The organism is Nocardia brasiliensis NBRC 14402 (assembly GCF_000308475.2).
Taxonomy (GTDB): Bacteria; Actinomycetota; Actinomycetes; order Mycobacteriales; family Mycobacteriaceae; genus Nocardia; species Nocardia brasiliensis.
In genome coordinates this window covers 1-56,751 of the sequence record NZ_BAFT02000038.1, presented here as the reverse complement: position 1 = coordinate 56,751, position 56,751 = coordinate 1, and the positions used below count along the sequence as shown (strand labels likewise).

The 56,751-nt window shown below is 68.5% G+C and carries 52 protein-coding genes; 34 read left to right on the top strand and 18 right to left on the bottom strand.

Annotated elements, in window-relative coordinates; all coding sequences use genetic code 11:
• Positions 1-185: 185 nt before the first annotated feature.
• From TY25_RS11705 to TY25_RS11695, 3 genes are all read right to left on the bottom strand, one after another.
• Complete coding sequence (locus tag TY25_RS11705; RefSeq protein ID WP_042255948.1) at positions 186-1,721, bottom strand: FAD-dependent monooxygenase; 1,536 nt, start codon at positions 1,719-1,721, stop codon at positions 186-188.
• A gap of 48 nt (positions 1,722-1,769) precedes the next feature.
• On the bottom strand, positions 1,770-2,381 hold the full coding sequence (locus tag TY25_RS11700; RefSeq protein ID WP_042255947.1) for a TetR/AcrR family transcriptional regulator: 612 nt from the start codon (positions 2,379-2,381) through the stop codon (positions 1,770-1,772).
• Between the two features lie 123 nt (positions 2,382-2,504).
• A complete protein-coding gene (locus TY25_RS11695; protein WP_042255946.1) occupies positions 2,505-2,846 on the bottom strand; it encodes a DUF1844 domain-containing protein in 342 nt (113 codons plus the stop codon).
• Positions 2,847-3,225: 379 nt separating this feature from the next.
• Here TY25_RS11695 and infC point away from each other — a divergent pair, with 379 nt between their 5' ends.
• The 4 genes from infC (at position 3,226) to TY25_RS11675 (ending at position 5,497) form a co-directional block, all read left to right on the top strand.
• A complete protein-coding gene (gene infC / locus TY25_RS11690; RefSeq protein WP_014983430.1) occupies positions 3,226-3,924 on the top strand; it encodes a translation initiation factor IF-3 in 699 nt (232 codons plus the stop codon).
• A 59-nt stretch (positions 3,925-3,983) separates the two neighbouring features.
• Entirely contained in the window at positions 3,984-4,178 is a 195-nt protein-coding gene (rpmI, locus tag TY25_RS11685) for a 50S ribosomal protein L35 (protein ID WP_014983431.1), read from the top strand.
• Positions 4,179-4,281: 103 nt separating this feature from the next.
• Positions 4,282-4,662: a 50S ribosomal protein L20 gene (gene rplT / locus TY25_RS11680; protein ID WP_014983432.1), complete on the top strand. Its 381-nt coding sequence runs from the start codon at positions 4,282-4,284 to the stop codon at positions 4,660-4,662.
• Between the two features lie 37 nt (positions 4,663-4,699).
• Entirely contained in the window at positions 4,700-5,497 is a 798-nt protein-coding gene (locus TY25_RS11675; protein WP_042255945.1) for a TrmH family RNA methyltransferase, read from the top strand.
• A gap of 5 nt (positions 5,498-5,502) precedes the next feature.
• Here TY25_RS11675 and TY25_RS11670 read toward each other — a convergent pair whose 3' ends face one another.
• On the bottom strand, positions 5,503-6,861 hold the full coding sequence (locus TY25_RS11670; protein ID WP_370466231.1) for a DoxX family protein: 1,359 nt from the start codon (positions 6,859-6,861) through the stop codon (positions 5,503-5,505).
• A gap of 533 nt (positions 6,862-7,394) precedes the next feature.
• Between TY25_RS11670 and TY25_RS11665 the strand changes: the two genes are divergently transcribed.
• On the top strand, positions 7,395-7,889 hold the full coding sequence (locus TY25_RS11665; RefSeq protein WP_042255943.1) for a hypothetical protein: 495 nt from the start codon (positions 7,395-7,397) through the stop codon (positions 7,887-7,889).
• A complete protein-coding gene (locus TY25_RS11660) occupies positions 7,876-8,826 on the top strand; it encodes a hypothetical protein (RefSeq protein WP_042255942.1) in 951 nt (316 codons plus the stop codon). Before TY25_RS11665 ends, TY25_RS11660 begins: the two co-directional genes overlap by 14 nt.
• Before the next feature lie 6 nt (positions 8,827-8,832).
• Here TY25_RS11660 and TY25_RS11655 read toward each other — a convergent pair whose 3' ends face one another.
• Positions 8,833-9,411 carry a TetR/AcrR family transcriptional regulator gene (locus TY25_RS11655; protein ID WP_042255941.1) on the bottom strand — a complete coding sequence of 193 codons (579 nt, stop codon included), beginning with the start codon at positions 9,409-9,411 and terminating at the stop codon, positions 8,833-8,835.
• A gap of 102 nt (positions 9,412-9,513) precedes the next feature.
• Between TY25_RS11655 and TY25_RS11650 the strand changes: the two genes are divergently transcribed.
• From TY25_RS11650 to pheT, 3 genes are all read left to right on the top strand, one after another.
• A complete protein-coding gene (locus TY25_RS11650) occupies positions 9,514-10,965 on the top strand; it encodes an MFS transporter (protein ID WP_052382931.1) in 1,452 nt (483 codons plus the stop codon).
• A gap of 237 nt (positions 10,966-11,202) precedes the next feature.
• Positions 11,203-12,264: a phenylalanine--tRNA ligase subunit alpha gene (gene pheS, locus TY25_RS11645; protein WP_042255940.1), complete on the top strand. Its 1,062-nt coding sequence runs from the start codon at positions 11,203-11,205 to the stop codon at positions 12,262-12,264.
• Positions 12,265-12,313: 49 nt separating this feature from the next.
• A complete protein-coding gene (pheT, locus tag TY25_RS11640; RefSeq protein WP_042255939.1) occupies positions 12,314-14,818 on the top strand; it encodes a phenylalanine--tRNA ligase subunit beta in 2,505 nt (834 codons plus the stop codon).
• A 57-nt stretch (positions 14,819-14,875) separates the two neighbouring features.
• On the opposite strand, the gene TY25_RS11635 is transcribed toward pheT, so the two are convergent.
• On the bottom strand, positions 14,876-15,265 hold the full coding sequence (locus TY25_RS11635; protein WP_115347036.1) for a hypothetical protein: 390 nt from the start codon (positions 15,263-15,265) through the stop codon (positions 14,876-14,878).
• A 179-nt stretch (positions 15,266-15,444) separates the two neighbouring features.
• Here TY25_RS11635 and TY25_RS11630 point away from each other — a divergent pair, with 179 nt between their 5' ends.
• From TY25_RS11630 to ppc, 11 genes are all read left to right on the top strand, one after another.
• A complete protein-coding gene (locus TY25_RS11630) occupies positions 15,445-16,188 on the top strand; it encodes an alpha/beta hydrolase (protein ID WP_236639110.1) in 744 nt (247 codons plus the stop codon).
• 52 nt (positions 16,189-16,240) lie between these two features.
• On the top strand, positions 16,241-16,750 hold the full coding sequence (locus tag TY25_RS43485; protein ID WP_052382930.1) for a hypothetical protein: 510 nt from the start codon (positions 16,241-16,243) through the stop codon (positions 16,748-16,750).
• A 54-nt stretch (positions 16,751-16,804) separates the two neighbouring features.
• Positions 16,805-17,827 carry a hypothetical protein gene (locus TY25_RS11620; RefSeq protein WP_042255936.1) on the top strand — a complete coding sequence of 341 codons (1,023 nt, stop codon included), beginning with the start codon at positions 16,805-16,807 and terminating at the stop codon, positions 17,825-17,827.
• A gap of 516 nt (positions 17,828-18,343) precedes the next feature.
• Positions 18,344-21,034 (top strand): sensor histidine kinase, encoded by a 2,691-nt coding sequence (locus TY25_RS11615; RefSeq protein ID WP_052382929.1) that lies wholly within the window; start codon positions 18,344-18,346, stop codon positions 21,032-21,034.
• Positions 21,035-21,075: 41 nt separating this feature from the next.
• The gene (locus TY25_RS11610) at positions 21,076-21,459 is read left to right on the top strand and encodes a roadblock/LC7 domain-containing protein (RefSeq protein ID WP_042256143.1); all 384 of its coding nucleotides are present in this window, start codon (positions 21,076-21,078) and stop codon (positions 21,457-21,459) included.
• Positions 21,460-21,494: 35 nt separating this feature from the next.
• Complete coding sequence (locus tag TY25_RS11605; protein WP_014983447.1) at positions 21,495-21,899, top strand: DUF742 domain-containing protein; 405 nt, start codon at positions 21,495-21,497, stop codon at positions 21,897-21,899.
• 108 nt (positions 21,900-22,007) lie between these two features.
• Complete coding sequence (locus TY25_RS11600; RefSeq protein WP_014983448.1) at positions 22,008-22,571, top strand: GTP-binding protein; 564 nt, start codon at positions 22,008-22,010, stop codon at positions 22,569-22,571.
• Positions 22,572-22,877: 306 nt separating this feature from the next.
• Positions 22,878-23,414 (top strand): sugar O-acetyltransferase, encoded by a 537-nt coding sequence (locus TY25_RS11595; RefSeq protein ID WP_201773662.1) that lies wholly within the window; start codon positions 22,878-22,880, stop codon positions 23,412-23,414.
• A 37-nt stretch (positions 23,415-23,451) separates the two neighbouring features.
• Complete coding sequence (locus tag TY25_RS11590; RefSeq protein WP_042255934.1) at positions 23,452-24,585, top strand: AAA family ATPase; 1,134 nt, start codon at positions 23,452-23,454, stop codon at positions 24,583-24,585.
• Between the two features lie 256 nt (positions 24,586-24,841).
• Positions 24,842-25,264, top strand: a complete 423-nt coding sequence (locus TY25_RS11585) for a VOC family protein (protein ID WP_042255933.1) — start codon at positions 24,842-24,844, stop codon at positions 25,262-25,264.
• A gap of 134 nt (positions 25,265-25,398) precedes the next feature.
• A complete protein-coding gene (gene ppc / locus TY25_RS11580; RefSeq protein WP_042255932.1) occupies positions 25,399-28,170 on the top strand; it encodes a phosphoenolpyruvate carboxylase in 2,772 nt (923 codons plus the stop codon).
• Between the two features lie 119 nt (positions 28,171-28,289).
• On the opposite strand, the gene TY25_RS11575 is transcribed toward ppc, so the two are convergent.
• Positions 28,290-29,189, bottom strand: a complete 900-nt coding sequence (locus TY25_RS11575; protein WP_042255931.1) for a LysR family transcriptional regulator — start codon at positions 29,187-29,189, stop codon at positions 28,290-28,292.
• Positions 29,190-29,260: 71 nt separating this feature from the next.
• On the opposite strand from TY25_RS11575, the gene TY25_RS11570 reads away from it, so the two are divergent.
• The 6 genes from TY25_RS11570 (at position 29,261) to TY25_RS44440 (ending at position 39,985) form a co-directional block, all read left to right on the top strand.
• Entirely contained in the window at positions 29,261-31,042 is a 1,782-nt protein-coding gene (locus TY25_RS11570) for a gamma-glutamyltransferase family protein (RefSeq protein ID WP_042255930.1), read from the top strand.
• A 160-nt stretch (positions 31,043-31,202) separates the two neighbouring features.
• On the top strand, positions 31,203-32,837 hold the full coding sequence (locus TY25_RS11565; RefSeq protein WP_042255929.1) for an ABC transporter substrate-binding protein: 1,635 nt from the start codon (positions 31,203-31,205) through the stop codon (positions 32,835-32,837).
• Positions 32,838-33,023: 186 nt separating this feature from the next.
• Positions 33,024-34,655 (top strand): ABC transporter substrate-binding protein, encoded by a 1,632-nt coding sequence (locus TY25_RS11560; RefSeq protein WP_042255928.1) that lies wholly within the window; start codon positions 33,024-33,026, stop codon positions 34,653-34,655.
• Positions 34,656-34,661: 6 nt separating this feature from the next.
• On the top strand, positions 34,662-35,618 hold the full coding sequence (locus TY25_RS11555) for an ABC transporter permease (protein WP_042255927.1): 957 nt from the start codon (positions 34,662-34,664) through the stop codon (positions 35,616-35,618).
• The gene (locus TY25_RS11550) at positions 35,615-36,526 is read left to right on the top strand and encodes an ABC transporter permease (RefSeq protein ID WP_042255926.1); all 912 of its coding nucleotides are present in this window, start codon (positions 35,615-35,617) and stop codon (positions 36,524-36,526) included. The genes TY25_RS11555 and TY25_RS11550 overlap by 4 nt, the downstream gene beginning before the upstream one ends.
• A gap of 12 nt (positions 36,527-36,538) precedes the next feature.
• The gene (locus tag TY25_RS44440; RefSeq protein ID WP_081868819.1) at positions 36,539-39,985 is read left to right on the top strand and encodes a dipeptide ABC transporter ATP-binding protein; all 3,447 of its coding nucleotides are present in this window, start codon (positions 36,539-36,541) and stop codon (positions 39,983-39,985) included.
• Between the two features lie 153 nt (positions 39,986-40,138).
• Here TY25_RS44440 and TY25_RS11530 read toward each other — a convergent pair whose 3' ends face one another.
• Genes TY25_RS11530 through TY25_RS11520 form a run of 3 tightly spaced genes read right to left on the bottom strand, consistent with a single transcriptional unit; the run spans position 40,139 to position 42,396 of the window.
• Positions 40,139-40,546 (bottom strand): RidA family protein, encoded by a 408-nt coding sequence (locus tag TY25_RS11530; RefSeq protein WP_042255925.1) that lies wholly within the window; start codon positions 40,544-40,546, stop codon positions 40,139-40,141.
• A gap of 7 nt (positions 40,547-40,553) precedes the next feature.
• On the bottom strand, positions 40,554-41,324 hold the full coding sequence (locus TY25_RS11525) for an IclR family transcriptional regulator (protein WP_042255924.1): 771 nt from the start codon (positions 41,322-41,324) through the stop codon (positions 40,554-40,556).
• A gap of 28 nt (positions 41,325-41,352) precedes the next feature.
• The gene (locus TY25_RS11520) at positions 41,353-42,396 is read right to left on the bottom strand and encodes a sugar kinase (protein ID WP_226887420.1); all 1,044 of its coding nucleotides are present in this window, start codon (positions 42,394-42,396) and stop codon (positions 41,353-41,355) included.
• A 115-nt stretch (positions 42,397-42,511) separates the two neighbouring features.
• Here TY25_RS11520 and TY25_RS11515 point away from each other — a divergent pair, with 115 nt between their 5' ends.
• The 4 genes from TY25_RS11515 to TY25_RS11500 are packed head-to-tail and all read left to right on the top strand — an operon-like array spanning position 42,512 to position 47,568.
• Positions 42,512-43,837 carry a type III PLP-dependent enzyme domain-containing protein gene (locus TY25_RS11515; protein WP_042255922.1) on the top strand — a complete coding sequence of 442 codons (1,326 nt, stop codon included), beginning with the start codon at positions 42,512-42,514 and terminating at the stop codon, positions 43,835-43,837.
• 13 nt (positions 43,838-43,850) lie between these two features.
• On the top strand, positions 43,851-45,464 hold the full coding sequence (locus tag TY25_RS11510) for an N-acyl-D-amino-acid deacylase family protein (RefSeq protein WP_042255921.1): 1,614 nt from the start codon (positions 43,851-43,853) through the stop codon (positions 45,462-45,464).
• Entirely contained in the window at positions 45,464-46,093 is a 630-nt protein-coding gene (locus TY25_RS11505; RefSeq protein ID WP_042255920.1) for a bifunctional 4-hydroxy-2-oxoglutarate aldolase/2-dehydro-3-deoxy-phosphogluconate aldolase, read from the top strand. The genes TY25_RS11510 and TY25_RS11505 overlap by 1 nt, the downstream gene beginning before the upstream one ends.
• A gap of 11 nt (positions 46,094-46,104) precedes the next feature.
• Positions 46,105-47,568 (top strand): GntP family permease, encoded by a 1,464-nt coding sequence (locus tag TY25_RS11500; protein ID WP_042255919.1) that lies wholly within the window; start codon positions 46,105-46,107, stop codon positions 47,566-47,568.
• Here TY25_RS11500 and TY25_RS11495 read toward each other — a convergent pair.
• A complete protein-coding gene (locus TY25_RS11495) occupies positions 47,561-48,112 on the bottom strand; it encodes a TetR/AcrR family transcriptional regulator (protein WP_042255918.1) in 552 nt (183 codons plus the stop codon). The genes TY25_RS11500 and TY25_RS11495 overlap by 8 nt on opposite strands.
• 100 nt (positions 48,113-48,212) lie before the next feature.
• On the opposite strand from TY25_RS11495, the gene TY25_RS11490 reads away from it, so the two are divergent.
• Positions 48,213-49,313 carry an FAD-dependent monooxygenase gene (locus TY25_RS11490; protein ID WP_042255917.1) on the top strand — a complete coding sequence of 367 codons (1,101 nt, stop codon included), beginning with the start codon at positions 48,213-48,215 and terminating at the stop codon, positions 49,311-49,313.
• A gap of 4 nt (positions 49,314-49,317) precedes the next feature.
• Here TY25_RS11490 and TY25_RS11485 read toward each other — a convergent pair whose 3' ends face one another.
• A complete protein-coding gene (locus TY25_RS11485; RefSeq protein ID WP_042255916.1) occupies positions 49,318-50,283 on the bottom strand; it encodes a helix-turn-helix transcriptional regulator in 966 nt (321 codons plus the stop codon).
• A gap of 37 nt (positions 50,284-50,320) precedes the next feature.
• Positions 50,321-51,292 (bottom strand): helix-turn-helix transcriptional regulator, encoded by a 972-nt coding sequence (locus TY25_RS11480; protein WP_042255915.1) that lies wholly within the window; start codon positions 51,290-51,292, stop codon positions 50,321-50,323.
• A gap of 63 nt (positions 51,293-51,355) precedes the next feature.
• On the opposite strand from TY25_RS11480, the gene TY25_RS11475 reads away from it, so the two are divergent.
• Positions 51,356-51,847, top strand: coding sequence for a pyridoxamine 5'-phosphate oxidase family protein (locus TY25_RS11475; RefSeq protein WP_042255914.1), 492 nt, complete (start codon positions 51,356-51,358; stop codon positions 51,845-51,847).
• 7 nt (positions 51,848-51,854) lie between these two features.
• Here the strand turns inward: TY25_RS11475 and TY25_RS40450 are convergent, their stop codons facing one another.
• The 3 genes from TY25_RS40450 to TY25_RS11460 form a co-directional block, all read right to left on the bottom strand.
• Positions 51,855-52,541 (bottom strand): Clp protease N-terminal domain-containing protein, encoded by a 687-nt coding sequence (locus TY25_RS40450; protein ID WP_052382928.1) that lies wholly within the window; start codon positions 52,539-52,541, stop codon positions 51,855-51,857.
• 391 nt (positions 52,542-52,932) lie between these two features.
• Complete coding sequence (locus tag TY25_RS11465) at positions 52,933-53,706, bottom strand: isocitrate lyase/PEP mutase family protein (protein WP_042255913.1); 774 nt, start codon at positions 53,704-53,706, stop codon at positions 52,933-52,935.
• Complete coding sequence (locus tag TY25_RS11460; RefSeq protein ID WP_081868818.1) at positions 53,703-54,392, bottom strand: hypothetical protein; 690 nt, start codon at positions 54,390-54,392, stop codon at positions 53,703-53,705. The genes TY25_RS11465 and TY25_RS11460 overlap by 4 nt, the downstream gene beginning before the upstream one ends.
• Positions 54,393-54,456: 64 nt before the next feature.
• Here TY25_RS11460 and TY25_RS11455 point away from each other — a divergent pair, with 64 nt between their 5' ends.
• A complete protein-coding gene (locus TY25_RS11455; RefSeq protein ID WP_042256138.1) occupies positions 54,457-55,167 on the top strand; it encodes an ArsR/SmtB family transcription factor in 711 nt (236 codons plus the stop codon).
• 1 nt (position 55,168) lies between these two features.
• On the opposite strand, the gene TY25_RS11450 is transcribed toward TY25_RS11455, so the two are convergent.
• Positions 55,169-55,369, bottom strand: a complete 201-nt coding sequence (locus TY25_RS11450) for a hypothetical protein (protein WP_014983476.1) — start codon at positions 55,367-55,369, stop codon at positions 55,169-55,171.
• Between the two features lie 17 nt (positions 55,370-55,386).
• A complete protein-coding gene (locus TY25_RS11445) occupies positions 55,387-56,232 on the bottom strand; it encodes a class I SAM-dependent methyltransferase (protein WP_042255911.1) in 846 nt (281 codons plus the stop codon).
• 235 nt (positions 56,233-56,467) lie between these two features.
• Between TY25_RS11445 and TY25_RS11440 the strand changes: the two genes are divergently transcribed.
• Positions 56,468-56,751 (top strand): hypothetical protein (locus TY25_RS11440; protein WP_042255910.1); only part of this gene is annotated, 284 nt, incomplete at its 3' end.

Below are 56,751 nucleotides of genomic sequence, written 5' to 3'. Positions count from 1 at the left end.
GCGGTGCGCGGGGCGTGCGAACTGTGCGCGCGGTGCCGGCTGCCGCGCGCGGCGACGACTTCTGGCGCGCGTTTGACGGATGGGTGGTGGGACCGCGGCGTGGGAGCGGTTGCCTTGTGCGCGAGCGCAACTGGTGGGCTGTGTGCGGCGGTTTCGGTGGGGTGTGCCGCACACCGCGGGCGATCTCATGGGTTCGGGGTGCCGAACCAGCGGGTCAGCGCGGTGTGGAGGTGGGCCGCATCGGAGTGGGTCGCCGTGTCCGAGGCCCAGGCGACGTAGCCGTCCGGGCGGATCAGGAGGGCGGTGGCTGGGGCTTCGGGACCGGCGGCGGGGACGAGGTCGACGCGGTCGCGCCACGGAGCCGCTACCTCGTCGAAGAATCCGTGCCCGTCGAGGGTGAGCAGGATCGGTCGGGCTTTGCGTAGTAGTTCGGCTACTCGGACTGTGCCCGTTGCGGTTTCGACGGTGAACTCCGGGACGAGGTAACCGGAGAGGGGGTGGTCGTCGCCGGTGTCGTAGCGAATGTCCGCACCGGCCATCAAGCGGGCGATGTGGGCGGCGTTGTCCGGCAGCGCGAGCAGCTCGCCGAACAGTTCGCGCAGCGCGCTCACCTCCGGTCCCGGTGCGAACAGCGCGGATTGGGCGAGCGAACTCATCATGACCCGAAGCCCGGCCGGGTGCCGTTCGGTGTGGTAGGTGTCGAGCAATCCGGCTGGGGCCCAGCCGTTTACCTGTGCGGCCAGCTTCCAGCCGAGGTTGGCGGCGTCCTGCATGCCGAGATTCAGTCCGGGTCCACCCATCGCCGAATGCACGTGTGCCGCATCGCCGACCAGGAAGACGTTCCCCTCCCGGTACCGCTCGGCTTGCCGGGTGTTCTGATTGTCGATGCGCCGCAGGGCGTTCGGGCCGGGGGAGCGCGGCGCTTCGATGGGCACGTCGACGCCGAGGATCCGCCGCAGGCTCGCGCGTAGTTCCGCGATGGACATCGGGGTGTCCGCGGACGCCGGCTTGCCGCCGCTCTCCTTCGTCGCCAACAGGGTCCGGCCCGGCTCCAGCTCGCCGTAGATCACGCCGCCGTTGTCGAATCTGTTGTGCCCGAATTCGATGCGCCCGAATCCGGGGATGTCGAGTGCGCCGTCGGCGGTGCGCAGCTCATCGGGCAGCCAGACGTGCGCCAGCCGCGAGATGTCATCGGTGTTGGTGCTGCCCGGGAACCCGATGCCGAGCCGTTTGCGGACGAAGCTCTTGCCACCATCGGCGCCGACCAGGTAGGTGGTGTCGAGGTGATAGTCGCCTGCGGGCCCGCTCACCGTGATCCCGACACCACCGTCGTAAGGTGCCAGCTCGGTGAGCCGGTGTCCCCAGCGCAGGTCCACGCCGAGCCCCAGCACCCATTTCTCCAGTTGCCGAGCGACTTTCGGCTGCGAGATGAGCTTTCCGTACAGGACCTTGTCCGGCATGTCGGCGAACGACAGGGGTAGCCCGCTGAACATGTATCCGAGCGCCGGCTGCGGCGCCGCACCGGATTCGTCGTACAGTCCGCGCATGTCCAGCAGCCGAACCACTTGGCCGACAAGCCCGTTGGCTTTCGGTTCATTGCTCGGCCCGGGCAGCTGGTCCAGCAGGACGGGACGGATTCCGGCGAGGGCGAGCTCGCCCGCCAGCAGCAGGCCGTTCGGCCCGGCCCCGGAAATGACTACGTCGTAAGTATTTTCGGGCATGACGAATAGACCCCTCTTCGTATACGGAACTCTGCGGTGTTGTGCCGGTCAGTGACCGGAAGGTTCGGGTAGCCCGGCGGCCACGTCGTCGAAGCCACGGCGGAGCAGGGTGGTGATGACCACGGGCGGATCGGCGTGCACATACGCCACCGCGGCGGACTTCATGACGGCGATGAGCACGCCGGTCACCAGATGTGGATACATATCGCGCGCGGGATCGGTTCCGGTGCGTCGCGCGATGGCCGCGACCCACTCGTCGACGAGTTCCTTGCTGATCGCCACATACGTCTGCGACAGTTCGACCAGCGTGCGGACCCCCGCCAGCTGGGTCTTGGTCGGCGGCGTATCGCGAATGCCGTCGGCGACGAACGGTGCGACGATGGCCTCGGTGATCGCGGTCCAGAGCGGCTCGTCGGCGGGGCGATTGCGAAACTCGGTGAGACTGCGCCGGATTCGGTCGACATTGCGGTAGGCCAAGGCCTCGTGTTTGCCGGCGAAGTAGTTGTTGAAGGTGCGGATCGACACCCCGGCCCGGGACGCGATGTCTTCCCGCGTCACGTTGTCCAGGCCGTGCTCGAACGCCAGATGCAGTGCGGCGTCGCTCAATGCGCGACGGGTGTCGAGCTTCTTGCGCTCGCGCAGACTCAGTTCCTCGGCCATGGGCACGAGTCTACGGCAAAAACTTGCCCGGTGGGCAAAATTTCCCGACGGGAAAATATTCTGTCAGGTGTGCGCCGCGGGCGCTGAACTACTCGGCGCCGCACGGCTGTTCGTCGAACCGGCTCAGTAGACCGGTCCCGTGTACTTCTCGCCCGGCCCCTTACCCGGCTCGTCCGGGTGTGCCGACGCCTCCCGGAACGCGCGCTGCAGGGACTGCAAGCCGTCCCGGATCGGTCCCGCGTGCGGGCCGAGGTACTCCACCGACGCGGTGACCAGCCCGGCCAGTGCGGTGATCACCCGGCGCGCCTCGTCCAGATCGCGGCGCGCGCTGTTGTCCGGATCCTCGTCCGCGAGCCCGAGCTTCTCCGCCGCCGAACTCATCAGCATCACGGCGGCCCGGCTGATCACCTCCACCGCGGGGATGTCGGCCAGTTCGCGCACGGCGTCGTCGAGCTCATCAGTCATACTGGTGACCCTAGTGGGGCGGCTCGGCCGCCCGATGCGCGCGGCCATCGGCCGAGCTCGGCGCGCGGTCGGGGACCCGATTCGGCGATAGCCGAACGGAATGTTAGACTTTCCGCTGACGACCGCCCCAGGTTGTGTCTTCTACCAAGATTTCGAGCCAGGGGCTGATAAGTGGAGCCCGACTCCCACCGTTGCCGACGAGCGATCGTCAGGTCAAACGGTCCGGTCACCCGCCTCCCCGGAGGCGGGTTTCTTGTGCGGGGGTTCTCTCAGGAGAGCCGCGCGTACGAGACCGAACGCGTGCTTTCGCGTGCGGTTGACCGGTCGACTCGGGCCCCGTTGCGGAATACCGCACCGGGGCTTTCGTGTTGAAAAGGGGTTGCAGTTATTGCGTGCGGTCGTCTTGACGACACCGCTTGACCTAGGAGGCCCCATCAGCACTGAGACCCGCATCAACGATCGCATCCGTGTTCCCGAGGTCCGGCTCATCGGACCCAGCGGCGAGCAGGTTGGGATCGTGCGTGTTGAAGATGCACTACGCGTCGCCATGGAGGCAGATCTCGATCTCGTCGAGGTCGCTCCGGATGCACGTCCGCCGGTCTGCAAGATCATGGACTACGGCAAGTTCAAGTACGAGACGGCGCAGAAGGCGCGTGAGTCTCGGAAGAACCAGGTGCAGACCGTGATCAAGGAGCAGAAGCTCCGCCCGAAGATCGACGACCACGACTATGCGACCAAGAGGGGCCACGTGATGCGCTTCCTCGAGGCCGGGTCGAAGGTCAAGGTGACCATCATGTTCCGTGGTCGCGAGCAGTCCCGGCCCGAACTGGGTTACCGGCTGTTGCAGCGGCTCGCCGCGGACGTGGCGGACCTGGGGTTCGTCGAGACCTCGGCCAAGCAGGACGGTCGCAACATGACTATGGTCCTCGCGCCCCACAAGGGTGCGAAGACGCGGGTGAAAGCCCAGCAGGAGTCCTCGGCCCCGCGACCGCAGCAGCCCGCTGCGCAGCAGAGCGCCGAGCCCGCAGACAGCGCGCCCGCCGCGGCTCCGGCCGAGCAGGCCGCCCCGCCGCAGTAAGACCGATAAGAGCCGGCGGTCCGCAAGGACCGCCGGGACGAGACAGATTAGAGGAATCCATGCCGAAGATGAAGAGCCACAGCGGTGCCTCGAAGCGATTCAAGGTGTCCGGTAAGGGCAAGCTGCTTCGCCAGCAGGCCAACCGCCGCCACCTCCTGGAGCACAAGTCGACCCGCCGGACTCGTCGTCTGGATGGCACGGAGGCCGTCGCGTCCGTCGACGTCCCGCGCGTGAAGAGGCTGCTCGGTCTCTGAGACCGGTTCGTAGCAGCAGACCGCGTTCCGGATTCCGGACGCCGACCCACCGACCAACCCCCGGGTGCCCCGCATGCGCCCCCTAGATCGACAGGACTGACCCATGGCACGCGTCAAAAGGGCCGTCAACGCTCAGAAGAAGCGTCGTTCCATCCTCGAGGCCTCCAAGGGCTACCGCGGCCAGCGTTCGCGGCTGTACCGCAAGGCCAAGGAACAGCAGCTGCACTCGCTCACCTACGCCTACCGGGACCGCCGGGCGCGCAAGGGTGACTTCCGCAAGCTGTGGATCGCCCGCATCAACGCCGCGGCGCGCTTGAACGACATCACCTACAACCGTTTCATCCAGGGCCTGAAGGCCGCGGGTGTCGAGGTGGATCGCAAGATCCTCGCCGAGCTCGCCGTCTCCGACGCCGAGGCGTTCGCCGGTCTCGTCGCCGTCGCCAAGGCCGCGCTGCCGCAGGACGTCAACGCGCCGGCTGCATAAGCTGACGTTGACCAGCGGACACCTTTCGGAACGACCCGTGGACGCGCTCTCCGAGCGCAATCCGCGGGTCGTTTCCGCTGTCAAACTGCATCGCGGCGCGCAGCGGCGCAAGACCGGGCTGTTCCTGGCCGAGGGCGCCAATTCCGTTGCCGCGGCGCTGGATACCGGGCGGGTGCGGGAGCTGTTCTACTCTGCGGGCGCTGCGGCCCGCGAACACGAGCTGGTTGCCGGTGCCGCCGCGACGGGCGTGCGCACCACGCTGGTCAGCGACCGCGCGGCCGCGCAGCTCGGCGAAACCGTCACCGCCCCGGGGCTGGTCGCGGTCTGCGCGCTGCTCGACGTGCCGCTGGCCGAGGTGCTCGGCAGCGCGCCGCGGATGCTCGCCGTGCCGGTCGAGATGGCCGAACCGGGGAATGCGGGCACGCTGATCCGGGTCGCCGATTCGGTGGGCGCGGACGGCGTTGTGCTGGCCGGTGATTCGGTCGACCCGCACAACGGCAAATGCGTGCGTGCCAGTGCGGGCAGCCTGTTCCATGTGCCGATCGCCCGGCACCGCGATGTCGGCGAGACGCTGGATTCCCTTGCCGCGGCGGGCATCACGATTCTGGCAACCGCCGCGAACGGTGAGGTCGACCTGGACGACGCCGACGAGCTGTTCACCCGCCCGGTGGCCTGGCTGTTCGGCAACGAGGCGCACGGTCTCGATCCCGCGGTCGCCCGCCGCGCCGACCACCGCCTGCGCATTCCCATCCGCGGCCGCGCGGAGAGCCTGAACCTGGCCACCGCCGCCGCCATCTGCCTCTACGCCAATTCCCGTGTCCGCTACGCGCAGTAGCGCGTTCAGCGGTTGTAGGGCTGTTCCTGGACCCAGCTGAAGCCGCGTTCCAGCAGCGGGAACGACTTCGGGTCGAGGCGGGTGAGCCAGGTGTGGATGCGGCGGCCCGCGTAGTCGTCGGCGTCGATGACCATGCGGCCCGGACTCGGCCACCAGTAGCTGAGGCGCACGTGCACCGGGGTTTCTTCGAAGGTGCCCACCGCGATGCGATGGCGTAGATCGATGAAGTGGCGTTTCGGGTCGATGGTGCCGCCGTACACCTCGAACGAATCGTCCATGTGCTGGATGGTGACCACCACCGGGTCGGAGACATGGAACGGGCGGTCGACAACGACTCGGCGCCACCGCAATTCGTCGGTCAGCAGGGGATCGCGGGCGTAGCCCTCCGAGGAGAAGCCGTCCACCTGGTAGATGCCGTACAGCTCCGGCACCGGGTTCGCCCACTGCCGCCAGTTCTGCACGCCGGTCACCGTGAGCAGGACAAGACCCACCGCCAACTGCGCCAACAGCGCGATGCGATTGGCTCTTGCGGTGCCGAACAACGGAATTCGCCGGATCGCGGGCGCGGCGCGCTCGGAGAACAGCACCACGAACAAGCGGCGCGCGTGGGGTGCGAGCAGGAACAGGCTCAGCAGCAGGAGCTGTGCCGACACCGATTTCAGGCGAATGTCGTAGGTCAGGTTCAACAGCAGCACCTGGGTCATGTCCACCGCGCACAGCAGCGCGCCGGCCGCGGTGGCGCGCGGCACCACCAGCAACACACCGGCCAGCAATTCCGCGACGCCCAAGGCGATTTCGTACGGTTGTGACACGCTGACCTGCGCCCACAGCACGCCTGCCGGACTGAAATTGCCGTAGGGCTCCACCAACCGGTTCAGCACGAACGGCATCTGCGTCGGAATCGCCTTCGCCATCCCGAAATAGAACATCGCGAGCGCGAGCACGAACCGCAGATACAGCTGCACCCAGGCGAACAGCCGGTCGTAGCGGAGCCGGCGCCGATCCAGCACCGACCACACCGCCGTGACCACCGCCGCGAGGACGACCAGGAGAAACAGTGCGGTCCACTGGAACGCACTGTCGCTGCCCACCTGAGTGCTGACCACCCGCAGGCCGAGCACCTGCGTGGCCGTCCACTCGATCGGCGGGCGGGCCAGGTGCAGGATATTCAGCACCGAGCCCCATCCCGCATCAATCCCCAAGCCCGCCAACAGAATCGGCATCAGCCCGACCAGTCCCGCCAGCCCGAACAAGCCGAAATAGGCGACACCGAACCGAAACCCGAGACGCGTCGCCAACCGCCACTGTTCTGGCTCGCCCTCCGCCGCAGTGCGCGCTACCGCGTCCGCTGTGGCGAGTGGCACGGCGTCTGCTGAAGTGGCTGCTGCCGCGCCTGCTGGAGTGGGTGCTGCCGCGCCTGCTGGAGTGGGTGCTGCCGCGTCTGCTGTAGTGGCTGGCACGGCTTTTGCTATAGCGACTGCCGCCGCCTCTGCTGAAGTGGGTGCGACGGCCTCCGCCGCACCGAGTGCCGTCGCGTCCGCTGGGGTGGGTGCCGTCGCGTCCGCTGGGGTGGGTGCCACTGCCTCTGTTGCACCGAGCGCCACTGCCTCTGTTGCATCGAGCTCTACGGTCTCTGCTGCACCGCGAGGGGCAGGCTCCGCTGTTGCAGCGGTCTCCGCGCCCCCCGACTCGGCCGGGCTGCGCACCTCCGTGTCCGTCACTGGACCCCCTCCTTCGAGCACGCGGTGACGGTAGATCCGCGGACTTAAGGCGAACCGGTTAGTTCGCTTAACAGCCGGCAGTCGGACGTCCAGCGCGCGGGGCCTGCGGTACGGATTCGGAACGCGCAGGTGGCGATCGCTGCCGGGGACCCGCCGGATCTGGTGAACTAGATCGGGTGACCGACTTCGACGACTTCGCCCGGCTCTTCTCCGGCAGCATTCGTGCGCAACTCGATTGGCGTGCGCTCGCGGAGCTGAACGTGTCGGTGACCCAGCAGGTGACGGTCGGTTGGGCTGCGCTCGGCGACCTGCGCACCGTGTGGCACGTCGACGCGGCCGGCCGCCCGGCCGACTGGTTCGATCCGGGCGCGACCGCGCTGACGGTGCGTGAGGCTGCCGCACTGCATGATTCGTGGCCGCGGGCCCGGCAGGAGCGGGTCGCGGCATTCCGTGCGCAGCTCGAGGCGTCGACCGAGCCGTTCGTGCTGCTGCTGCCGACATATCGGGTCGCGGACGAGTTGCTTCTTCTAGACTCGTCTCATCGAGTGATGGCGGGGTATCTCGCCCGGGCCGAGGTCCGGGCGTTGATCATGACACTCGTCGCACCGCTGTCACCCGAGTTACTTCCCGATCTAGGCAGTTTGGTGGTTCGCGGACATGGCAGCAGCTGAGCCTCCGGACAATCCCGCGGCGAGCATCGAGCTCGAGACGACGCTGGTCGAGGTCTTCGCCGATCGGATCAAGTTCGAGCACGACATCATCGGTCATCGGATGTCCTGGCTGATGACGCTCAACGGTTTCCTGATCGGCGGCGCCGCCATTCTTTCCGCGAACCGGGACCGATTCGCCGGGCCCGCGGTGCTCACCGGGGCACTGATCATCATCTGCATCGCCGGCGCGCTGAGCAACGCGTCCTGCCTGTTCTCCAATTGGTGGGCGGGCAAGGCGATGCGGGATGCCGCCGACGCGCTCGCCGACTCCTGGTCCGACGAGGGCCGCCGTCGGGTCGGGCCGCTGATGCGGCTCTACGGCCGGGACCCGCGCGCCTTCCGCGGCGCGGAACGCCCGCTGCCGAGCGAGTGGCTGCACCCGTGGTTTCTGCTGCCCACGCTGTTCTGGCTGTTGTATTGCATCGCAGGGCTTTTCGCGACGACGGTGAGCGGCGACAAAGCCGGCCCCTGGCAGGCGAACGCGCTGCCGCTCGCGGTGACCGTCGTGCTGTTCGTCCCGCTGACGCTGCTGGATATTCCGCGACATCGCAAGCGCCGCAACGAATGCGCGATCATCGAGCAGCTCGAACGCGCGCACGGCCTGCCGATCGAGCGCGCGGCGCAGCGACGCCGTTACCGCGCGGAGCGCAAAGCGGTGCGGAAATGGGTGCGGCTTCAACACCGCAGCGGCAGTCCCGTCGAGGTGCAGCGTCCGTGGTTTTTCGGCGTCATCCCGCTCGATACGCACAGCAAGTATCTGGCTGTGTTGCAGGTCGAGCAGCAGCTGCCGGATCCCGAACCGCCTGCGCCCGAACAAGTTCCCACGCCGCCCGCCGCGCAACCACCCACCCCGGCCGAGCGCACGGTCGGCGTCGACCCCGCCGGCACTGTCGGATAACCGTTCTCAGTCGACCGCGCCGGTGCAGTCGTTCAGCAATTCGACCGCCCACGGTTCGACGACGGCTCCGGGCCCGACCACCTGCATCCCGCTCAGCACGGTGAGCAGCATCCCGGTTGCCATGAATTCCCGCACCTCGGTGACGTTCGCGCCGGTGAGTTCGCGCACCAGTTCGTAGATGCCGCCGAAACGGGCACGCACCTCGCCGCCGATGGCGGGCTCTGAACTGGCCGTGAACCCGTGCAGGAAGAGCTGGAGCAGTTCCCGATCGGCCAGGAAGACCGCGAACCCGTGGCCGAGGGCGTGCAGCGCCGCGGCCGGATCGGCCTCGGGGTCGGCCGCCGAGCGGGCTTCGCGGAACACCTCCTCGATCCGATCGCAGACCCGGTGCAGTGCGCTGATGAACAACTGCTGCTTGCTGCCGAAGAGCCGGATCACGTACGGCTGGGAAACGCCTGCCCGCCTGGCGATTTCGTCGGTCTTGGTGGCCGCGTAGCCGCCTTCGGCGAAGGCGGAGACGGCCGCGCGCAGCACCTGCTCGCCGCGTTCCGTGGCGGTCATCCGGACCCTGGTCGAACTCGCCATCACGCTCGAACTCCGTTCTCTCGCCCCCGGTGTTGACATGTTATCAGCCGATGCATACTCTCCAACCCTGTAGTTATCAGTCAATTACAACAAGGGCTGGACATGACCGAAATCCTGGAACCACTCGCGGCCGCGTCCGCACCGCCCGGCGCCGCCGCGGCCTCGGAGAAAATGCCCGTGACCAGTGGTCGCGGCGTCGCCGCGGTCATCGCGGCGGTCGGCATCCCGATGTTCATGGTCACGCTGGACAACCTCGTGGTCACCAATGCGCTGCCGGTGATCCGCACCGAACTCGGCGCCTCGCTGACCGATCTGCAATGGTTCGTCAACGCCTACACGCTCTCGTTCGCCTCGCTGCTGCTCACCGCCTCGGCCATCGGCGACCGGCTGGGGCGCCGCCGGGTCTTCCTGGCCGGTATCGCGCTGTTCACCGTCGCGTCCGCGCTGTGTGCGCTGGCCACTGAACCGTGGATGTTGATCGCCGCCAGGGCGATTCAAGGATTCGGGGCGGCCGGCGTGATGCCGTTGTCGCTGACACTGCTCACCGCGGCAGTGCCGGAACGTCTGCGCAATGCGGCCATCGGCATCTGGGGCGGGATCACCGGACTCGGTGTCGCGCTCGGTCCGCTGGTCGGCGGCGCCGTGGTGGAGGGGTTGTCGTGGCAGTGGATCTTCTGGCTCAACGTACCGATCGGTCTGCTGGTGCTGCCGTTCGCGGCGCGCGTACTCGGGGAGTCGTTCGGTGGCACCCGGCGGCTGGACCCGATCGGGCTGCTGCTCTCGGCGGGTGGTGTGCTCGCGATCGTCTGGGGCGTGATCCACGGTTCCGATGACGGCTGGACCTCGGCCACGGTGCTCGGCGGGCTGCTCGGCGGCGCGGTGCTGCTCGTCGCACTGGTCGCGTGGGAACTGCGCACGCCCGAACCGATGATTCCGCTGCATCTGTTCCGCTCGCGCGCCTACGGGCTGAGCAACGCGACGAGCTTCGCCTTCTCCGCAGGTGTCTTCGGCTCGATCTTCCTGCTCGTCCAGTACTTCCAGGTGGTGCAGGGCTACAGTCCGCTGGAATCGGGCATTCGCACCATGCCCTGGACGATGGCGCCGATGGTGGTCGCGCCGCTCGCGGGTCTGATCGTCGACCGGGTCGGTGCCCGCACCCTGCTGACCGCCGGCCAGGTGTTTCTGGCTGCGTCGCTGGTGTGGCTGGCCGCGATCTCCAGCGTCGACGTCGCGTACCCGGCCTTCATCGCGCCCTTTCTGCTCGGCGGGATCGGGATGGGCCTGACCTTCGCGCCGAGCGCGACGGTGGTGATGGCCAGTGCCGGTCCGGACGACCGGGCGATCGCCTCGGGGACCAACAGCACGCTGCGCGAAGTCGGCATCGCCATCGGCATCGCGGTGCTCGCGTCCGTCTTCGCTTCGCACGGTTCATATCTCAGCCCGCAGGCCTACGTCGACGGACTCACCCCCGCGGTCTGGGCGGGCGCGGGCATCGTGGCCGCGGGCGCGCTCTTCTCCGCCCTCCTGCCCGCCCGCATCACCCCTGTGCGCTGAGCGCCGGACCCCCGCGAGCCGCATCCCCCGTGTGCGCTGCCACACGACGGGGTGCGGCTCGTCCGGGTGCGCCCCGCGTCGCCGGGTGCTCCGGACCAGGAAGAACGGGGTTCGCGGCGGTAGCGGGGAATCCGCGTGAATCGGAACTGACGCATCCAATAGGATTCCACCAGCAGCAATGTGGGTAGGGAATGAGCCGTACTCGCGAACCGATCCCCAGGGGAGAGTCGAACCATCGTGGCCGACGACAACGACGCAGTCGAGCAGAACGCGACGCTGACCGAGGAGGCACTGGCCGCTGCGGCGGCGGCCGCCGAGAAGGCGTTTGCCGCTGCCGCCGACCTGGATGCGCTCGCGGTCGCGAAAACCGAGCATCTCGGCGGCAAGGCGCCGCTGGCGCTGGCACAACGCGCACTGGGCAGCATTCCGAAAGCCGAGAAGGCCGACGCGGGCAAGCGCGTCAACGTGGCCCGCGCCCGCGTCTCCGAGGCGTTCGAAGCGCGCCGCGCGGTCCTGCTCGCCGAGCGGGACGCCGCGGTGCTGGTGGCCGAGGCGATCGACGTGACGCTGCCCGCCACCCGGCAGCCGGTCGGTGCCCGGCATCCGATCACCGTCATCTCCGAGCAGATCGCGGACGTGTTCGTCGCGATGGGCTGGGAGATCGCCGAGGGGCCCGAGGTGGAGACCGAGCACTTCAACTTCGACGCGCTCAACTTCCTGCCCGACCATCCGGCCCGCACCATGCAGGACACCTTCCATATCGCCCCCGAGGGGTCGCGCCAGGTGCTGCGCACGCACACCTCTCCGGTCCAGGTGCGCTCGCTGCTGGCACGTGAGCTGCCGATCTATGTGGTGTGCCCCGGCCGTACCTTCCGCACTGACGAACTCGACGCCACGCACACCCCGGTCTTCTCCCAGGTGGAGGGGCTGGCGGTGGACAAGGGCCTGACCATGGCGCACCTGCGCGGCACCCTGGACGCGTTCGCCCGGGCGCTGTTCGGCCCGGATACCCGAACCCGGATGCGGCCCAACTACTTTCCGTTCACCGAGCCCTCCGCCGAGGTCGACGTCTGGTTCCCGGACAAGAAGGGCGGCGCCGGCTGGGTCGAGTGGGGCGGCTGCGGCATGGTGAACCCGAAGGTGCTGATCGCCGGCGGGATCGATCCCGAGGTGTACAGCGGGTTCGCGTTCGGCATGGGCCTGGAGCGGACGTTGCAGTTCCGCAACGGCATTCCGGACATGCGCGACATCGTCGAGGGCGACGTGCGCTTCACGCTGCCGTTCGGCGTGCGGTCCTGAGCCCCCACCGTCCTTTCCGGCCCCTTCGATCGAGAGAGCGAAACCTCAAGTGCGAGTAGCGCAGTCCTGGCTGACCGACATCATCCAGCGCACCGTCCCCGACTGGTCGGTGACGCCGGAGGAACTCGACGCGGGCTTCGTCCGGGTCGGGCTGGAGGTCGAGGAGCTCGACGAGCTCCGGCCCGTCACCGGCGACATCGACAAGCCGCTGGTCGTCGGCCGCGTCGCCGAGATCACCGAACTCACCGAGTTCAAGAAGCCGATCCGGTTCTGCAAGGTCGATGTCGGCAACCCTGATCTGCAGGAGATCGTCTGCGGCGCAACCAACTTCGCCGTCGGTGACCTGGTCGTCGTGGTGCTGCCGGGCGGCGTGCTGCCCGGCGGGTTCGCGATCTCCTCGCGCAAGACCTACGGGCACGTGTCCAACGGCATGATCTGCTCGGTCGCCGAACTCGGTATCGGCAAGGATCACGCGGGCATCCTGGTGCTCGAGCCGGGCACCGCCGAGCCGGGCACCGACGCGAATCTGCTGCTGGGCCTGGACGATACGGTGATCGAACTCAACATCACCCCCGACCGTGGCTACTGCTTCTCGGTGCGCGGCCTGGCCAGGGAACTGGCCTGCGGCTTCGATCTCGACTACGCCGACCCGGCCGTGCGCACCCTGCCCGACGACGAGGCGGACGCCTGGCCGGTCCGGCTCGAACCCGAGTCGAAGTGCACCCGCTTCGCGGTCCGCCGGGTCACCGGCATCGACCCGAAGGCGGTGAGCCCCTGGTGGTTACAGCGCAGGCTGCTGCTCGCGGGCGTGCGCCCGATCTCGCCCGCGGTCGACGTCACCAACTACGTGATGCTGGAGCTCGGTCAGCCGCTGCACGCCTTCGACGGCGGAAAGCTGAACGGCGGCTTGGTGGTTCGCGCCGCGAACAAGGGGGAGACGCTGCGCACCCTCGACGAGGTGGAGCGCACCCTCGACGCCGAGGACGTGGTGATCGCCGACGATTCCGGCGTGGTCTCGCTGGCCGGCGTGATGGGCGGGGCGAGCACCGAGGTCGGCGCCGAGACCACCGATATCGTGCTGGAAGCCGCCACCTGGAATCCGCTGCTGGTCTACCGGACCTCGCGCCGGCACAAGCTGTCCTCCGAGGCCGGTAAGCGCTATGAGCGGGTGGTCGATCCGGAGATCAACGTGGCCGCGCTCGATCGTGCCGCCACGCTGCTCGCCGAAATCGCCGGCGGCACCGTCGAATCCGCGCTCACCGACGTGCGCGTCCCGGTGCCGGCCGCCGCGCCGATCCGGATGGACATCGATCTGGCCGACCGCGTCGCCGGGGTGGTTTATCCGACCGGCACCTCCGCGCGCCGGCTCGCCCAGATCGGCTGCACGGTCGAGGTCGGTGTGGACGAGTCCACTGGGCACGGCCAGCTGGTGGTCACCCCGCCGAGCTGGCGGCCCGACCTGGCGCAGCCCGCCGACCTGGTGGAGGAGGTGCTGCGGCTGGAGGGGCTCGAGCAGATCCCGTCGGTGCTGCCCACCGCGCCCGCCGGGCGTGGTTTCACCGCCACCCAGCGCCGCCGCCGCGCGGTGAGCCGGGCGCTGGCCTTCGCGGGCGCGGTCGAGGTGCCCGCGCCGGTGTTCCTGGCCGCCGGTGTGTTCGACACCTGGGGACTCGACGCCGACGATCCGCGCCGGGCGACCACCCGGGTGCTGAATCCGCTCGATGTCGAGCGGTCCGAGCTGGCCACCACGCTGCTGCCCGGCCTGCTGGAAGTGGCCGCCCGCAACATCTCTCGCGGCGCGCGCGACCTCGCCATTTACGGCATCGCCCAGGTGGTGCTGCCCGGCGACAATGTGCGTCCGGTCGAGGCGCTGCCGGTCGATCGCCGCCCCAGCGACGAGCAGATCGCCGAACTGATCGACTCGTTGCCCGCGCAACCGGTGCATGTCGCCGCCGTACTCACGGGTCGCCGTGAGCCGCGCGGGCCGTGGGGAGCCGGCCGGCCGGCCGAGGCCGCCGACGCGTTCGCGCTCGCCGACGCGGTGGCCGACGCGGCGGGCGTCACGATCGAACGCCGCACCGCCGCACACCTGCCGTGGCATCCGGGTCGCTGTGCCGAGCTGGTGGTGGACGGTGTGGTCGTCGGCCATGCGGGTGAACTGCACCCGGCGGTGCTGGAACGTTCCGGTCTGCCGCCGCGCACCTGTGCCGTCGAGCTGGACCTCGACGCCCTGCCCCTGCGCGAGCAGCGCCCGGCGCCGACGATCTCCCCATTCCCCGCGGTGCTGCAGGACGTGTCGGTGAGCGTCGAGAAAGCCACCCCGGCCGCCTCGGTGGAGTCCGCGCTGCGCACCGGCGGCGGCGAACTGCTCGAAGACATCGCGCTGTTCGACGTCTACGAGGGCGCTCAGGCGGGCGAGGGACGCAAGTCGCTCACCTACGCCCTGCGTTTCCGTGCCACCGACCGCACGCTCACCGAGGACGAGGCGAGCGCCGCCCGCGACGCCGCGGTCGCCGCCGCGGCGGACGCGGTGGGCGCGGTGCTGCGCGGCTGATCCGAAAACGACGACAGGCCCGCAAGCACACGCTTGCGGGCCTGTCGTGTGTCGGGGTCAGATACCGCAGGCCTTGTCCAGCCCGGACATGGCGTCATGGAAGGCCTGATCCTGGAGCACGGTGCCGAGCTCCGTGTCCGAGGCTGTGGCCACCCGGCGCATCTGCGCGACGGCAGGGTCGATCGCGGTCTTCACCGGGCCGTCGTCGGCGAGATCACGCGTGCTCTCCAATTTGGTCGCGGCGGTGGAGAATACGCTGCGGACCTCGTCCGCAGCCCCGGCGTCCTTGCTCTTGGCCCCGTTGATCCCGCTGTTCAACTCGGTAGCCATCGCCCGCACCGACGTGCACGTCTGGGTGTCGTCGACCGCACCCGCCGAGCCGGCCGCGGCGGTAAAGCCAGCGAGCGAGGTGACGAGCGTAGCTACCACGAGAACAGTTCTCCGCATTGACCTTTTCCCTTCCTCGATGAGCAAAACCTCCCTCGGGTTACCCGATCCTCGCCCGGCAAACCAAGATCCCCGCCCGCGAGCGCATCGGCGCAGGTCCGGGCGACGGGCGGCCCGGGTGGCAGGCGGGCGGTCGCGAGCGGTAAGAACTAGGCATGCGACATCCGGCCAGTTCGATCTTGAATGCGTTGGCATATCTGCCGGAGCGGCAGATCTTGCAGACACCGGCGCTCCTTGGCATGGACTACACCGATCTCTCGATCGACACCGCGGACGGGGAGACGCTGCACGGGTGGTGGCTGCCCGCGCCGAATTCGGTGGGGCACATCCTGTTCGCGCACGGGAACGGGGGCAACGTGGGGGATCGGGTGGCGCTGTTCGCGCTGCTCGTCGAGGCCGGGTTCGACGTGCTCACGTTCGACTATCGCGGATACGGCCGCAGCACCGGACGGCCGACCGAGCACGGCACCTACCAGGACGCCCGCGCCGCGCGCCGGGTGCTGCTCGAACAGCCGGGTGTCGACCCGAATCGCGTGGTCTACCTGGGCAAATCCCTGGGCGGCGGGGTGATGCTCGAGCTCGCGGCGGCGTATCCGCCCGCCGGGCTCATGTTGATGTCGACCTTCTCCGGCATGCGCGACGCCGCCCGCTCGATCTATCCGTTCCTGCCGCGCCCGCTGATCCCCGACGCGTATCCGAGCGAACGACGCATTCGCACGCTGCGCGTTCCGGTGCTGATCATGCACGGCGACCAGGACGAACTTCTGCCGCTGCGGCACGCCGAACGCCTCTATGCCGCGGCCCGCGAGCCCAAGCAGCTGAAGGTGTTCCCGGGCGCGGGACACAACGACCTGATTCTGGTGGGCGGCCGCGCGTGGTTCGAACTGGTCCGCGATTGGGCGCGGGCGGTCGTGCGCCCGTAGCGCGCGGCGCGAACCGGACCGCTCGGCCTCCGGTGCTGCGTAGCCTGGCGATATGACTGAGAACAGCGAGATCCTGGCCCGGCTGACGGCGTTGCCCGACCGGGAACTGATCGGAGTGCTGCTGGTCGCGACCGCGGAACGCGCCGGCTTCGAGATGGTGCACGCGGCGCTGCTCGGGCTCGTCGGTGCGGGCGATTCGCCGCCCCTGCCCGGTGTGACTCCTGCCACGCCCACGCTGCCGACGCATGACGTGCCCACCATCCGCGACGTATCCGACCAGGTCGCGGGCACTTCTCCGGTACCCGCGGTACCGGTACCGCCGACCGGTACCACCGCACCGACTGAGACGGGTGGATATTCCCCCTCGGGTGTCCCTACTTGGGGGTCAGTTCGCGATAAGGTCGAGCAGCGCTTCGGCACCGCGCAGGGGATGGGCGAGCTCGATCAGCAGACCCCGGCGGGCCGCAGCGCCGACGAACAATGGGACGCGCGCGAGAAAGCCGCGCGTGAGCGCCTGGACCAGATTCGGAAGTCGTTGCGCGGCAACGATACCGAAACATAGGGGCCGTAATTTGGCCGGGCGCACCGTACTACGACTGTGATGGGTGGAACCCGGATGAGCGAGCCGCGTAAAATTTCGGAACGGCTACTCGATGCCCAGGTGGAATTCGTGCTCGCCGAGGTGAGTGGCGACCGTTTCGCCGAGGTGGTGGCCCGCGACGTCGAATCGGTGCTGAGTGTCGCAGACACCTTGATCTTCCGCGATATCGTCGAGGTCGAGCAGGCCAAGGCGACCGTCGCCACCATCATCGACCTGATCGGTGGCAGTCCGGTGATCGCCGACATGGTCGGGGTCTTCGCCGATTCGATCTACGACCACATCGCGAACAACAACGACCACACCCTGGGGCAGGTCGTCGACCGCGAGCCGGTCGAAGCGCTGCTGGAGAAGATCTTCGGGATGCACCAGGCCCAGGAGCGCATCCTGGATCGGCTCACCGAATCTCCGCTGGTCGCCACGGTCGCGTCGAAGTTCGTCGACAAGCTGATCTCCGATTTCATGGAGGCCAACCGGCAGCTCGCGGGCAAGATTCCCGGCGTCTCCTCGCTGATCTCGATGGGCCAGTCGGCGGCCAAGACCGCCAAGAAGGCCACCGAGAGCACGTTCATCGGCGACATGGCGGGCAAGGGCGCGATGTTCGCCCTCAAGCGCACCAACAACGCGATCCGTGAAATGCTGCGCGACGCCCCCGTGCACGACGCCGCGATGGAGTTCTGGGACCTGCACGCCGACGAGCCGGTGAGCGGGCTGCGCGATTACCTGAGCCAGAAAGATCTCAACGAGCTGGTCCTCATCTGCTACGAAATCGCCGTCACCACAAGGGAAAAGGAATACTTCGGGCTGCTCGTGGACGAGTGCGTCGAGGTGTTCTTCACCAAGTACGGCGACTACACCCTCGCCGCCATGCTGCCCGAACTCGGTCTTTCCGGCGCGGACATCGCCACCGAGATCCTGCGCTATGGTCCCGCGGTCATCGATGGCGCGAAACGAAACGGCGTGCTGGCCAAGTTGATTCGCGAGCGGCTCGAGCCGTTCTTCCGGTCCGACGAGGTGCTCGCCATCCTCGGCGAAGCATAACGAAGTATATGGTTTGTAAGCTGAACTCAAACTCGGCAGTAACTAGCTGAACAGTTGCTGCCGGTTGGCGGATCGCTTTCCCGAGCCGCGGACAGGTGCGTCGGCACGATCGAATCAGCCCGTTTCCCAAGGGCTTCGAGCGATCGTGCCGACGCTGTTTTCGGGCTCGACGGTGCGATGTTCACCGCAGGTGCGGCCGAATGTCCTGACCAGCACCGTATGTCGGCCGGGTCGCTTCGGGGTGGCCACAAACTGGCCAGTTGGTAGCCCTCGGGTGCGCTGCGGTTGAAAAGTATGAACAAAGCCCGGGTCGGCGCGTCCTCGAGTTGACGCGGCACCGGGCATATGGGATTTTGCTCGGAGACTTTCCGTGCGCTCGTCGTGGAGCTGTCACGGCTGGCTTTTCGGAGGAGTAGCAGGTTGGTGCGTCTACGTCTACGGCAACAAAAGCCCGGGGACACACCGGATTTCCAACCTGCGGTTGCCTCTGGCGAGAATCCGTCGGCGAACAGCAGAATGTCGGGAATCGTCCGGCCGCGCACGATCGGCGGTCAGCTGTCCCGAATTCTCGCGCTGTCGCTGATATTGGTGCTCGCGTTGCTCGGTGTCACCGTCTACGGCCAGATTTCGGACTACCGGCAAGCCAATGACACGGTGAAGTCCGTCGAGTTGGCGCTGAGCGTCCAGGACCTGACCAATCAGATCCAGCGCGAGCTCGGGCTCAGCAACGGTCTGCTCGGCGGCGAGAACCGCCTGCAGCAGCCGCTGCTCGACCAGCGCGGCAAGGTCGACGCCACGCTCGGCCAGCTGACCGAGGCCGCCTCGGGCGACGCGCCCGGCGCCGATCAGGTGCGCGCCGCGCTCGGTCAGCTGAACCTGCTGGCGAACACCCGCGTGCAGATCGACACGCGCCGGGTCAGCCGCCAGGTGGTGTTCCAGTTCTATACCGACGCCGTCGCCGCGCTGAACCGCTTGGCCCTCGGCCTGGACCAGGCGCGTGACCCGCAGATCCAGCGCGGTCTGCAGGCGCTGTACGCGCTGGGTGAGGCCAAGGCCGAGCTCGACAAGGAGCGCGGCTTCCTCAACGGCGTCTTCGTCGCCGGCCGGTTCAACGGCGGGGAATACGTGCAGTTCATGGAGATTCGGTCCAGCAAGTTGAACGGCTTGGCCACCTTCTCCCGCTACGCGACCAAGGGCCAGCAGGCCAAGCTGGACGCCGCGCTGCTGAGTGACAACGCCACCAAGGCCGAACAGGCCGAGAACATCGCGATCGCCTCCAGCGACGGACCGCTGGTCCGCGAGGTCGACCCGATGGCCTGGTGGACCCAGATGTCCGGGGCGCTCGAAGATCAGGGCAATGTGCAGCAGGCGGTGGGCGCGGACGTACAGGCCCGCGCCGACGACCTGCGCGGTGCCGCGTTGCTCAACCTGATCGGCTTCCTCGTCGGCGCGGCCATCGCCATCGTCGCGATGATCGTGCTGGTGATCACCTCGGTGCGCGCCATCGTGCGCCCGCTCGCCGCGCTGGCCGGCGAGGCCGACGACGTGGCCTCGCGCCGCCTGCCCCAGGTCATCGACGCGTGGTCGCACACCGAAGAGGGCCGTCCGGAAGCGCCTGCCGCAGTGCAGGTTCCGGTCGGCTCCAGTATCGAGATCGCGGCCGTGGCCGGCGCTCTCGACCGGGTGCAGACCACCGCCTTCGAGCTCGCCTCGCAGCAGGCGCTGGTGCGCCGCAACACCACCGAGTCGATGGCCAACCTCGCCCGGCGCAACCAGAATCTGGTGCGCCGCCAGCTCGCCCTGATCAGCGAGTTCGAGCGCGAGGAACTCGACCCGAAGGGTCTGTCCAACCTGTTCGAACTCGACCACCTGGCCACCCGCATGCGCCGCAACGCCGAAAGCCTGCTGGTGCTCGTCGGCGAGGCCAGCCCGCGCCGGTGGGCGCAGCCGATCGCGCTGAGCGACGTCATCCGCGCCGGTCTGTCCGAGGTCGACGACTACCGCCGCGTGGTGCTGCGCCGGGTGGACGATGTGCTCATCGCCGGGTCGGTGGTGAGCGAGCTGGCGCACATGCTCGCCGAGCTGATCGAGAACGGGCTCGCCTTCTCCCCACCGGATCTCGAGGTCGAGATCTACGGGCGCCGAGTGCCGCAGGGCTACCTGCTGGCCGTGGTCGACCACGGTATCGGCATGCCCGCCGACCAGCTGGCGCAGTCCAATGCGAGGCTGCGCGGCGAGCAGGACTTCATCGTCGCGCCGACCAGATACCTGGGCCACTACGTGGTCGGCCGGCTGGCGGAACGGCTCGGCATCGCGGTGGAGCTCAACGTATCGCCGGTCAGCGGTATCGTCGCGCGACTCGCCCTGCCCCTGGAAATCCTTGCGCAGGAACAAGATCAGCGCGCAGGCGTACGCGGCAAGATCTCCGGCACCGGCGTCGAACCGTCCTGGGGTTCGGACGCGGAGCTGCACGCGGCGCCCACTCCGGAGCTCGATCCTTTGCACAACGGCCCTGCGCTGCAGGGCAATTCGGCTCCGAACTCGCGGACGCCGAGCCTGCCCGGCCCGGCGCACGCCCTGCCGAACGTCTCGTCCGTCCCGCAGCAGAACGGCACCGGCCGCCCGCCGAGTGAGCCTCGGTATCAGGCGGACTCCGCGCATTACGGTGACGAACTGCCCACCGAGCGGACCGGCCGGCACGAGGCCGTGCGGTACGACACGAGCACCAACATGCCCGCCGTGCCGTCCGGGCCGACCTCCGCGTACTCCCATTTCGTTTCTCCGCAACCGGAATTCGCGCCGGAGACGGCCACCGACACCGGAACGATGTGGCGGATCTTCGAATCCGGGGACGCGCCGGTGGAGGCCCCGGTAACATCTGTTGCGCCACCGACCGGGCCGGTTCCGCGCACCACGCGCAACGGACTTGTCAAGCGCAACAAGAAGTCTCGCTCCGCGGGCACGGCACCGGGAACCGAGCCGCGGCGGGACGCGGGCGGCACCCCGCCACGCCAGGATCATGCGCCGGTCACCGAGCGCTCGCCCGAGGAGACCCGAAACATGTTGTCGTCGTTCCGGGCCGGTCACGAGCGCGGCGCCCCGCCCGCGCCGTCGACGACGCGGCCGTATGTCGGTGCGCGCGACCATGACACCCGCGCCGAGGATCCGGCGCCGACCGCCCCGTCCATCGCAGAGGAGAACCGGTGACCACCCATTTACCGAGCGCTGACCCGCACACATTCAACTGGATGCTCGCCAACTTCGTTCGGGAGACCGACGGTGTGCGCGACACCGTGGCGGTGTCCTCGGATGGTCTGCTCATCGCGATGTCCGACGGTCTGGACCGCACCTCGGCGGACCGGCTCGCCGCCATGGTGTCCGGCCTGGCCAGCCTCGCCAAAAGCGCTTCGCGCAGTTATTCGTTCGACGGGCTCAAACTGATCATGATCGAGATGAAGCGCGGGTTCCTGCTCGTCTCGGCCATGGGTGACGGCAGCTGCCTCGGCGTTATCGCCGACGGCAACTGCGATATCGGTCTGGTCGGCTACGAAATGGCTGTACTTGCCGAACGCGCCGGGTCGCTCCTTGATCCGGCGTTGATTTCCGAGTTGCGAGAGACGTTACGAAGATGAGAGATCCTGACCGGCCGCGGTTGCCGGACCCGCGGATGATCCCGATGAACCGAATGTTCGGATGGTTCGATCCGGATCGACCCGGCCAGCCCGCTCCGGCTGAAGAAGTTGTCGACAGTGATGAACAGTTCGTGCGTCCCTTTGTCGTCACGGCGGGGCGCACGACGCCGTTGGTAGACGGTCTGCGGATCGAAACACTGGTGCAGGCACCGCCTTCGGCGCTGTCGGCCCCCTTGCAATTCGAGCAGCGCACCGTGGTGCAGCTGTGCCAGCAGCCGCATTCCATCGCAGAGATCGGTACCGCGCTGCGTGTTCCGGTCGGTGTCGCGAAGGTCGTCGTGAGCGACCTCGCCGCCGCGGGCTACGTCACCGTGCGCGAGTCCGATCAACTGTCCACCGCTGCCATCGAGAGGATCAGAGATCTTGTACGGGCACTCTGACATGAGCGCACGCAGTAAGCGAATCATGTGCCAGTGCGCAGAGCGCATGACGGAACCGAGCGTCAGCGAGGTGCAGTCATGAGCTCCCCGCCGCCGCCGGGTCCGACTATGCCGTCGTCGGTGAAAATCGTGATCAGCGGTGGATTCGGCGTCGGAAAAACAACGTTCATCGGGGCGATATCCGAGATCGAGCCGCTGGTCACCGAGGCCGCGATGACGGAGGTCTCGGTCGGCGTGGACGATCCGGGCCGGCGCGCCGACAAGACCCAGACCACGGTCGCGCTCGACTTCGGGCGAATCACGTTGGACCGCTCCCTGATTCTCTACCTGTTCGGCACCCCGGGGCAGGATCGCTTCGTCTTCCTGTGGGACGACCTGGTCGACGGCGCGCTCGGCGCGGTCATCGTGGTCGACACCGGACGGGTCGACGACTGCTACCCGGTGCTGGACTACTTCGAGGAGAAGCAGACTCCGTTCGTGGTGGTGGTCAATCGTTTCGACAACGGCACCCACTTCGACCTCGCCGAGGTGCGCGAGGCGCTCGAGCTCGAGGACTGGATCCCGGTGCTGGAATGCGATGCGCGCGACCGCGAGTCGGTCAAAGAGGTGCTGGTCGCCCTGCTGGAACAGGTCCTGTTCCACCGGCTGTCCGTCCAGGGCATGCCCGCCTGATTCCCCGTGCGAACGGGGCCCGACCGGCCACCCCGCCGTCGGGCCCCGTTGCCATTGAGCGGGTTCCACAGACCGCCCACACTCTCCACAGGGTCTACCACCCCTGTGAACCGTACGCATCCTCTGTGAACCCCCACCTATTCTGTCGCTTGGTCCACGTCGCACGCACCCCTTCTGACCACACGCACCCCTTCTGGGTTCACGCACGCCCTACGGCAGGCCACACCGGGTGCGTGAACTCGGAACTGGTGCGGGAACCGCTGGCAGTTCACTACGGTGGGGCGGGTGGGTGTGGAGAAGGAGCGGATGCTCCGTGGGGAGTTGTACCGGGACGGCGATCCCGAGTTGGTCGCCGAGCGGCGGCGAGCGCAGGGGATGTGTGACGAGTTCAATCGCACCGGCGCCGAGGAGACCGCCAGGCGCGAGGCGTTGCTGCGCGAACTGCTCGGCAAGCTGGGGGAGGGGTCGTGGATCATGCCCCGATTCCAGTGCGACTACGGGTATCTCATCGAGATCGGGACGAACAGCTTCCTGAATTATGATGCGATCCTGCTGGATTGCGCGCCGATCAGCATCGGTGACGATGTGTCGATCGGACCGCGATGCCAGTTGCTGACCGCGTTGCATCCAATGGCGGATCACGAATTGCGCAGGCAGCGTTGGGAATCGGCGGCGCCGATCCGGATCGGGAACAACGTGTGGTGCGGTGGCGGCGTGATCGTGTGTCCGGGCGTCACGGTGGGCGACGAGACGGTGGTCGGCGCGGGCAGCGTGGTCACCAGAGACCTGCCGTCGCGGGTGTTCGCCGCCGGTAACCCGGCCCGGGTGATCCGGGAGTTGTAGCCGGTCCGGTGTCGTAGCGCATCGTTAGCCTGGGGTCATGTTGCAGACCTTGGCTGTCGAGAACTACCGGTCGCTGCGGCAGGTGATCATGCCGCTGGGGCGGCTGAACGTGGTGACGGGGGCCAACGGCAGCGGCAAGTCGAGCCTGTACCGCACGTTGCGGCTGCTGGCGGACTTCTCCAGGAACGGGGCGATCGCCGCGCTGGCCGAAGAGGGCGGCGTGGCCTCGACGCTGTGGGCGGGGCAGGGCGGGGACAGCGCGAGCAAACCGGACACGGCCGGGGTGCGGGTCGGTTTCGCGGCCGCGGACTTCGGCTACGCGGCCGAACTGGGCACGCCGGTGCCCGACGGCACCTCGATGTTCAACCTGGACCCGGAGATCAAGGCGGAGGCGGTCTGGGCCGGGCCGGTACTGCGGCCGTCGACCCTGCTGGCGCAGCGGGGCGGTCCGGTGGTGCAACTGCGCGACGACGACGGCGGGTGGGCGATGGTGCCGCATACCCTGCAGCCGTTCGACAGCATGCTCAGCGAACTGGCGGATCCGCAGCGCGCGCCGGATCTGCTGGTGCTGCGCGAGCGGATCCGGTCCTGGCGTTTCTACGACCATTTGCGTACCGACGCGGCCGCGCCTGCCCGCACGCCGCAGGTCGGCACCAGGACCACCGTGCTCGCCCACGACGGCGCCGACCTCGCGGCGGCACTGCAGACCATCCGCGAGATCGGCGACGCCGACGGGTTGACGCGGGCCGTGGACCGCGCGTTTCCGGGGAGCAGGATCGCCATCAGCGACCGGAACGGCCGATTCGAGCTGGCGCTGCACCAGCGCGGACTGATCCGCCCGCTGGGCGGCGCCGAACTCTCCGACGGCACACTGCGCTATCTGCTCTTGGTCGCGGCGCTGCTGAGCCCACGCCCGCCGGAACTGCTGGTGCTGAACGAGCCCGAGACCAGTCTGCACCCCGAATTGCTGGGTCCGCTGGCCGAACTCATCGCCACCGTCGCCGAGCAGACGCAGGTGGTGGTGGTCACGCACGCGCAGCCGCTGGTGCGGGCCTTGGCGCGCGGCGCCGCCGATCCGCACACCGTGGAGCTGGTCAAGGAGCACGGCGCGACCACCATCGCGGGCCAAGGCCGGCTGGATCAGCCGCCGTGGTATTGGCCGAAGCGGTAGCGGGCCTATTCGGCGCCGGCCAGGGCCGGTCCACCGCTGACGAACAGTCCGATGGCGACGACGACCACACCGATGACGACGGCAACGGCGAACTTACGCATCACAGGCCTCCTGGGCTGCACGGGTCATTACAGCTGCTTATTCGGTTCCACGGGCCGTCCGGATCGGTGGTGATCGGCGACACCATGCGCTTCGATGAATTCGGCACGGCCCCGCCGTCAGTACATTCGACCCACCTATCGAGGAGAACACGCACATGAGCAACGGCAAGGATCTCGCACTCACCCACGTCGCGCTGCTGGTCGGCGACCAGGACAGGGCACTGGAGTTCTATCGCGACGTGGTCGGACTCGAGCTGCGCCAGGATCTGCCGTTCCCCGGCGGCCGCTGGCTCACGGTCGGCCCCGCCGGCCAGCCGGGCCTGGAATTTCTGCTCGAGGTGCCGTCGATGAATCCGGATCCGGCCGCCCGCGACGCGATGCAGGCCCGGCTCGCCAACGGCGCGGCAGGCATGTTGATCTTCACTACCGAGGCGGTCGACGAGACCTTCGCCCGGCTGCGGGACGCGGGCGTCGAGGTCACCCAGGACCCGGTCACCCAGCCGTACGGGATGCGGGACTGCGGTTTCCGTGACCCGTGGGGCAACCACCTGCGGTTCTCCCAGGTCCTGGTCGGATAGCGGCGAAACTCGGTGGCCCCCTTGGTGTCTCGGGGGCCGACCGGCTCGGCCCGGCCGCGGGTCGAAAGCGTCGGGGGATCGGGTGTGGGATCCGTCGCATACCGCCGTCGCGCCTGCGGCAATACTGTTCGATCATGGGCGAATCGACGAGCGAGGCGCAGCAGGACGCGATCCGGCCGCTGCGCGACGACATCCGGTTTCTCGGCGGCGTCCTCGGTGACACCATCCGTGATCACGAGGGCCCCGAGGTGTTCGACCTGATCGAACGGGTGCGCATCGAGGCGTTCCGGGTGCGGCGCGCCGAGGTCGACCGCAGCGCGGTCGCGGAGATGCTGGACGGTGTCGAAATCCAGATCGCGCTCCCGCTGATCCGCGCGTTCAGTTATTTCGTGCTGCTGGCCAATCTGGCCGAGGACATCCAGCGCGATCGTCGTCGCACCGCGCACGAGGCGGCCGGTGAACCGCCGCAGGATTCGTCGCTGGCCGCCACTTATCGCAAGCTCGACGCCGCGGCGCTGGACGGTGCCGAGGTGGCCGATCTGCTGGCCGACGCGCTGGTGTCGCCGGTGATCACCGCGCACCCCACCGAGACCCGCCGCCGCACCGTCTTCGACGCGCAGACCAGGATCACCGAGCTGATGCGGTTGCGGCAGCGCTACACCGAAACCGAGCGGCAGCGCGCCGATTTCGAACAGCAGATCCGCCGCCAGGTGCTCAGCCTGTGGCGCACCGCGCTGATCCGGTTGGCCCGGTTGCGGATTCAAGACGAGATCTCGGTGGGCCTGCGCTACTACGACATCACCCTGTTCGACGTGATCCCCGCGATCAACGCGGAGGTGCGGGCGGCGCTGCGGTCCCGCTGGCCCGGGGTGGAACTGCTGCCGCGCCCGATCCTGCGGCCGGGCTCGTGGATCGGCGGCGACCGGGACGGAAACCCGTACGTCACCGCCGATGTGGTGCGCCAGGCCGGGCAGCAGGCGGCCACGGTGGCGTTCTCGCGCTATCTGCGCGACCTGGTCGAACTGGAGAAGGTGCTGGCGCTCTCGGTGCGGTTGGTGCCGGTGACGCCGGCGGTCGCCGCCTTGGCCGAGGCGGGTTATCCGGAACCGGCCACCCACGCCGACGAGCCGTATCGTCGTGCGCTGCACCGTATCCGGGGACGACTGACCGCCACGGCGGTGCGTGCGCTCGGCGAGGTACCGCCGGACGGTCTCGATGTCGGCGCCGAGCCGTATCGCACGCCGCAGGACGTGCTGGACGATCTCGATGCCATCGACGCCTCGTTGCGCGCCAGCGGTGACGACCTGCTCGCCGATCACCGGCTGGCCGCGCTGCGGCACGCGATCGAGACCTTCGGGTTCCATCTGCAAGGGCTGGACATGCGGCAGAACTCGGAAATCCACGAGCAGGTGGTGGCCGAGCTGCTGGCCTGGGCGGGTGTGCATGCCGACTACGCGAGCCTGTCCGAACCCGAGCGGGTGGAGCTGCTCGCCGCGGAGCTGCGGACCAGGCGCCCGCTGCTCGGCCCGCACGCCAGGCTCAGCGAGCTGGCCCGCAAGGAAATCGATATCGTCTGTGCCGCACGGGATGTGGTGAGCACCTTCGGGGCCGAGGCGGTGCCCAACTACATCATCAGCATGTGCACCTCGGTCAGCGACATGCTGGAGGCGGCACTGTTGCTGAAGGAAGGCGGACTGCTAGATCCGGGCGAGCCGGACGGGCCGCCGAGCTGTTCGGTGGGCATCGTCCCGCTGTTCGAGACGATCGAGGACCTCGGCGCGGGGGCGGCGACACTGTCGGCGGCGCTGGATGTTCCGGTGTACCGGGACCTGGTCGCCGCGCGCGGGATGCGCCAGGAGGTGATGCTCGGCTACTCCGATTCCAACAAGGACGGCGGGTATCTGGCCGCCAACTGGGCGCTGTACCGGGCCGAACTCGAGCTGGTGGAGGTGGCGCGCAAGTTCGGAATCCGGTTGCGGCTCTTCCACGGTCGCGGCGGCACGGTGGGTCGTGGCGGCGGCCGCAGTTACGACGCCATCCTGGCTCAACCCGCGGGCGCGGTGCGCGGTGCGCTGCGGCTGACCGAGCAGGGCGAGGTGATCGCGGCCAAGTACGCCGAACCCGGTGCGGCGCAACGCAATCTGGAGTCGCTGATCGCGGGCACGCTGGAATCGACGCTGCTCGACGTGGAAGGTCTCGGCCCCGACGCGGAGCCCTCCTACGAACTCATGGACGAACTCGCCGAGCGCGCCCGGGCCGCCTACGCCCGGCTGGTGCACGACACCCCGGGTTTCGTCGAATATTTCCGGCAGTCCACCCCGGTCGCCGAGGTCGGCGATCTGAACATCGGCAGCAGGCCCGCCTCGCGCAAGCCGACGAACTCGGTCGCGGATCTGCGCGCCATCCCGTGGGTGATGTCCTGGAGCCAGGCCAGGGTGATGCTGCCCGGCTGGTACGGCACCGGCACGGCGCTGGAGGAATGGATCGACGACGATCCGCAGCGCCTCGCGACGCTCACCGACCTGTACGAGCGCTGGCCGTTCTTCCGTACCGTGCTGTCGAATCTGGCGCAGGTGCTGGCCAAGAGCGATCTCGACATCGCGGCCAGCTACGCGGAACTGGTGGACGACGTCGCGCTGCGCGAGCAGATCTTCGGAATGATCAAGGACGAGCACGCCCGGACCATCCGGATGCACGCCGCGGTCACCGGCAACGACCATCTGCTCGCGGACAACCCGTCGCTGGCCGAATCGATCCACAACCGTTTCCCGTACCTGGAGCCCCTGAACCAGATGCAGGTCCAGCTGCTGCGCAGGCTCCGCGGCGGCGACGACTCCGAGTTGGTGAAGCGCGGCATCCTGCTGACCATGAACGGCCTCGCCACCGCGCTGCGCAACTCGGGTTAGGCAGGCTCGCGGCGGTTCGCGCACCACTTCCGTGTTCGCGCACCCGCTGTGGCCTGTCGTAGCGGGTGCGGGAACACGGAAGGGGTGCGTGGTCAGCAGGGCCGTCGCGACGGGACGACCTAGGTGGGGGGTCGTACCGCCGCGGCTTGGGTGAGGGTGGTTTCGACGAAGGCCTGGGCGGCGGCGGTTAGTGGGCCGCTGCGATAGACCAGCCACTGCGGTAGCTGCTCGGGCGGGGAGAAACGGTAGACCGCGGCGCCGGCCCGGCAGGCCAGGTCGTGCCAGCCGTCGGGCATGAGGCCCGCGCCGATGCCGCGCAGCACCATCGGCAGCACCACACTGCGGTCGCTCACCTCGGCGGCGATGCGCAGATCGCCGACGGTCGCGGCCAGCCGGTCGAAGCGGGCGCGGACCGCGGTGGCCGGCGGCGGCAGCACGAAGCTCATGCCGCGCAGATCTTTCGGCGCCACGGTGCCGTCCGTGCCGATCTCGGTGCCCGGCGGCGCGACGAGCAGGAACTGTTCGTCGCGCAGGTGATGGGCCACCAAACCCTGTCCGGCGGGTCGCTCCGCGCTACCGCACACCCCCGCCTCGCAGCGTCCGCGCAACACCATGGCGACCACCTCGGCGGCGGACAGCGCGGACCAGGTCCCGACCGTCACGCCGGGGTGATGCTCGCGCAGCGCGGCTATGGTGCCGATCACCGGCTCCAGGGTCGAGGATGAGGTGGCCGCCACATCCACCCGGCCGACGACACCAGCGCCGACGGCCTGGGCGGCGGCGCGCAGCGCGTCCAGATCGCGCAGCACCTGCCGCGCGCGGTCGACCATCAGCTGGCCCGCGTTGCTCAGCACGGCATTGCGGCCGACCCGGTGGAAAAGCGGTACTTCCAGCTCGCGCTCGAGCTTGCCGATGGCCCGCGACAGCGACGGCTGGGCTACCCGTAGCGCCCGTGCGGCGTGCGTGAATCCACCGTGCTCGACGATCGCGACGAAGTACTCGAGCTGCTGGCGTTCCATAACCATAGGCTATCGGTTTGGTGCAATAGATGTCTTGGACGTAACCAAGATCGTCGGGTGATACTCATCAGGTGTTCACCACGCGACCGACCCTGCAGGGCACCTTCGGGATGGTGTCGTCCACCCACTGGCTCGCCTCCGCCGCCGCCATGGCGGTGCTAGAGGACGACGGCAACGCTTTCGACGCGGCGGTCGCCGCGGGTTTCGTGTTGCATGTGGTCGAGCCTCATCTGAACGGCCCCGCTGGTGAGGTGCCGATCATCCTCGCGCCGGCCGGCCTGCCGCCGCGGGTGCTCTGCGGTCAGGGTCCGGCGCCCGCCGCCGCGACGATCGCGCGCTACAACGCGCTCGGTCTCGATCTGGTGCCCGGCACCGGCCCGCTGGCCGCGGCCGTGCCCGGCGCGTTCGACGCCTGGATGCTGCTGCTGCGCGACCACGGGACCAAGCGGCTGTCCGAGGTGCTGTCGTACGCGATCTGGAACGCCGAGCGCGGCCACCCGGCGGTCGAGCGGGTCGGCGAGACCGTTTCGACGGTCGCCGAGCTGTTCGAGAACGAGTGGACCACCTCCGCCGAGCTCTACCTGCGCGACGGAAAGCCGCCCGCCGCGGGCGCGCTGCTGCGCAACCCGGTGCTGGCCACCACCTGGCGCCGCCTCATCGCCGAAGCCGAGGCGGCGAGCAGCGACCGGGAAGGCCAGATCGAGGCCGCGCGCAAGATCTGGCGCGAGGGTTTCATCGCGGAGGCGTTGGTCGCGGCCAGCGACCGCCCGACCATGGACACCTCGGGCGAGCGGCACGTCGGCACCCTGACCGGTGACGACCTCGCGAACTTCACTGCGTCGTATGAAAATCCGGTGACCTACACCTGGAATGGCTGGACCGTGGCCAAGCCGGGACTGTGGAGCCAGGGTCCGGTGTTCCTGCAGCAGTTGGCATTGCTGCCGAACCGGCTCGAATACGGCACACCGGAGTACTACCACACTCTCATCGAAGGCTCGAAACTGGCGATGGCCGATCGAGAGGCGTGGTACGGGGACAGCGCACAGGTGTCGATGTCGACACTGCTTTCTCCTTGGTACAACGCACAACGCAGTGCGCTGATCGGGCCGCAGGCCTCCTTCGAGCTGCGTCCCGGCAGCCCGGACGGCCTGCGGCCCCGACTCAGTGGCTATGTCCAGACGAATTCCGTTGGCGCGACCGAGGTTCCGCTCGGTGCGGGCGAACCGACGGTCGCCACCACCGGTGCCACCAAGGGTGACACGTGTCAGGTGGACATCGTCGACCGCTGGGGCAACATGATCGCGGCGACCCCGAGCGGTGGCTGGTTGCAGTCCAATCCCGTTGTGCCCGAACTGGGTTTCCCGCTCGGCACCCGACTACAGATGTCCTGGCTGGAGCCGGGACTACCGAATTCGCTGCAGCCGGGCCGTCGTCCGCGTACCACGCTCAGCCCCTCGATGGCGTTGCGCGACGGGGAAGCCGTGATGGCGTTCGGCACGCCGGGCGGCGATCAGCAGGATCAGTGGAGCGTGCATTTCTTCCTGTCGGTCGTGTTGCGTGAGCGCGTGCGCGGCGGGCTGGATCTACAGGGCGCGATCGACGCGCCGAACTGGCATCAGGAAAGCTTCCCCGGCTCGTTCTATCCACGCGCGATGAGCCCGGGTGCGGTGTTCGTCGAGTCGCGGATGGACCCGGAGGTGATCGCCGACCTGGAACGACGCGGTCATCAGGTCAACGTGGGACCACCGTGGTCGGAGGGCCGGTTGTGCGCGGTGGCCCGCGATCCCGAGGCCGGGGTCCTTTCCGCGGGCGCCAATCCGCGCGGCATGCAGGGCTACGCCGCGGGCCGATAACTCAACACGTCATGAAAATAGCGGTCCGGCACAGCCGGACCGCTATTTTTCGTGCCATTCTTTCGCCCGCGTGGTTTCCCGCCGCTACCGCTGGGAGAACAATGTACGAAAAGGAATGGTGGGTGCGAAAAATTCGGCGTATTGAAGTATCTTGTAGCGCATGCTCGCTCGCTTCACACGGATGATCGTGCTCGGCGTCACCGCCGCCGCGCTCGCTTCCTGCGCACCGGTACAGCATCCCGCTGGAACCGCAACGCATACAGACGATTTCGGCACGCCCGTGGGTACGCAGCAGGTCCGCGACGGCGGTGCCCTGGTGATGGGCCTGTCCAACGAACCCGACAAGCTCGACCCGACCACCTCCAGCTCCCTCTACACCCGCTATGTCATGAGCTCGATCTGCGAGAAGCTCTACGACAACGACTCGGCCGGCAAGCTGGTGCCGCAGCTGGCGACCGCCCTGCCGACCATCTCCGAGGACGGCCTCACCGTCACCATCCCGGTGCGCACCGGCATCCAATTCGCCGACGGCACACCGTTCGACGCCGCCGCCGTGCAGACCAGCCTGCAGCGGCACCAGACGATGAAAACCTCACAGCGAGCCAGCGAAATGGGGCCGATCGCGGCCATCGAGGTGGCCGATCCGGCGCACGTGGTGGTCAAGTTCAAGAAGCCGTTCGCGCCGTTCACCGCCGCGCTGGCCGACCGCGCGGGCATGATCATGTCGCCCGCCGCGCTGGCCGAGGACGAGGGCAAGAACTTCGCCGATCACCCGGTCTGCGTCGGGCCGTTCAAGTTCGTCAAGCGGGTGCCGCAGACTTCCATCGAGGTGGTCCGCGACCCGCTGTACTACGACGCGAAGAAGGTGCGCCTGGACAAGGTCACCTACCGGATCATCACCGACGCCAATATCCGTGCGGCGAACCTGCGTTCGGGCGATATCCAGGTCGCCGACACGATCTCGCCGCAGGACGTGGACGCGTTGGCCAAGGACCCGGATCTGCGGCTGCTGCAATCGGGTTCACTCGGTTTCTACGGCGCCTACATCAATATCGGCAATGTCGACGGCGTGGGCAAGCCGACCAAGCAGATCGATACCCCGATCGCGAAGGACCCGCGGATCCGCCAGGCGTTCTCGCTGGCCACCGACCGGAAGACGCTGGTGGACACCGTCTTCAACAACTGGTTCGAACCGGCCTGCTCAGGCATCGTGCCGGGCAGCACCTACGCGACCGAGGCCGGGATCGCCTGCCCCGCCTACGATCCGGAGCGGGCCAAGCAGCTGCTGACCGAGGCGGGCGTGCAACTGCCGTACACGGTGACCATGCAGGTCACCAACACCCCGGATCAGTTGCGCTACGCGCAGGCCTGGCAGGCGAGCCTGGCCGAGGGCGGCTTCGATCTGAAGATCGTGCCCACCGAATACGCGACCCTGCTCGACGTACAGAAGCGCGGTACCTACGAGATCCTGTACCTGGGCTGGTCGGGCCGGCTCGACCCGGACGCGAACATCACGAAATTCCTCACCACCGGCTCGAACGGCAATTACGCCGGATACAGCAATCCCGAGCTGGACGAGTTGTTCGGAAAGGCCGCGCGCAGTACCGATCCCGCGCAGCGCGCCGAGCTGTACGGCAAGACGACCGCGCTGATCCAGCAGGACAACCCGTACGTCTACACCTATCGCATCCGCGTGCTGACGGTGCATTCGAAGCAGGTGACCGGCATCGAGGCGTACCAGGACGGCGTGGTGCGGCTCGGCAAGGCCGCCTTCGTCGCGGGCGGGAAAAGCTGAACAGTCGAATCGGGGGACGCTAGCTTCACCTGTTTCAGGAATAGCGGTCCGGCAAACGCCGGATCGCTGTTTTCCGTACCATTCTTTTCGGCTCGGCCGATTTCATCCGATGACCATAATGAGAACAATGTACAAAAAGGAATAGAGGGTGAGAAAAGTGCAACAAGGTGAAGTATCTTGTAGCGCATGCTCGCTCGCTTCACACGGATGGCGATCCTCGGCGTGGTAGCCGTCGCGCTCGCGTCCTGTGCATCGCCGCAACCCGTCACCCCGATCGTCACGCACGTCGACGATTACGGCACGCCGGTCGGCTCACAGCCGGTCCGCGAGGGTGGCGACCTCATCATGGGTCTGTCGAACGATCCGGACAAGCTCGATCCGACCACGTCCAGCTCGCTCTACATGCGCTACGTGATGAGCACGATCTGCGAGAAGCTCTACGACAACGATTCCTCCGGAAATCTGGTGCCGCAGTTGGCGACCGCGCTGCCGACCATCTCCCCGGACGGCTTGTCGGTGACCATTCCGGTGCGCACCGGCATCGAATTCGCCGACGGCACACCGTTCAACGCCGCCGCGGTGAAGACCAGCCTGGAGCGTCATCTCACGATGCCGGGTTCGCAGCGCACCGGTGAGATGGGCCCGATCAGCGAGATCGACACCGAGGATTCCTCGCACGTGGTGATCCGGTATCACCAGCCGTTCGCGCCGATCACCGCGGCGCTGGCCGACCGCGCGGGCATGATCATGTCGCCCGCCGCGTTGAAGGAGGCGGGCAACAACTTCGGCGACAACCCGGTCTGCGTCGGGCCGTTCAAGTTCGTCAAGCGGGTACCGCAGACCTCGATCGCCGTCACCCGCGACCCGCTGTACTACGACGCGAAGAACGTGCACTTCGACAGCATCACCTACCGGATCATGCCCGATGCCAAGATGCGCGCGCAGAGCCTGCGCGCCGGTGACATCCAGGTCGCCGACACGATGTCCCCGGACGATATCGACGCTTTGTCGAAAATGCCGCAGCTGCGGGTGCTGCAATCGGGATCGTTCGGTTTCCAAGGGCTCTATATCAACATCGGCAATGTCGACGGCGCGGGCAAGCCGGTCAAGCAGATCAACACCCCGATCGCGCGCGATGCCAAGGTGCGGCAGGCGCTTTCGCTGAGCATCAACCGGGAAGCGCTGGTCGACAAGGCGTTCCACAACTGGTACGAGCCCGCGTGTACCCCGATCGCGCCGCGCACCTCCTACGCCACCAAGGCGAGCACGGTCTGCCCGACCTTCGATCCGCAGCGCTCGCGCGAGCTGCTCGCCGAAGCCGGCGTGCAGATTCCGTACCCGGTGACGATGCAGGTGATGAACGTCGCCGATCAGCTCGAGTACGCCCAGGAGATGCGCGCGGTCGTCGCGGAGGGCGGCTTCGACCTCAAGCTCGTGCCCGCCGAATACTCCAGCATGCTGGACGCCCAGAAGAAGGGCACCTACGAAATCCTCTACCTCGGCTGGTCGGGCCGACTCGACCCGGACGGCAACACTTCTCGCTTCCTGACCACCGGTTCATCCGGTAACTACAGCGGATTCAACTCCTCGACCCTGGACGATCTGCTCGGCTGGGCCGCGCACAGCACCAGCGCCGCGCAACGCGGCGCGCTGTACGAGCAGGCGGTACGGCTCATCCAGCGAGAGAACCCCTATATCTACACCTACCGTCTGCGTAACCTCACCGTGCACTCGACCTGGGTGACCGGCATCGAGGTATACGCCGACGGCACGGTGCGGCTTGGCAAGGCCGCATACGTCGCTGATCGGAAGGGCTGAAAACCCATGCTGCAGTACGTGTTCCATCGGCTATGGCAGTCCGCCGTCACGCTGGTGCTCGCCTCGATGGTGGTCTTCGTCGGCGTGCGGGCGCTGCCCGGCGATCCGGCCACCACGATGGCGGGCGAGGACGCGAATCCGGAGGCCATCGCCGCGGTTCGCGCCGATCTCGGCTTGGACAAATCGGTGTTCGTGCAATACCTCGAGTTCGTGAAACATTCGGCCACCGGTGATTTCGGACGTTCGATCCGCACCGGCACCCCCGTGCGCGACATGATCGGCACCACCCTGCCGGTGACCTTCCAGCTGGCCGTGTACGCGATGCTCATCGCGGTGCTGGCCGGCGTGATCGGCGGCGTGATCGCTGCGGTGTACCGAGGCCGCTGGCCGGAGTGGGCCGCCAACGGCTTCTCCCTGGTCGCCCTGTCGGTGCCCACCTTCTGGGTCGGCATCCTCGCCGTGCTGTACCTCTCGGTGCAGCTGAACTGGTTCCCGGCCTCGGGATACGTGTCCCCACTGGAACATCCGCTGCGCGGCATCTACTTCTTGACCCTGCCCGCGCTGATCCTGGGCCTCGCGCACGCGGCGGTGGTGCAGCGCCAGACCCGCTCGTCCATGGTGGAGACGCTCACCGCCGACTTCGTGCGCACGGCGCGGGCCAAGGGCCTGGGCCGCGGCGCGGTGATCTTCCGCTTCGGCCTGCGCAACAGCCTGATCGTGGTGACCACCATCGTCGGCCTGCAGCTCGGCGGGCTCATCGCGGGTGCGGTCGTCACCGAACGCATCTTCAGCCTGCCCGGCATGGGCAAGCTCACCCTCGACTCGGTGTTCACCCGCGACTACCCGGTGATCCAGGCGGTCGTGCTGGTCATCGCCGCCGCCTACATCGTGATCAATCTGCTGGTCGACGTGCTGTACACGGTGATCGACCCCCGCGTTCGAGTGTCCGGGAGGGCGCAATGACAGTCACCGAACCCCGCCCCACCGTCACCGACACCGGGCCCGCGCCCGCCGTGGCGACCCCCCCGTTGACCGCGGTGCGCGGACGCGTGCTGCGCCAGCTGTGGGGCAACCCGCTCGGCATGGTCGGCGCGGTGCTGCTGCTGATCGTGATCTTCGTCGGCGTGTTCGCGCCGCTGCTCGCCCCGTACTCGCCCGCCGAGGTGCACTTCTCGACCCCGTTCCAGCAGCCCGGCACCGTCGGATTCGCTTTGGGCACCGACGATCTCGGCCGCGACATCCTGTCCCGCGTGCTCTACGGCACCCGCGCCTCGCTCGAGGTCGGCGTGCTCTCGGTGCTGTGCGCGGTGGTCATCGGCGTGCCGTTCGGCCTGCTCGCCGGGTACTGGCGCGGGTTCGACATGGTGCTCTCGCGCGTCTCCGACGTGCTGCTCGCGTTCCCGTTCGTCATCCTGGCGGTGGGGCTCACCGCCATCAACGGCGGCGGACTCACCGACGCGGCGATCGCGCTCGGCATCGCGCAGGTGCCGGTGATGATGCGGGTGGTGCGCGCGGAAACGTTGCGGCTCAAGGAAACCGACTTCGTGCTCGCCGCCCAGGCCATGCACGTCGGGCCGCTGCGCATCCTCGGTCAGCACATCCTGCCCAACTCGCTGGCCCCGATCATCGTGCAGGCCACGGTGATCATGCCGACCGCGGTGCTCGGCGAGGCGATCCTGTCGTTCCTCGGGCTCGGCATCAAACCGCCCGCGCCGAGCCTGGGCATCATGCTGTCGGACGCGCAGCAGTACCTGCTCCGCACGCCGTGGCCCGGCATCTTCCCCGGTGTGGCACTGGCGATCATCTGCTTGGGATTCAACCTCTTCGGCGACGCCCTGCGGGACGCGCTCGACCCGAAGACAAGGCGCTGAGGGAAAACGACTATGACAACAGCATCGCGAAGCGATTCCATGAGGGGCGGCGGTCGGGTGACGGGTGGGCCACTACTCGAGGTCAGTGCACTGCGCGTGGCCTTCGGGGACACGACCGCCGTGCACGGCGCGGACCTGGTCATCCAGCCGGGCGAGCGGGTCGCCGTGGTCGGCGCGTCCGGCTCGGGGAAATCGACACTGGCACACGCGATCATGGGTCTGCTGCCCGGCGCGGGCCGGGTCACCGGCGGCACCCTGCGGTGGCGCGGCGAGGACATCACGCACGCCGACGAGAAGCGACTACGCAAGCTGCGCGGGCGCGAGATCGGCCTCGTCCCGCAGGACCCCATGTCGAACCTGAACCCGGTGTCGCGGGTCGGTCGCCAGGTGTCGGAAACCCTGCTGGCACACCGGCTCTGCTCGCGTCGCGAGGCGAAGGGGCGGGCCATCGAACTGCTCGGCCAAGCCGGGCTGCCCGAACCCGCGCGCCGCGCCCGGCAGTACCCGCACGAGTTCTCCGGCGGTATGCGCCAGCGCGCACTGATCGCGATCGGCCTGGCCTGCCGGCCGGACCTGCTCATCGCCGACGAGCCGACCTCGGCCCTGGACGTCACCGTGCAGCGGCAGATCCTGGACCACCTGGAGAAACTGACCCAGGAACTCGGCACCGCGCTGCTGCTGGTGACCCACGACCTCGGGCTGGCCGCCGAGCGAGCCGACCGGGTCATCGTGATGTCGGACGGGCGGATCGTCGAGACCGGACCGGCCCGGCAGGTGCTGACCGAACCGCAAGAGGAGTACACGCAGCGATTGGTCGCGGCCGCGCCCGCGCTGATCGGACCGCGGCGCGATGAGGGCGTCGCAGTCGGCAGCGTGGACACCGACGAGGCGGCCGAAGATCCGGCGGCCGCGCTCGCCGACGGCGCCGCCGCCGCGCGCAATGGTTCCGCGCCAACCGGCAAGTCCGCCAAGAGTTCTCCGATCCTGGAGGTCTCACACATCAGCAAGGAGTACCGGATCCGCGGGCGCGGCGGGGTGCTCAAAGCGGTGGACGACGTGTCGTTCACGATCGAGCGCGGGCGCACCACGGCGATCGTCGGCGAATCGGGGTCGGGCAAGACCACGACCGCGCGGATGGTGCTCGGCCTGGTGCCGGTGACCGCCGGCACCGTGCGCTTGGACGGCGCCGAACTCGGCGGGCTGCGCGGTGCGCAACTGCGGGCCGCGCGGCGCGCCATGCAGCCGGTGTTCCAGGACCCGTACGCCTCGCTCGACCCGATGTGGACCGTCGAAAAGCTGATCGCCGAGCCCTTGCGGGCCTTCGGGGTCGGCGATCGCGCGTCCCGGCGGGCGCGGGTCGCCGAGCTGCTCGAACAGGTCGCGCTGCCCGTGGCGGTGGCGCACCGGTATCCCAACGAGCTGTCCGGCGGGCAGCGTCAGCGCGTGGCCATCGCCCGCGCGCTGGCCGTCGGATCGCCGCTGGTGGTCTGCGACGAAGCCGTGTCCGCGCTGGACGTGCTCGTGCAGGACCAGATCCTGACCCTGCTGTCCTCGCTGCAACAGCAGCTCGGCGTCAGCTACCTGTTCATCTCGCACGACCTCGCGGTCGTGCGGGCCATCGCGCACGACGTCCTCGTCATGCGCAACGGCAAGGTCGTCGAACAGGGCCCGGTCGAGAAGGTCCTCTCCACCCCGTCCGACCTCTACACCCGCCAGCTCCTCGACGCCATCCCCGGCGTCAGCCTGGTCGAGGACATCGACCTCGGCGAGCTTCCCTCCCTCGAGGCGGCTGCCGCGGCGGTCGTCTCCGAAGAAGCGGTGGACGTTGCCGCGTTCTCGGCGGAAGATACTGTCGCCGAAGCGGATTCGGCACAGGATGCGGCCGCGGTCGCCCCGGCGGCGAGTGTCGCCGATTCGGATTCGGTCGCGGTGGTGCCGGACGCGGATGCCGCCCCAGCGGACGAGCCCGTCGCCGAGGTGAAGCCCACCGAGGCATCCACCGCCGTGACCGAAAAGGTCGTCCCCGAGGTCGATTCGGCCAAAGCCGCCGCGCTCGCCAAACTCGAAGAAGCCTTCGCCGAAGACGTCCCGGTCGACGCTGCCGCCGTCGCGTCAGCCGCGGAAACCGCAGTGACCGAGCCCGAAACGGAACCCGATGCTGGTGCCGAAACGGTCTCGGCAGAAGCGGCTTCCGCAGCCGAGCCGACAGAGCCGGTAGCCGTCGCACCCGAAGCGGCTGTCACCGAACGTGTGTCGGCCAATGGCACCGCCGGACCTGATGCCGCGGTGGCTGCTTCGCCCACGGCTGGGGCGGAGAACGGTGCGGCTTCGACCGAGTCGGGTTCGACCGCCGTCACGGATGCGCCCGTCAAAGAGGTTGCGACGGAAAATGGTTCGGCCTCCGCGACCGAGTCCGATGTCGCGGACGCGGCTGCCGAGCCATTGCAGGTCGCTGCGGCGGACGTTCCCGCTGAGAGTGTCGCGGGTGAGGGCGAAGGGTCGGGAGCCGACCGCACCGAACCTGCGGTTGCTGCGGCAAAGAACGGTGTCGGCCTCGCTGAGACCGGCACTGATGCGGCTGAAGCTGCTGTCGCCGAATCGGTTTCGGCGGCATCTACCGAGACAGCCACCGGGCAGAACGCGGTGGATACCGCGGAGGCGGCCATCCCTGCCGAGTCCGGCGCGGAGACCGTTTCGGCGTCGGCAGCTGGTACCGACCCGCACGCCGCGGACCCTGTCGCGGTGACTGGTGACGCGGCGACTGAGCCCGGTGCGGCTGTGGCCGCGGAATCCTCCGCGGAAGCCGATGGCGCTGAAAAAGCTACGGGCTCGGATGTTTCCGGTACGCCCGAGGCGGCGACTGCTGCCGTGGCCGGCGGTGCGGCTGTGGCGGCCGGTGGTGCGGCGGCTGCGAAGAAGACCGCGGGTGGGCGTGCCCCCCGCAAGGCCGCGGCGGCGAAGAAGACCACGGCGACGGGAACTGCACGGAAGGCGACCCCGGCCAAAAAGACTGCCGCGGCGAAGAAGACAGCGGCAAAGAAAGCGACCGCGACAGGTGCCGCCACATCGGCGGGCGAATCCGGCGCGGCCGCGGCACCCGCCGCAGCCGAGTCCGCGGCTGCGGCCAAGTCTGCGGCGGCGGCCAAGTCGACCGGTGCAGCGAAGTCGACCGGTGCCGCCAAGAAGACGGCCGCAGCGAAGAAGACCACTGCGGCAAAGAAGTCCACGGCGGGTGCGGCCAAAACAACCGCTGCCGCCGAAACCACCGGCGCGACCAAGACTGCGGGCGCGACCAAATCGGCTGGCGCAGCTAAGAAGACCGCAGGCGCAAAGAAGACTGCCGCTGCAAAGAAGACCCCCGCGAAAAAGGCCGCAGCACCCGCAACCGAAAAGCCGGCTTCCCCCGGCGACCCTAAGGAGGCTGCCTCCCCAGGCAGCGGGTCACCCACGGAAGCCTGAAGGCCGGACCGGCCCGACCCGCCGCACGAGCGGGTCGGACCGGTCGGGTCGGCGACGGAAAATAACCGGGGCCGAGCGTTTTCACAGCTACACGGGCCGTGGGCCGGGTCCGGCTCGACCGGCGGGGAGCTGGTCTAACCGGACCTGGGGACCCTATTCGGTGACGATGGCGATGGCGTCGATCTCGACCAGCATCTCGGCGCGGGGGAGACCGGTGAAAACGGTGGTGCGGCTGGGGAGGACGTCACCGGTGGTGTTGGCGGTGACGAATTCGCCGTACGCCTCGTTCATCGCGGCGAAGTCGTCGCGGGTGGTCAGGTAGACCCGCAGCATGACTACGTCATCGAACGTCGCACCGCTCGCGTCGATGATCGCTTTCACGTTCTGCAGGGTCCGGATCGTCTGTGCCGCAACGTCGCCGGGGAACAGGTATGCGTTGGTGACCGGGTCCACCGGACCCTGTCCAGAGACCTGCACGAACGGCCCCTTGCGCACGCCCTGGGAGAAGGTGTGTGCGGGTGCGGGCGCATCGGTGGTGCGGACGGCGATCTTGTCACTCATGGAACAGTCAGCCTTTCGTTGCGGTGGGGGTGCGGCTGGGTGCCCAGCCGAGTTCGGCGGAGATGGCGTCGGCGGCCGCGCGCACGCGCGGCAGTTCGGCCAGAACCTGGTCGTGGTCGAGGAGCATGTCCGGCACCGACATCGAGACCGCGGCGACGACCGCGCCGGTGCCGTTGCGTACGGGCACGCCGATGCAGTTGACGAAGCTCTCGTGTTCTTCGTGGTCTTCCGCATAGCCAAGGGCGGCAACCTTTTCCAGTTCGATCAGGTAGCGCTCGGGGGTGCGGATGGTGCGTTCGGTGAACGGGTGATAGTCGAGTTTCTCGGCGATCACCCGCCATTCGGCGCGGGGCAGCGACGAGATGAGCACCTTGCCGACGGCGGTGCAGTGCAGCGGCGCGGGCCTGCCGACCCGGGAGTACATCCGCACGCTCTGGGTGGCGTCGAGCTTGTCGATGTAGACGACCTCACCTGATTCGTAGGTGGCGAGGTGGATGGTCTGCTTGGTGTCGGCGTTCAACGCGCTCAGGTGCGGCCGCGCCAGGGTGCGCACGTCGCGCTGTTCCAGTGTGCGGTTGGCGAGTTCGAACAGCCGCGACCCCAGCATGTAGCGGTGCTGGCTGTCGTGGGTGACGAAGCGCTGCGCCTCCATCGTCTGGAGTAACCGCAGCACGGTCGACTTGTGCACGCCGAGCTGGGTGGCCAGCTGGTCCAACGACCGCGAATCCTCGCCGAGCGCAACCAGAATGGTCAAGGCACGCGACAAACTCTGACTCATGACGGCGTCTCACAGACTCTAGGGTGGTTCACAGGACCACATTCTCGATGACGGTCTCGTTGTAATGCAGTTCGGCCCAACCTTTTTCGTCCAGGGTGGCGAGCCGTTCCAGGGCCGAGGGGTGGGGAAGTTCGGCGCCGTCGCCGGTGCCGGTGAGTGCGGCGGCGGCGCACAGGTGCCCGAAGCGCAGCCGCTGGTCCAGCGGCCTGCCGTGCAGCAGGGCCGCGAGATAGCCGCCCGCGAACGCGTCGCCCGCGCCGATCCGCTCGGTGACCTCCAGTCCGAGCGCTGGCACCTCGACGCGATCGGCCCCCGCGAATCCCGTGACGGTGTGCTCGTCGTTCTTGACGATGAGCTGCGCGGGTTCTGGAAACAGGGCGCGCAGTGCGTCGGGATCCCCGGTGCCGAAGACGGCGGCGGCCTCGTCGGCGCCGAGGAACACCACGTCGCTGCCGCGGACGTGCCGCGCGAGCACGTCCGCCGCCAGTTCGAGTCGCTGCGCCCATAGTGCGGGACGGAAGTTGAGGTCGAAGCTCACCAACCGGCCGTTGCGGGGCAGAACGAGCAGAGCTTCGGTGAGCTCGGTCGTCGAATGGGACAGCGCCGTGGTGATTCCGGTGAAATGCACCAGGTCGCAGCGGGCGAGCAGGCCGGCCGCGGCGCTCGCGTCGAGGTCGGCGGGCGACATCGCGCTGGCCGCGGAGCCGGTGCGGTAGTACAGCATGCGGCTGGCGCGCTCGGCGAGGTCGGTCGCCTTACCGGAACCACTGCCGCGCTCCTTGACGTACACCGCGGTCGGCCGGGCCGGATCGGTGACGACCGCCGACACGTCGACGCCGCGTGCCGCGAGATGGGCGATCAGGTATCGGCCGAAGCCGTCGCTGCCGATGCGCGACAGCCAGGCGGTGTCGACCCCCAGTTGCGGCAGCACGGTGGCCACGTTCGCTTCGGCGCCGCCCGCGGTCCGCTCGAAGGTGTCCGACTCTTCCAGCGGACCCGGCTGTGCCACCAGCACAGCGAGTCCCTCGCCGACGGTCACCGCTCGTGGGCGGGTCGACGTAGGCCACGTCACACCGATCTCCTTCCTGTGCTTGCGGCCAGAGGCCATCCCGTGCAGAATAACCACACGAAACACGATGCGCAACAAGCATTGCAGAATATGCAATAGCGAGAAGCTATGTAGATTGATGCGGGAATTCGCGGGAAGGAACGCCGTGGTGATCGACGACGACGTCGTAGCAGCACTCGGAGACCGGAGGCTCGGTCCCGAGCACAAAGGGCTGCCGCCCGCCGCCTGGGGGCACACCGTGCGCGAATTCCTCGCCACCGCACCGACGCTCGCGCAACTCGAAACCCCGGTGCTGACCATCGACCGGTCGGCCGTCGAGTCGAATCTCGCACTGATGGCCGACTGGGTGAGCGCCGCGGGCGTGCAACTCGCGCCGCACGGCAAGACGACGATGGCGCCGCAGCTGTGGGCGCAACAGCTCGCCGCCGGCTGCTGGGGCATCACACTCGCGACCATCTGGCAGGTCCAGCTCGCCCGTTCCTTCGGTGTGCGCCGGATCCTGCTGGCCAACGCGCTCGTCGATCCGGTCGGATTGCACTGGGTGGCCGAAGAATCGGCGAACGATCCGGCGTTCGAATTCGTCTGCTGGGCCGACAGTGTCGAGACGGTCGCCCTGATGAACCGGCACCTGAGCACCGCGCCCGGCGCGGCCCGGGTCCGGGTGCTGGTCGAACTCGGCGGGCCGCACGGCCGTACGGGTGCGCGCACGGTCGAGCAGGCGCACGCCATCGCGGCCGCCATCGCCGACGCCCCGCGGCTGACGCTGGGCGGGGTCGGCGGCTACGAAGGCGCGCTCGCACACGATCGCACCTCCGAAGCGGTGGACACCGTGCGGCACTACCTGGACGAACTGGCCCGCCTGCACCGCGAAATCGCCGCCGCCGGAAAGTATCCGGGCGAAGCGATCATCACCGCGGGCGGCAGTGCCTACCCCGACCTGGTGGTGGAGCGACTGGCCGGATCGGCCGACGAGCAAGGCGCACAGGGTGTGCCGACCACCGTCGTGCTGCGCTCCGGCGCGTACCTCATCCACGACGACGGCTTCTACGCGGGAATCTCGCCGTTGGCGGCGGCGCGCAGCGACAAGCCGCTGCGCTCGGCCATGCACGGCTGGGCGCGCACCATTTCTCGCCCGGAGCCGGGACTGGCCCTGCTGGACGCGGGCAAACGTGATCTGCCCTTCGATGAGGGTCTTCCGGTCCCGCAACGCATTGCGGGACCGGAAGATACGCCGGTCGACCGGGCGGCACGGACGTCGGCGCTCAACGACCAGCACCTGTTCCTGCGTCTGCCCGAGAACACGGACCTGCCGATCGGCACCGTTGTGCGCTTCGGGCTCTCGCACCCGTGCACCGCGTTCGACAAGTGGCGGCTCGTCCCGGTGATCGATGACGCTGATGCCGCGTCGCCGCGCGTGGTCGACTTCCTGCACACCTTCTTCTGACGAGCCGGACCCCATGACGGACATACTTTTTCGCGAGATCGACATCATCGACGGCACCGGCCTGCCGCGCTTCCGCGGCGACGTGCGCGTCGCCGACGGTCGTATCACCCAGATCACCGCCCCCGGCTCGTTCGCCGAGGCCGACCGGGTCGTCGAGACCGGACCCGGGGCCGTGCTGTGCCCCGGCTTCATCGACATGCACGCGCACTCGGATCTGCATCTGCTCACCGAGCCCGGGCATTTCGCCAAGATCAGCCAGGGTGTGACCACCGAGGTGATCGGACAGGACGGACTGTCCTATGCCCCGATCGACGACGCCACCCTTGATGTGGTGCGCCGCCAGATCGCCGGGTGGAACGGCAATCCCGCGGACCTCGACTTCTCCTGGCGCACCGTGGCCGAGTACCTGGACCGCCTCGATCGCGGAATCACGCCCAACGCCGCCTATCTCGTGCCGCAGGGCACATTACGGCTGCTGGTGGTCGGCGCGGATCAGCGTCCGGCGACCGGGGACGAGATCCGGCGCATGCAGGAGCTGCTCGCGCAGGGATTGCGTGACGGCGCGGTCGGCATGTCGAGCGGGCTCACCTACACACCCGGAATGTACGCCGACACCGGCGAATTGGCCGCGCTGTGCGAGGTGGTCGCGGAGTTCGGCGGCTTCTACGCCCCGCACACCCGTTCCTACGGTGCGGGCGCGCTCGAGGCGTACGCGGAGATGATCGGCCTCGCCCGGCGCACCGGCTGCGCGCTGCACCTCACGCACGCCACGATGAACTTCCACGTGAACCGCGGTCGCGCACCGGAGTTCCTGGCGCTGATCGACGAGGCCAGGGCCGAAGGCTGCGACATCACCTTGGACACCTACCCCTATCTGCCCGGCGCCACCACGCTTTCGGCGCTGCTGCCGAGCTGGGCGATGTCCGGCGGTCCGGACGCGGCGCTGGCGCGGCTCGAGGATCCGGCGACCCGGGCGCGCATCGCCCAGGATGTCGACGTGCACGGGTCCGACGGCTGTCACGGCGTGACCGTCGAATGGGAGACCATCCAGATCAGCGGGGTCGGCAACGCGGACCTCGACCAGTACGTCGGCAAACGGATCGACGAGATCGCCGCCGAACGCGCGGTGGCGCCGGTCGAGGTGTTCTTCGAACTGCTGCAACGCGATCAGCTCGCGACGGGCATTCTGCAGCACGTCGGGCACGAGGAGAACGTGCGCGCGATCATGGTGCACCCGGGGCACATGGGCGGCAGTGACGCGCTGCTCGCACCTGCTCGGCCGCACCCGCGCGCCTGGGGCACCTTCCCGCGTTATCTCGGCCGGTACGTGCGCGAACTCGGCGTGCTGGAGCTGGAGGACTGCGTACACCACCTGACCGGCCGGCCCGCGCAACGCCTGCGGCTGCGCGACCGCGGCCTCGTATCCACCGGGTACGCCGCGGATCTCGTCGTGTTCGATCCGGCCTCGGTGATCGATACGGCTACCTTCGACGATCCGAAACAGCAGGCGCGCGGCATCACGCACGTGCTCGTCAACGGGCGCTTCGCCATCGACGACGGCGCACCCACCGGCACGCTCGCCGGGCGGGCGCTGCGCATGGACGCCGCGCGAAAGGAGACAGTCTGATGACCTCGAGCAGTACCGCCATGGCGGCCATCCGGGCCGACCGGGTGCTGAGTGTGGTTCGCGCGCCGGAGATTCCCGATCCGGTGGCGCTGGCGGAGGCGCTGGCGTCGTCCGGCATCCGGGCGCTGGAACTCACTTTCACCACGCCGGGTGTGCTGGGCTATCTCGCGGCCGCTCGGTCCGCCGCGCACGCGGTACTCGGTGTCGGGACCGTGCTCACCGGGGAACAGGCCAAGGCCGCGATCGACAGTGGTGCGCAGTTCCTGGTCACGCCGGGTCTGCGCACCGAGGTCGCCGAGGTGGCCGCGCAGCACGACATTCCGGTCGTGATGGGCGCTTTCACGCCGAGCGAGGTGCTCACCGCGCTCGATCTCGGCGCGGCCGCGGTGAAGATCTTCCCCGCGCGGGCACTCGGGCCCGGCTACCTGAAGGACCTGCGTGGTCCGTTTCCAGATGTTGCGCTCATCCCGTCGGGTGGCGTCAACGCGGGCAACGCCGCCGAATTCCTGGCCGCGGGCGCTGTCGCCGTCACGGCAGGCACCGACGTCGTTGCCCCTTCCGATGTCGCGGCGGGCCGGTGGACCGAAATCGCCGACCGCGCGGCGTCGTTCGTTCGATCCATGAATTGAGAGGTCTACCCATGGGCGCTGTAGATTGGCTGCGCACCGATACCCGGGGGCTGCTCCTGCTCTGCGGGCTTGCGATCGCAGTGCTGCTGTTCGCCATCATCAAGGTCAAGCTGGAGCCGTTCATCGCGCTGCTGCTCACCGGGCTCGGGTTGGCGCTGGCCGCCGGGCTGCCGGTGTCGAAGATCGTCGGCACGGCGATCAAAGCCGGTGATTCCCTGCTGGAGACCGGATTCGGCGGCATCCTCGGGCATATCGCCGTCATCATCGGGCTCGGCACGGTGCTCGGCGCGATCCTGGAACGCTCCGGCGGCGCCGACGTGCTCACCGGCAAGCTGCTGAACCTGTTCGGCGAGAAGGGCGCCCCGTTCGCGATGGGCCTGCTCGGGCTCATCTTCGGTATCCCGGTCTTCTTCGATATCGGCATCTTCGTGCTCGCGCCGCTGATCTACGTGGCGGCCAAGCGCGGCGGGCGCTCGCTGGTGTTGTACGCGATGCCGATGCTGGCTGGTCTGTCGATGACGCACGCATTTCTGCCGCCGCACCCGGGTCCGGTGGCGCTGGGCGGTCTGCTCGGGGTGAGCCTCGGCTGGTTGATCCTGATGGGATTCGTCTGCGGTCTACCGGGTTTCGTCGCGGCGGGCATCGTCTGGGGTAGTTACATCGGCAAGCGCGTGCACGTCGAGGTGCCGGAGGAATTCCTGGTCACCAAGGAGAAGGAAACCGCTCCCGATGAGGGGGAGCGGATTTCCGACGGCACCGGCGGCGGCACCGGCACGGCCACCAAGACCGTGACGGCCACGCCGCCGTCGGTGGGCCTGATCGGCGCGATCATCGCGATCCCGCTGGTGCTGATCCTCGGTGCCACCTTCGGTACCCAGTTGCTGGACAAGGACTCTCAGCTGCTGCAGGTGCTGACCTTCTTCGGCACGCCCGCCGTCGCGCTGCTGATCGCGGTGCTGATCGCGTTCTATGTGCTCGGTGTGCGCCGCGGTTCCACCGTGCAGGAGCTCAGCGAACTCACCGCCGAATCGCTGCGGCCGGTCGGCATGCTGCTGCTGGTGGTCGGCGCGGGCGCGTTCTTCGGAAAGGTCATCTCCGCCACCGGGATCGGCACCGCACTGGCCGACACCATGTCCGCGGCCGGGCTGCCGGTGATCGTGCTCGCCTACATCATCAGCTGTGGTCTGCGCATCGCGCAGGGCTCGGCGACGGTCGCCATCGTCACCACCGGCGGCATCGTCGCGCCGCTGGTGACCGACCACGGTTACTCGCAGATGTCGATCGCGCTGATCGCCATGGCGATCGCCGCGGGCTCGATCATCCTCAGCCACGTCAACGACGGTGGTTTCTGGATCATCGCGAAGTTCTTCAACCTGACCGTCAAGCAGACGCTGCAGACCTGGACCGTCCTCGAAACCATCCTTTCGGTGGTGAGTTTCGCGGTCGCCGCGGTGCTGTTCGCCATCGTCAGCTGAGCAGCAGCCCGCGGACCAACCGGTCCACCGCCCGCTGGGCGTCGAACCCCGTTGCGGGGCCGGCCAACTGGTGCAGCACCACGCCGTCGAGACAGTCGACGAGCAGCTTCGCCACGTCCGGCCCCGCGTCGACGTTGCGGAGCATGGCGCGAATCCAGTCGGTCAGCCGTTCGTTTCCGCGCCGCACCGCGGCCTGCGCGGCCGGGGAGCCCTGTGCCTCCAGGAACAGGGCGTATCGGGCGAGCGTGCGGGTGCGATCGGTGGTGATCGCATGCGTGACGAACAGAGCGATGCTCTCGACGAGTTGGTCGAGGGTGCTCGGCGCCGGTACCCGGCTCAGCGCGTCCCAGTCCGCGTAATCGCGCTCTTCCAGGCGTTCGGCCAGGCCGGCGAGCAGTGCGTCCCGCGAGCGGAAATAGTTCGAGGTCGAGCCGGACGGCATGCCGGCCGCCTCGTCGACCGCGCGGTGGGTGAGCGCACGGGCACCCCGCGATCCCAGCAGTTCGATCGCGGCATCCAGGACGAGTTCCCGCTTCGTAGGCACGCCGAGATACTACATCGGTAGTGAGTTCCACTACAGAAGTAGTTTATGGACTACATATGTAGTAGCTTTGTCGTCAGCTGAGAGCGGGAGGAGTCTGGCGATGGCAAAGGTGATCATTGTCGGCGGTGGCATCGGGGGACTGGCGACCGCGGTCGCGTTCACCCGGCAAGGGTGGGAGGTCGAGGTGCTCGAACGAGCCGCCGCGATCACCGAGGTCGGCGCGGGACTTTCGCTCTGGCCCAATGCCCTTCGTGCGCTCGATGCGCTGGGCCTGGGCGCGCAGGTGCGATCCCGGGCGGTCGAAGGGGGTTCGGCCGGGATCCGGGACAGCCGGGGAGCCTGGCTCTCGCGGGTGGATAGCGCGGCGATCCGGGCGCGCTACGGCAGTCCGATCATGCTGCATCGCGCCCACCTGCTCGACCTCCTGCGCGCCGAGCTGCCCGAAAAGGTGCTGCGCACCGGCATTTCGGTGCGCGAGGCGCGGCCCGACGGCACCGTGGTGCACGACGCGGGGACCTCGACGGGTGACCTGGTCGTCGGCGCCGACGGAATCCGCAGCGTCGTGCGGCGCGCGGTGTGCGGCGACGTCGCGCCACGCTACAGCGGTTACACCGCGTGGCGGGTGGTGGTGACGCCGGCTGAGCCGATCACGGGCATGGCCGAAACCTGGGGACGCGGTGAACGTTTCGGCTACGGGGCGCTGGCCGACGGCCGGGTCTACTGTTTCGCCACCGCCGATATGCCCGCGGGCGCACCGGGCGACGGACTCGCCGAACTACGCCGCCGATTCGGCGACTGGCACGCACCGATTCCGGAACTGCTCGCCGCCGCAACGGAATCCGCTGTGCTGAAGCACGATCTCTACGACCTGCCCGCGCTGCCGGCCTTTGTTGCGGGCCGGGTCGCATTGCTCGGTGACGCGGCGCACGCCATGACCCCCAACCTCGGTCAAGGCGCCTGCCAGGCTTTGGAGGACGCGGTGATCCTGGCCCGGGTCGTCGCCGCGGATACCGGCCTCGCCCGGTACGACCGTGAACGCAGGCCACGCACCCAGATGATCGTCACGCGCTCGCGTCGGGTCGGCACCGTCGCTCAACTGTCCTCGGCGCCTGCGGTATTCGCGCGCAACCTGCTGCTGCGGCTGACGCCCGCCGCGGTGCAGACGAAATCGTTCGCCCCCGTGCTCGATTGGACCTGCTGACCCGCTAACCGGGAAAATCACGCAGTGCGTCGGTGCAGCGCGCGGCCTGGGTGCGCAACGCGGTGACCAGTTCCGGTGGGCCGCTGAGCAGCGTGAAGTCCACATTGCTCGAGGTGATCATCCAGACCAGATCCGCCGGGGTTTCGGCGCCGACGAGCAGGCGGCAGGACTCGGCGTCCACCGGTTCCAGCACGCCCATGCCGGGCCAGATGCGATCCGCCGCGGCCGCCGCGCCGATGTGCAGCAGGACGGTTGCCCGGCACGGCCAGGAGTTCGTGGACAACTGCCGCGAAAGGTACTCGGCCACATCGCCTTCCGGTGGTTCACGCGGGGTGAAGCGGGGACCGGTCGGGATGCGCGGGGTGAGGCGGTCGGCCCGGAAGGTGCGCCAGTCGCCGCGATCGATGTCCCACGCCACCAGGTACCAGCGGCGACTGAAATGCACCAGGCTGTGCGGTTCCACCTTGCGCAGGGTCGACGTGCCGTCGTGCGCGCGGTAGTCGAAGCGGAGCCCTTCATGTCGCTGGCAGGCCTCCGCGACCGCCATCAAGGTCTCCGGCCGCACCGCCGCGCCGGGCGCCCCGACCCGTACAGTGGCCGCGCGCAGGGTGCGCACCCGATGCCGCAGGCGCGGCGGCAGCACCTGTTCCAGCTTCGTGAGCGCGCGCAGCGAAGACTCCTCGATGCCCGCCACCGTTCCGTCCGAGGCGCTGCGCAGGCCCACCGCCACCGCGACGGCCTCTTCGTCGTCGAGCAGCAGCGGCGGCAGTGCCGCGCCCGCGCCGAGCCGATAGCCCCCGGTTCCTTGCGTCGCGTCCACCGGATAGCCGAGTGCCCGCAGCCGCTCGACATCGCGGCGCACCGTGCGCCCGGTGACGCCGAGCCGCTGTGCGAGTTCCGCCCCGGTCCAATCCCGGTGCGTCTGCAACAGGGCCAGCAGTTTCAGCAGCCGTGCCGACGTCTCCAACATTGCCTCACCCTGCCATCGGCTTAGGAACGTTACAGTCCTAACCTGGATGGTAGCGGGCGTGCATGCGGGCGGCGGTCTCGGCCAGCCGCGCGCGCAGTTCGGGCGGGTCCAGCACCTCGATGAACTCGCCGAGCGGCAGGATCGCGTGCGCGAGAACGTCCCAGGCTTCCGAGGCCAGGGTCAGTTCGACCCAGCCCTCGGCATCGGGTTCGCTCGCCGACGCCAGCGCCTCCGCGACCGCCGCGGGTTCGTGCCACAGGCGTAGCAGGCGCAGATGGGTCTCGGCGATCCGGCAGCGGGACCGGACCCGCAGCATCGACTGCGCGAAATCGTCCGCCGCCGCGGACCAATGCGCGGACAGATCGAAATCGACCGGCCGCGTGAAGGTTTCGCCGTTCGGTTCGGCCGAGACGATCCGGCTGACCCGATAGGAGCGGACCGCGTCGCCGTCGCGCGCGACGAGATACCAGGTGCCCGCCTTCATGACCAGGCCGAGCGGGTCCAGCAGGCGCTCGACCACCTTGTCCTTGCGGCCGTAGCGCAGGTGCAGGCGGCGGTCGTGCCAGAGCGCGTCGGCGACGGTGTTGAGGGTGGGCGTTTCGTCGGGTCGGCGGAACCAGCCCGGTGCGTCGATGTGGATGCGCTCGGCGATTCTGGTTGCGCGGCCGCGTAATTCGGGTGGGAGCGCGGCGAGAACCTTGAGCTGTGCGGTCGCCAGCACCGTACCGAGGCCGAGATCGGCTGCCGCGCCGGGCAATCCGGTGAGCAGCACGGCGTCGGCCTCGTCGGTGGTCAACCCGGTGAGCCGGGTTCGGTAGCCGTCGACCAGTTGTACGCCGCCCGCCCGGCCCGGCTCGCTGTACACCGGCACGCCCGCCGCGGACAGCGCCTCGATATCCCGGTACACCGTGCGCACCGACACCTCGAGCTCCTTGGCGAGTTCCCCTGCGGTCGATCGCCCCCTGGTCTGCAACAGCAGTAGCAGTTGCACCAATCGACTCGCGCGCATGGATCCGAGAGTAACCGGAAAAGTTGACAGAAGGTGGCAAGAATTGCCCGTATTGTCTAGCGCATGACCACTTGGAGTGATTTCGCCGAAGAAGCACCGCATATCGCCGAACTGTTCGCGCGCCGGCACACCGCGACCGGCAACCTGTGCATGCTGGGCACGCTCCGCTCGGACGGGTTCCCACGGATCAGCCCGGTGGAACCGCGGTTCTTCGAGGGCAATCTGGTGATCTCGGGGATGCCGGGCACGACGAAATTCCGTGACCTGGCGCGTGATCCGCGGTTCTGCCTGCATACCGCCACGGTCGACACCCAGGTCAGCGACGGTGACGCCAAACTGTTCGGCACCGTCGTCGATCTACCCGATCAGCAGCTGCACGAGCGGTTCGCCCAGCACCTGTTCGACGAATCCGGGTTCGACATCCGCGGCCAGAAGTTCGACCACTTCTACATCGCCGACCTGAGCAGTGCCTCCACGGTGCAGGTGATCGACGATCACCTGGACATCACGATCTGGAAGCCGGGGCAGGGCGAGCGGGTGGTGCAGAAACACTAGAACCGCGTCATTCGCGGCGCGGCAGCCTGCCGAGCACCTCGTCGGCGAGCCGGCCGCGGTCCACCTCGAGCGCGTCGAAAGCCGGGCGCACCACGTCGTCGTCCAGCGCGAGCAGGCCGAGCAGCAGGTGACCGAGATCGACTGTGCTGCTGCCGGATTGCTGCGCGTGCACCTTGGCGACGGCCAGCGCCTTGATCGCCTGCGGTGCGAACTGCGGCGTCACCGAGGCGGCGGCCCGCGCCGCGGTGCCGGCCCGCAGCGCCGCGCGCAGGTTCTCGTGCGAAAGCTCCAGTGTCGCGATGGCGGTGCCGATGGGGGTTTCGGGATCGTTGGCAGCCGCGCTGGTCAGGGCCAGGAGCAGATGGCTCGGACCGATATGCGCGTCGTCGAGGGCCTGCGCTTCACGCAGGCTGTTCTCCAGCACCTTCCTGGCCTGTTTGGTGAACGGGATGTAGCCGGACACGTTGAGGTCGCCGGGTCCCGGCGGCAGCGCGATCCGGGCCAGCGCCGCCTTCGGTTCGATGCCGAGCTGCGCCAACGCCGCTGCGGCACCGAGGGTCGGTTCACGCTCGCACAGGTCGAGGACGGCGAGCAGCATGTGCTCGGCGCCGATGTAGCCATGGTGTAGATCACGGGCGGCTTCCTGCGAGAACACCACCACTCGCCGAGCGTGATCGGAGAATTTCTCGAACATCGCGAGCCCCTTTCGGCCGTCGGCCGCTGGCTTCAATGGTAGACACCGCGGGCACTCCGACTGTCCGATATGCGCGGTTGACTACCCGGTGCACCCGCGCGGCCCGCGCCACGGGGTCATCGGCCGCGCGGCGCGAAACTGCGAGTCGTCCACGAGGGCAGGCTGACAGCGCAGGTCGTCGTACCGCGAGGCGGATCGGGTCGCAGCGCTATCGGCCCGCCAGGACCAGGCTGGTTGCTCCGTGCACGGCGGCCTCGGCGCGTGCGTGCGGTGCGGCGCGGTCTGATGGAGCCGGACGAGTTCGGCCTCACGTCAATGGCGCGGCGGCTGCTTGACCGCAGGCACTCGACCAAATGAATTGCGGTGCAGAAGATCTCGTTGTCCGGCGATCTCACTCGGTGAGAGCTTGGATCCGATCGTAGGGCGGGGGCGCGGTGGGCAGGGGAGTGTCGGCGCGGACCGCTCGGGCGGCGTTGACGGCCGCGGCCAGCGCAGTGCGGTACAGCAGCGACCCGGTGCTGATCCGGCGTACGCCGAGGGCGGCGAGGGTCGCCAGGGACGGTCCGGTCGGCGAATAAAGGATGTTGACGGGCAGTGGGACGGCGGCGACGAGCCGTTCGATCGCGGCGGGATCGGTGAGGCCGGGAACGAAGATGCCGTCGGCGCCCGCGGCGGCATACCGCGCGGCCCGGTCGAGCGTGCTGTCGGCGTCGAGGCGCAACCAGTGTGTATCGACGCGCGCGTTGACGAAGAGTTCGGGCGCGTGCGCTTTGATCGCCGCGATCACTGCCGCCTGGTGTTCCGGTGCGGCCAGCGAGTTTTCGGTGCGGCCGTCCTCCACGTTGATTCCGGCGATACCGATCTCGGCCAGTTGCGCGACGTATTCGCCGACCGCCGTGGGGCTTTCGCTGAAACCCCCTTCGATGTCGACGGACACCGGGACCGGTAGCCGGGCGAGCAGCCGAGCCAGCGCGATGGTGGCCGCGGCGGTGACGCCGGTGCCGTCCGGCAGACCCGCCGCGACCGCCACGCCGAGGCTGGTGCTGCCGATCGCCGGAAACCCTTCGGCCGCAAGCAAAGCCGCGGAGCCGAAGTCCCAGGCGTTCGGCAGCATCAACGGCTCGGCACGGTGGTGCAATCGGTGGAAGGTCTCGGTCTTGTTCATGCGGATCCCTCGATGATGCCTGCGGCGAGTGCGATGGCGTGCGCCCGGCCGGGGCAGGCGTGCGGCCCGGCGCCGAAACCCAGTCCCGGGTGGCGCATGTCGAGTTCGACCAGTTCGCCGTCGACCACCCGGCGGGTCGAACGCAGCGGCGGATGTTCGTCCATCGTGCGGGCGATGCGTTCCTCCGCGCTGCCGTGCGGGTCCGGCTCCCGTACGTGGGCGACGAGGGCGGAAGTCGCGGCACAGGCCTGGACCAGCAGGCAGATTCGCGTCGCCGTCACGTCGTCGGGCACGCCCCCGCAGGCGGTGACCAATTCCGCGACTGCCGCGTCGGCGGCGATATCGTCCGGCTCGTGCGGTTGATAGTGGGCGGCGACCACCGCCACCGACTCTTCTGAGATACCTTGCAGTCCAAGCGCTTCCGCCAAGGCGCGGATGTGCGGCAGGGTGCCGCCCGCCGCCCGTGCCCGTGCACGCAGGTCGGCAGGGGAGAGGCGGTCGAGTTCGGCCTCGACCAGTGCGCGCAGCCGTCGGTGCTCGGCGCCCTCGCGGAACCGGGGCACGTGCGCGCGCAACCACGCGACACCGATCGGCGCGTCCACCTGCGGTGCGACCGGCACCGGTGCGTCGATCAAGGTGCGCCGCACCTGGTCGGGGTCGGTGAGCATGGTCGGTGTCCGAGTCATGGCGAGACCGTATCCCCGCGACATTTCGGTCGCCGCCGAAACGTCGGCGCGCCATGATGGGGTGGTGTCATCCCGAGGAGCCGAACTGGCCGGTCTCGCCGCCTTGCTCGCCGACCGTACCCGCGCCGATATGTGCCTGGCGCTGGTCGACGGCCGGGCGTGGACGGCGGGCGAACTCGCCCGGCACGCTGGGGTGGCCGCGTCCACCGCGACCGAACATCTGAACCGGCTGCTCGACGGCGGGCTGCTGGTCGAACGGCGCCAGGGCCGGCATCGCTACGTGCAGTTGGCCGGGCCGCAGGTCGCCGAGCTGCTGGAAACGATGGTCACCCAGCTCGAGCCGTCGCGCCCGGCCGTGACGAATCTGCGAACCGCCACTGTCGCAACCGCTTTGGCGCGCGGCCGGACCTGCTACGACCACCTGGCCGGACGTCTCGGGGTCGCGATCACCGACGCGATGACCGCGCGCGGTCTGCTCGACCAGGGCACCGGCTTCGCCCTCACCGACGCCGGCCTGTCCTGGCTCACCGGGCCGCTGGGTGTGGCGCCCACCGCCTTACGCGGGACACGCCGCCCGCTCGCCCGGCCGTGTCTCGACTGGACCGAACGGCGCACCCATCTCGGTGGTACCGCGGGCGCGCAGATCTGTCGTCGCCTGCTCGAACTCGGCTGGATCGCCCGCGTCGGCAGTGGTCGCGCCATCCGCGTCACCGTCGACGGCGAAGCCGCCTTGCACACACTGCTGGCGATCGATCCGTCCGCACTGCAGCACTGAATCAGATCGGTTCGCGCAACTGCCGCAACCGATACGCCACCCGTGTGATTAACCCCGCCAGCATCCGCGCGGCAGCCTCCAGTCGATCCAGCAGGTCCGACAACTCCTCCTCGCTACCCCGCGCCACATCGAGGCCACGCAGCCCAGCCAGCGCACCCTCCAGGGCGCTGAGCTGCTCTTCGTAAGCTCCGTTCGAACGCATGTTCTAATGCTACATCATCAGACGACCTGCGCGGCCACGAGCGTCTCGAAGGTGTAGGGCCGCACGCCGTCGGTACGGCCGGCGAAGTACCGCTGCAGGAGGTCCGCATGTGCGGGATGGTCCACGACCTTCAGCCCGCACCGGTTGATCAGCCGCTCGATCTCGGATGCCGGCCAGCCGGGCTGCAACGGCTCGCCGACAGAAGCCGCGATCGGCGTGTAGATACGGGCGAATTCCGTCCCCACGTCGTCGAGCGCGCAGTCCTCGGCTCGGTAGGAGAACACCACCTCGGACCCGGGAGCAGCCGCCGCGATCGTGCGCAACCCCGACTCGATCGCCTGTGCCGTCAGATAGGGGGCCACGCCCGTCCAGCAGAACATCGCCGGCTGCGCCCAGTCGAACCCGGCCCGGCCCAGAGCATCCTGAACCGGCCCGGCCTCGAAATCGGCCGGCACGAATACCTGGGAGTCGCTGAGCGGGAGGCCGAGCTCCCTGACCCGCTCGAGCTTCCATGCCTGGGAGGCAGGGTGATCAACCTCGAACACCGTCAGCGAGCCGAGCAGATCCGGCCGCCGCCACGCGAACGAGTCGAGTCCAGCGCCGAGAATCACGTACTGGGTGAAAGCGCCGGCAGCCAGCCGGTCCTCCGCATACCGGCTGCGGGTGCAGACAGCCGCGCGGGACTCGCGACGCACCAGGTCGGGGAACAGCGGATCGAACTGGTCTCGCAGCTGCTGCCATACCGGGCCGACAAGCACCAGGGCCAGCACATCGTCCAGCACCCACGGCGACGCCGTCTCCAGTCGAAACAATCCACGCGACACGGCCGCGAACATCGCCGTCCTGCTCGGCGCGCTTTCCATGCACTCCTCCTCGCGGGCCAGAACCCCAGCATGCCGACCACGCTTGCCCACGCTGCGCACTAACAGGATGCGCCCGAAACGCCATGGCGGCCAGAGCCGGATCGCCTGGCCGTCCGACGACCGCTCCTCACGGCTACTAAGTTCGCTGCGTTGGCTACCTTCACCTGCATGATCTATCCGGGCAGTGATTCAGCGTCGCGAGTAGCGCAACTGGCGAACATCGCGCGAAAGCTGGATGCAGGACTGGCCTATCGAGGTATCCGATCCGGCTCGCCTCGATGAGTTCATCGACCTGCTGCTTGCGAACAAGGCCGATTGGGAGCTGAGTTTCTGGTTGCTGGATCTCGTCCTCGAGTCGGCCGAAGGCGTGCTGGCCGCCACGCCGCCACAGGATGGAGCCGAGCCGTTGGTCGACGCTCTGGTTGCAGTGTGTGAGGCCACACGCGCGCCAGGAATCGCACAGCGATTGGTGTACTGGGCGTGCCTGGACGCTTCCGCTCCCGACGCGATGTTCCGCGT

Excerpts from the sequence above, each read along its gene's own strand:
- TY25_RS11705 (WP_042255948.1), bottom strand. The coding sequence starts at position 1,721 with ATGCCCGAAAATACTTACGACGTAGTCATTTCCGGGGCCGGGCCGAAC.
- TY25_RS11700 (WP_042255947.1), bottom strand. The coding sequence starts at position 2,381 with ATGGCCGAGGAACTGAGTCTGCGCGAGCGCAAGAAGCTCGACACCCGT.
- TY25_RS11695 (WP_042255946.1), bottom strand. The coding sequence starts at position 2,846 with ATGACTGATGAGCTCGACGACGCCGTGCGCGAACTGGCCGACATCCCC.
- rpmI (WP_014983431.1), top strand. The coding sequence starts at position 3,984 with ATGCCGAAGATGAAGAGCCACAGCGGTGCCTCGAAGCGATTCAAGGTG.
- rplT (WP_014983432.1), top strand. The coding sequence starts at position 4,282 with ATGGCACGCGTCAAAAGGGCCGTCAACGCTCAGAAGAAGCGTCGTTCC.
- TY25_RS11660 (WP_042255942.1), top strand. The coding sequence starts at position 7,876 with ATGGCAGCAGCTGAGCCTCCGGACAATCCCGCGGCGAGCATCGAGCTC.
- TY25_RS11655 (WP_042255941.1), bottom strand. The coding sequence starts at position 9,411 with ATGGCGAGTTCGACCAGGGTCCGGATGACCGCCACGGAACGCGGCGAG.
- TY25_RS11650 (WP_052382931.1), top strand. The coding sequence starts at position 9,514 with ATGACCGAAATCCTGGAACCACTCGCGGCCGCGTCCGCACCGCCCGGC.
- TY25_RS11635 (WP_115347036.1), bottom strand. The coding sequence starts at position 15,265 with ATGCGGAGAACTGTTCTCGTGGTAGCTACGCTCGTCACCTCGCTCGCT.
- TY25_RS43485 (WP_052382930.1), top strand. The coding sequence starts at position 16,241 with ATGACTGAGAACAGCGAGATCCTGGCCCGGCTGACGGCGTTGCCCGAC.
- TY25_RS11620 (WP_042255936.1), top strand. The coding sequence starts at position 16,805 with ATGAGCGAGCCGCGTAAAATTTCGGAACGGCTACTCGATGCCCAGGTG.
- TY25_RS11615 (WP_052382929.1), top strand. The coding sequence starts at position 18,344 with ATGTCGGGAATCGTCCGGCCGCGCACGATCGGCGGTCAGCTGTCCCGA.
- TY25_RS11610 (WP_042256143.1), top strand. The coding sequence starts at position 21,076 with ATGCTCGCCAACTTCGTTCGGGAGACCGACGGTGTGCGCGACACCGTG.
- TY25_RS11605 (WP_014983447.1), top strand. The coding sequence starts at position 21,495 with ATGATCCCGATGAACCGAATGTTCGGATGGTTCGATCCGGATCGACCC.
- TY25_RS11600 (WP_014983448.1), top strand. The coding sequence starts at position 22,008 with ATGCCGTCGTCGGTGAAAATCGTGATCAGCGGTGGATTCGGCGTCGGA.
- TY25_RS11595 (WP_201773662.1), top strand. The coding sequence starts at position 22,878 with ATGCTCCGTGGGGAGTTGTACCGGGACGGCGATCCCGAGTTGGTCGCC.
- TY25_RS11590 (WP_042255934.1), top strand. The coding sequence starts at position 23,452 with ATGTTGCAGACCTTGGCTGTCGAGAACTACCGGTCGCTGCGGCAGGTG.
- TY25_RS11585 (WP_042255933.1), top strand. The coding sequence starts at position 24,842 with ATGAGCAACGGCAAGGATCTCGCACTCACCCACGTCGCGCTGCTGGTC.
- ppc (WP_042255932.1), top strand. The coding sequence starts at position 25,399 with ATGGGCGAATCGACGAGCGAGGCGCAGCAGGACGCGATCCGGCCGCTG.
- TY25_RS11575 (WP_042255931.1), bottom strand. The coding sequence starts at position 29,189 with ATGGAACGCCAGCAGCTCGAGTACTTCGTCGCGATCGTCGAGCACGGT.
- TY25_RS11565 (WP_042255929.1), top strand. The coding sequence starts at position 31,203 with ATGCTCGCTCGCTTCACACGGATGATCGTGCTCGGCGTCACCGCCGCC.
- TY25_RS11560 (WP_042255928.1), top strand. The coding sequence starts at position 33,024 with ATGCTCGCTCGCTTCACACGGATGGCGATCCTCGGCGTGGTAGCCGTC.
- TY25_RS11555 (WP_042255927.1), top strand. The coding sequence starts at position 34,662 with ATGCTGCAGTACGTGTTCCATCGGCTATGGCAGTCCGCCGTCACGCTG.
- TY25_RS11550 (WP_042255926.1), top strand. The coding sequence starts at position 35,615 with ATGACAGTCACCGAACCCCGCCCCACCGTCACCGACACCGGGCCCGCG.
- TY25_RS44440 (WP_081868819.1), top strand. The coding sequence starts at position 36,539 with ATGACAACAGCATCGCGAAGCGATTCCATGAGGGGCGGCGGTCGGGTG.
- TY25_RS11530 (WP_042255925.1), bottom strand. The coding sequence starts at position 40,546 with ATGAGTGACAAGATCGCCGTCCGCACCACCGATGCGCCCGCACCCGCA.
- TY25_RS11525 (WP_042255924.1), bottom strand. The coding sequence starts at position 41,324 with ATGAGTCAGAGTTTGTCGCGTGCCTTGACCATTCTGGTTGCGCTCGGC.
- TY25_RS11515 (WP_042255922.1), top strand. The coding sequence starts at position 42,512 with ATGCGGGAATTCGCGGGAAGGAACGCCGTGGTGATCGACGACGACGTC.
- TY25_RS11510 (WP_042255921.1), top strand. The coding sequence starts at position 43,851 with ATGACGGACATACTTTTTCGCGAGATCGACATCATCGACGGCACCGGC.
- TY25_RS11505 (WP_042255920.1), top strand. The coding sequence starts at position 45,464 with ATGACCTCGAGCAGTACCGCCATGGCGGCCATCCGGGCCGACCGGGTG.
- TY25_RS11500 (WP_042255919.1), top strand. The coding sequence starts at position 46,105 with ATGGGCGCTGTAGATTGGCTGCGCACCGATACCCGGGGGCTGCTCCTG.
- TY25_RS11490 (WP_042255917.1), top strand. The coding sequence starts at position 48,213 with ATGGCAAAGGTGATCATTGTCGGCGGTGGCATCGGGGGACTGGCGACC.
- TY25_RS11485 (WP_042255916.1), bottom strand. The coding sequence starts at position 50,283 with ATGTTGGAGACGTCGGCACGGCTGCTGAAACTGCTGGCCCTGTTGCAG.
- TY25_RS11480 (WP_042255915.1), bottom strand. The coding sequence starts at position 51,292 with ATGCGCGCGAGTCGATTGGTGCAACTGCTACTGCTGTTGCAGACCAGG.
- TY25_RS11475 (WP_042255914.1), top strand. The coding sequence starts at position 51,356 with ATGACCACTTGGAGTGATTTCGCCGAAGAAGCACCGCATATCGCCGAA.
- TY25_RS40450 (WP_052382928.1), bottom strand. The coding sequence starts at position 52,541 with ATGTTCGAGAAATTCTCCGATCACGCTCGGCGAGTGGTGGTGTTCTCG.
- TY25_RS11465 (WP_042255913.1), bottom strand. The coding sequence starts at position 53,706 with ATGAACAAGACCGAGACCTTCCACCGATTGCACCACCGTGCCGAGCCG.
- TY25_RS11460 (WP_081868818.1), bottom strand. The coding sequence starts at position 54,392 with ATGACTCGGACACCGACCATGCTCACCGACCCCGACCAGGTGCGGCGC.
- TY25_RS11450 (WP_014983476.1), bottom strand. The coding sequence starts at position 55,369 with ATGCGTTCGAACGGAGCTTACGAAGAGCAGCTCAGCGCCCTGGAGGGT.
- TY25_RS11445 (WP_042255911.1), bottom strand. The coding sequence starts at position 56,232 with ATGGAAAGCGCGCCGAGCAGGACGGCGATGTTCGCGGCCGTGTCGCGT.